58 protein-coding genes (2 of these 58 running past the window's edge) are annotated in these 57,199 nt (G+C 54.0%); 17 read left to right on the top strand and 41 right to left on the bottom strand.

Translation table 11 applies throughout. The annotated features are described in order from the left end of the window. The 3 genes from BCV73_RS02445 to pnpS form a co-directional block, all read right to left on the bottom strand. Positions 1-1,020: the 5' portion of a methyl-accepting chemotaxis protein gene (locus BCV73_RS02445; protein WP_179231863.1), read on the bottom strand. The gene continues 171 nt to the left of window position 1, outside the view; the window shows 1,020 of its 1,191 coding nt (coding positions 1-1,020); it begins with the start codon at positions 1,018-1,020; its stop codon lies beyond the left edge, outside the window. A 155-nt stretch (positions 1,021-1,175) separates the two neighbouring features. Continuing rightward, entirely contained in the window at positions 1,176-1,910 is a 735-nt protein-coding gene (locus BCV73_RS02440; protein WP_089545823.1) for a response regulator transcription factor, read from the bottom strand. Positions 1,911-2,075: 165 nt separating this feature from the next. After that, on the bottom strand, positions 2,076-3,881 hold the full coding sequence (gene pnpS / locus BCV73_RS02435; RefSeq protein ID WP_089545822.1) for a two-component system histidine kinase PnpS: 1,806 nt from the start codon (positions 3,879-3,881) through the stop codon (positions 2,076-2,078). A 243-nt stretch (positions 3,882-4,124) separates the two neighbouring features. Between pnpS and yfbR the strand changes: the two genes are divergently transcribed. After that, positions 4,125-4,784, top strand: coding sequence for a 5'-deoxynucleotidase (gene yfbR / locus BCV73_RS02430; protein WP_089545821.1), 660 nt, complete (start codon positions 4,125-4,127; stop codon positions 4,782-4,784). Between the two features lie 179 nt (positions 4,785-4,963). Here the strand turns inward: yfbR and BCV73_RS02425 are convergent, their stop codons facing one another. The 13 genes from BCV73_RS02425 to BCV73_RS02365 all read right to left on the bottom strand — a co-directional run bounded on the left by BCV73_RS02425 (position 4,964) and on the right by BCV73_RS02365 (position 19,804). Further along, positions 4,964-5,839, bottom strand: coding sequence for an SDR family oxidoreductase (locus BCV73_RS02425; protein WP_076170461.1), 876 nt, complete (start codon positions 5,837-5,839; stop codon positions 4,964-4,966). Between the two features lie 237 nt (positions 5,840-6,076). Beyond that, complete coding sequence (locus BCV73_RS02420) at positions 6,077-6,502, bottom strand: hypothetical protein (RefSeq protein WP_076170462.1); 426 nt, start codon at positions 6,500-6,502, stop codon at positions 6,077-6,079. 135 nt (positions 6,503-6,637) lie between these two features. Next, positions 6,638-7,579, bottom strand: a complete 942-nt coding sequence (mdh, locus tag BCV73_RS02415; RefSeq protein WP_076170463.1) for a malate dehydrogenase — start codon at positions 7,577-7,579, stop codon at positions 6,638-6,640. A 15-nt stretch (positions 7,580-7,594) separates the two neighbouring features. Beyond that, entirely contained in the window at positions 7,595-8,887 is a 1,293-nt protein-coding gene (icd, locus tag BCV73_RS02410) for an NADP-dependent isocitrate dehydrogenase (protein WP_076170464.1), read from the bottom strand. A gap of 124 nt (positions 8,888-9,011) precedes the next feature. Beyond that, positions 9,012-10,127: a citrate synthase gene (citZ, locus tag BCV73_RS02405; RefSeq protein WP_089545820.1), complete on the bottom strand. Its 1,116-nt coding sequence runs from the start codon at positions 10,125-10,127 to the stop codon at positions 9,012-9,014. A 339-nt stretch (positions 10,128-10,466) separates the two neighbouring features. After that, complete coding sequence (locus tag BCV73_RS02400; protein ID WP_076170466.1) at positions 10,467-10,868, bottom strand: FxsA family protein; 402 nt, start codon at positions 10,866-10,868, stop codon at positions 10,467-10,469. Then, positions 10,865-11,374 (bottom strand): acyl-CoA thioesterase, encoded by a 510-nt coding sequence (locus tag BCV73_RS02395; RefSeq protein ID WP_089545819.1) that lies wholly within the window; start codon positions 11,372-11,374, stop codon positions 10,865-10,867. Before BCV73_RS02395 ends, BCV73_RS02400 begins: the two co-directional genes overlap by 4 nt. A 181-nt stretch (positions 11,375-11,555) precedes the next feature. Further along, positions 11,556-12,980 carry a pyruvate kinase gene (pyk, locus tag BCV73_RS02390; protein WP_076170468.1) on the bottom strand — a complete coding sequence of 475 codons (1,425 nt, stop codon included), beginning with the start codon at positions 12,978-12,980 and terminating at the stop codon, positions 11,556-11,558. 136 nt (positions 12,981-13,116) lie between these two features. After that, the gene (locus BCV73_RS02385; RefSeq protein WP_076170469.1) at positions 13,117-14,100 is read right to left on the bottom strand and encodes an acetyl-CoA carboxylase carboxyltransferase subunit alpha; all 984 of its coding nucleotides are present in this window, start codon (positions 14,098-14,100) and stop codon (positions 13,117-13,119) included. After that, positions 14,101-14,991 carry an acetyl-CoA carboxylase, carboxyltransferase subunit beta gene (accD, locus tag BCV73_RS02380; RefSeq protein WP_076170470.1) on the bottom strand — a complete coding sequence of 297 codons (891 nt, stop codon included), beginning with the start codon at positions 14,989-14,991 and terminating at the stop codon, positions 14,101-14,103. It lies immediately after the preceding gene. 77 nt (positions 14,992-15,068) lie between these two features. Continuing rightward, entirely contained in the window at positions 15,069-15,257 is a 189-nt protein-coding gene (locus BCV73_RS02375; protein ID WP_076170471.1) for a glutamate decarboxylase, read from the bottom strand. A gap of 135 nt (positions 15,258-15,392) precedes the next feature. Continuing rightward, entirely contained in the window at positions 15,393-15,899 is a 507-nt protein-coding gene (locus tag BCV73_RS02370; protein WP_089545818.1) for a phosphatidylglycerophosphatase A family protein, read from the bottom strand. A gap of 236 nt (positions 15,900-16,135) precedes the next feature. Beyond that, entirely contained in the window at positions 16,136-19,804 is a 3,669-nt protein-coding gene (locus BCV73_RS02365) for a DNA polymerase III subunit alpha (protein ID WP_089545817.1), read from the bottom strand. 155 nt (positions 19,805-19,959) lie between these two features. Here BCV73_RS02365 and BCV73_RS02360 point away from each other — a divergent pair, with 155 nt between their 5' ends. The 3 genes from BCV73_RS02360 to BCV73_RS02350 are packed head-to-tail and all read left to right on the top strand — an operon-like array spanning position 19,960 to position 21,155. Further along, positions 19,960-20,286, top strand: a complete 327-nt coding sequence (locus BCV73_RS02360; RefSeq protein WP_076170474.1) for a YtrH family sporulation protein — start codon at positions 19,960-19,962, stop codon at positions 20,284-20,286. A gap of 3 nt (positions 20,287-20,289) precedes the next feature. After that, entirely contained in the window at positions 20,290-20,793 is a 504-nt protein-coding gene (locus BCV73_RS02355; RefSeq protein ID WP_089545816.1) for a sporulation membrane protein YtrI, read from the top strand. 23 nt (positions 20,794-20,816) lie between these two features. Continuing rightward, positions 20,817-21,155 (top strand): YtpI family protein, encoded by a 339-nt coding sequence (locus BCV73_RS02350; RefSeq protein WP_306434115.1) that lies wholly within the window; start codon positions 20,817-20,819, stop codon positions 21,153-21,155. 187 nt (positions 21,156-21,342) lie between these two features. Here the strand turns inward: BCV73_RS02350 and BCV73_RS02345 are convergent, their stop codons facing one another. The 3 genes from BCV73_RS02345 to BCV73_RS02335 all read right to left on the bottom strand — a co-directional run bounded on the left by BCV73_RS02345 (position 21,343) and on the right by BCV73_RS02335 (position 23,525). Beyond that, positions 21,343-22,677: a DRTGG domain-containing protein gene (locus tag BCV73_RS02345; RefSeq protein WP_089545815.1), complete on the bottom strand. Its 1,335-nt coding sequence runs from the start codon at positions 22,675-22,677 to the stop codon at positions 21,343-21,345. A gap of 128 nt (positions 22,678-22,805) precedes the next feature. Continuing rightward, on the bottom strand, positions 22,806-23,093 hold the full coding sequence (locus BCV73_RS02340; protein WP_076170477.1) for a hypothetical protein: 288 nt from the start codon (positions 23,091-23,093) through the stop codon (positions 22,806-22,808). Between the two features lie 84 nt (positions 23,094-23,177). Then, positions 23,178-23,525: a YlbF/YmcA family competence regulator gene (locus BCV73_RS02335; RefSeq protein ID WP_089545814.1), complete on the bottom strand. Its 348-nt coding sequence runs from the start codon at positions 23,523-23,525 to the stop codon at positions 23,178-23,180. 291 nt (positions 23,526-23,816) lie between these two features. On the opposite strand from BCV73_RS02335, the gene BCV73_RS02330 reads away from it, so the two are divergent. From BCV73_RS02330 to BCV73_RS02305, 6 genes are read left to right on the top strand one after another with little or no spacing between them, the layout of a single operon-like run. Then, complete coding sequence (locus tag BCV73_RS02330; protein WP_089545813.1) at positions 23,817-25,184, top strand: YheC/YheD family endospore coat-associated protein; 1,368 nt, start codon at positions 23,817-23,819, stop codon at positions 25,182-25,184. 11 nt (positions 25,185-25,195) lie between these two features. Next, positions 25,196-26,317 (top strand): YheC/YheD family endospore coat-associated protein, encoded by a 1,122-nt coding sequence (locus BCV73_RS02325; protein ID WP_089545812.1) that lies wholly within the window; start codon positions 25,196-25,198, stop codon positions 26,315-26,317. After that, positions 26,317-27,693 carry a YheC/YheD family endospore coat-associated protein gene (locus BCV73_RS02320; RefSeq protein ID WP_089545811.1) on the top strand — a complete coding sequence of 459 codons (1,377 nt, stop codon included), beginning with the start codon at positions 26,317-26,319 and terminating at the stop codon, positions 27,691-27,693. Before BCV73_RS02325 ends, BCV73_RS02320 begins: the two co-directional genes overlap by 1 nt. 2 nt (positions 27,694-27,695) lie before the next feature. After that, positions 27,696-28,802, top strand: a complete 1,107-nt coding sequence (locus tag BCV73_RS02315; protein WP_076170808.1) for a YheC/YheD family endospore coat-associated protein — start codon at positions 27,696-27,698, stop codon at positions 28,800-28,802. Between the two features lie 22 nt (positions 28,803-28,824). After that, on the top strand, positions 28,825-29,346 hold the full coding sequence (locus BCV73_RS02310; protein ID WP_089545810.1) for a GNAT family N-acetyltransferase: 522 nt from the start codon (positions 28,825-28,827) through the stop codon (positions 29,344-29,346). Beyond that, on the top strand, positions 29,328-30,461 hold the full coding sequence (locus BCV73_RS02305; RefSeq protein WP_089545809.1) for a YheC/YheD family endospore coat-associated protein: 1,134 nt from the start codon (positions 29,328-29,330) through the stop codon (positions 30,459-30,461). The genes BCV73_RS02310 and BCV73_RS02305 overlap by 19 nt, the downstream gene beginning before the upstream one ends. Positions 30,462-30,523: 62 nt before the next feature. Here BCV73_RS02305 and BCV73_RS02300 read toward each other — a convergent pair whose 3' ends face one another. The 10 genes from BCV73_RS02300 to BCV73_RS02255 form a co-directional block, all read right to left on the bottom strand. Further along, positions 30,524-31,210, bottom strand: a complete 687-nt coding sequence (locus BCV73_RS02300) for an HAD family hydrolase (protein ID WP_089545808.1) — start codon at positions 31,208-31,210, stop codon at positions 30,524-30,526. A gap of 123 nt (positions 31,211-31,333) precedes the next feature. Then, positions 31,334-31,903: a manganese catalase family protein gene (locus BCV73_RS02295; protein WP_076170485.1), complete on the bottom strand. Its 570-nt coding sequence runs from the start codon at positions 31,901-31,903 to the stop codon at positions 31,334-31,336. A gap of 34 nt (positions 31,904-31,937) precedes the next feature. Then, positions 31,938-32,213, bottom strand: a complete 276-nt coding sequence (locus BCV73_RS02290; RefSeq protein WP_076170486.1) for a spore coat protein CotJB — start codon at positions 32,211-32,213, stop codon at positions 31,938-31,940. Further along, positions 32,197-32,439 (bottom strand): spore coat associated protein CotJA, encoded by a 243-nt coding sequence (locus BCV73_RS02285; protein ID WP_275541914.1) that lies wholly within the window; start codon positions 32,437-32,439, stop codon positions 32,197-32,199. Before BCV73_RS02285 ends, BCV73_RS02290 begins: the two co-directional genes overlap by 17 nt. 246 nt (positions 32,440-32,685) lie before the next feature. Next, a complete protein-coding gene (gene ytvI, locus BCV73_RS02280) occupies positions 32,686-33,717 on the bottom strand; it encodes a sporulation integral membrane protein YtvI (protein WP_076170488.1) in 1,032 nt (343 codons plus the stop codon). Positions 33,718-33,727: 10 nt separating this feature from the next. Next, entirely contained in the window at positions 33,728-35,089 is a 1,362-nt protein-coding gene (locus BCV73_RS02275) for a hemolysin family protein (protein WP_076170489.1), read from the bottom strand. Between the two features lie 16 nt (positions 35,090-35,105). Further along, a complete protein-coding gene (gene yfkAB / locus BCV73_RS02270; protein ID WP_089545806.1) occupies positions 35,106-36,239 on the bottom strand; it encodes a radical SAM/CxCxxxxC motif protein YfkAB in 1,134 nt (377 codons plus the stop codon). A gap of 298 nt (positions 36,240-36,537) precedes the next feature. Continuing rightward, a complete protein-coding gene (locus BCV73_RS02265; protein WP_343219876.1) occupies positions 36,538-37,620 on the bottom strand; it encodes an HD-GYP domain-containing protein in 1,083 nt (360 codons plus the stop codon). A gap of 134 nt (positions 37,621-37,754) precedes the next feature. Further along, a complete protein-coding gene (locus BCV73_RS02260) occupies positions 37,755-38,582 on the bottom strand; it encodes an undecaprenyl-diphosphate phosphatase (RefSeq protein WP_076170492.1) in 828 nt (275 codons plus the stop codon). Between the two features lie 21 nt (positions 38,583-38,603). Beyond that, the gene (locus BCV73_RS02255; RefSeq protein ID WP_432206608.1) at positions 38,604-40,040 is read right to left on the bottom strand and encodes a bifunctional metallophosphatase/5'-nucleotidase; all 1,437 of its coding nucleotides are present in this window, start codon (positions 40,038-40,040) and stop codon (positions 38,604-38,606) included. Positions 40,041-40,170: 130 nt separating this feature from the next. Between BCV73_RS02255 and moaD the strand changes: the two genes are divergently transcribed. Beyond that, positions 40,171-40,899 (top strand): molybdopterin converting factor subunit 1, encoded by a 729-nt coding sequence (gene moaD / locus BCV73_RS02250; protein WP_089545805.1) that lies wholly within the window; start codon positions 40,171-40,173, stop codon positions 40,897-40,899. 89 nt (positions 40,900-40,988) lie between these two features. Then, positions 40,989-42,038 (top strand): HD-GYP domain-containing protein, encoded by a 1,050-nt coding sequence (locus BCV73_RS02245; protein ID WP_089545804.1) that lies wholly within the window; start codon positions 40,989-40,991, stop codon positions 42,036-42,038. A 230-nt stretch (positions 42,039-42,268) separates the two neighbouring features. Here the strand turns inward: BCV73_RS02245 and sufB are convergent, their stop codons facing one another. From sufB to BCV73_RS02215, 6 genes are all read right to left on the bottom strand, one after another. Then, positions 42,269-43,666, bottom strand: coding sequence for a Fe-S cluster assembly protein SufB (gene sufB / locus BCV73_RS02240; RefSeq protein ID WP_076170496.1), 1,398 nt, complete (start codon positions 43,664-43,666; stop codon positions 42,269-42,271). Positions 43,667-43,687: 21 nt separating this feature from the next. Then, complete coding sequence (sufU, locus tag BCV73_RS02235; protein ID WP_076170810.1) at positions 43,688-44,119, bottom strand: Fe-S cluster assembly sulfur transfer protein SufU; 432 nt, start codon at positions 44,117-44,119, stop codon at positions 43,688-43,690. Continuing rightward, positions 44,119-45,330, bottom strand: coding sequence for a cysteine desulfurase (locus tag BCV73_RS02230; protein WP_089545803.1), 1,212 nt, complete (start codon positions 45,328-45,330; stop codon positions 44,119-44,121). Before BCV73_RS02230 ends, sufU begins: the two co-directional genes overlap by 1 nt. Continuing rightward, positions 45,327-46,631, bottom strand: a complete 1,305-nt coding sequence (gene sufD / locus BCV73_RS02225; RefSeq protein WP_089545802.1) for a Fe-S cluster assembly protein SufD — start codon at positions 46,629-46,631, stop codon at positions 45,327-45,329. Before sufD ends, BCV73_RS02230 begins: the two co-directional genes overlap by 4 nt. 25 nt (positions 46,632-46,656) lie before the next feature. Continuing rightward, positions 46,657-47,439 (bottom strand): Fe-S cluster assembly ATPase SufC, encoded by a 783-nt coding sequence (gene sufC / locus BCV73_RS02220; RefSeq protein WP_076170499.1) that lies wholly within the window; start codon positions 47,437-47,439, stop codon positions 46,657-46,659. A gap of 617 nt (positions 47,440-48,056) precedes the next feature. Continuing rightward, positions 48,057-48,518 (bottom strand): Dps family protein, encoded by a 462-nt coding sequence (locus BCV73_RS02215; RefSeq protein ID WP_076170500.1) that lies wholly within the window; start codon positions 48,516-48,518, stop codon positions 48,057-48,059. Between the two features lie 321 nt (positions 48,519-48,839). Here BCV73_RS02215 and mtnK point away from each other — a divergent pair, with 321 nt between their 5' ends. Continuing rightward, entirely contained in the window at positions 48,840-50,063 is a 1,224-nt protein-coding gene (gene mtnK / locus BCV73_RS02210) for an S-methyl-5-thioribose kinase (RefSeq protein WP_089550066.1), read from the top strand. Then, positions 50,060-51,145 carry an S-methyl-5-thioribose-1-phosphate isomerase gene (mtnA, locus tag BCV73_RS02205; protein ID WP_089545801.1) on the top strand — a complete coding sequence of 362 codons (1,086 nt, stop codon included), beginning with the start codon at positions 50,060-50,062 and terminating at the stop codon, positions 51,143-51,145. The genes mtnK and mtnA overlap by 4 nt, the downstream gene beginning before the upstream one ends. A gap of 119 nt (positions 51,146-51,264) precedes the next feature. Here mtnA and BCV73_RS02200 read toward each other — a convergent pair whose 3' ends face one another. Further along, entirely contained in the window at positions 51,265-51,567 is a 303-nt protein-coding gene (locus tag BCV73_RS02200; RefSeq protein ID WP_076170502.1) for a YunC family protein, read from the bottom strand. Between the two features lie 216 nt (positions 51,568-51,783). Here BCV73_RS02200 and BCV73_RS02195 point away from each other — a divergent pair, with 216 nt between their 5' ends. Then, positions 51,784-52,314: a hypothetical protein gene (locus BCV73_RS02195; protein WP_089545800.1), complete on the top strand. Its 531-nt coding sequence runs from the start codon at positions 51,784-51,786 to the stop codon at positions 52,312-52,314. Between the two features lie 106 nt (positions 52,315-52,420). Here BCV73_RS02195 and BCV73_RS02190 read toward each other — a convergent pair whose 3' ends face one another. Further along, entirely contained in the window at positions 52,421-52,801 is a 381-nt protein-coding gene (locus BCV73_RS02190) for a DUF423 domain-containing protein (protein ID WP_076170504.1), read from the bottom strand. Between the two features lie 176 nt (positions 52,802-52,977). Between BCV73_RS02190 and BCV73_RS02185 the strand changes: the two genes are divergently transcribed. Next, positions 52,978-53,415 carry a hypothetical protein gene (locus BCV73_RS02185; protein ID WP_076170505.1) on the top strand — a complete coding sequence of 146 codons (438 nt, stop codon included), beginning with the start codon at positions 52,978-52,980 and terminating at the stop codon, positions 53,413-53,415. Positions 53,416-53,464: 49 nt separating this feature from the next. Then, positions 53,465-54,316, top strand: coding sequence for a DegV family protein (locus BCV73_RS02180; RefSeq protein WP_076170506.1), 852 nt, complete (start codon positions 53,465-53,467; stop codon positions 54,314-54,316). A gap of 37 nt (positions 54,317-54,353) precedes the next feature. On the opposite strand, the gene BCV73_RS02175 is transcribed toward BCV73_RS02180, so the two are convergent. The 4 genes from BCV73_RS02175 to BCV73_RS02160 form a co-directional block, all read right to left on the bottom strand. Beyond that, positions 54,354-55,511: a phosphodiester glycosidase family protein gene (locus BCV73_RS02175; RefSeq protein WP_076170507.1), complete on the bottom strand. Its 1,158-nt coding sequence runs from the start codon at positions 55,509-55,511 to the stop codon at positions 54,354-54,356. A gap of 185 nt (positions 55,512-55,696) precedes the next feature. Next, positions 55,697-56,473 carry a delta-lactam-biosynthetic de-N-acetylase gene (gene pdaA / locus BCV73_RS02170; RefSeq protein ID WP_076170508.1) on the bottom strand — a complete coding sequence of 259 codons (777 nt, stop codon included), beginning with the start codon at positions 56,471-56,473 and terminating at the stop codon, positions 55,697-55,699. An 85-nt stretch (positions 56,474-56,558) separates the two neighbouring features. Beyond that, positions 56,559-56,945, bottom strand: coding sequence for a response regulator (locus tag BCV73_RS02165; RefSeq protein WP_076170509.1), 387 nt, complete (start codon positions 56,943-56,945; stop codon positions 56,559-56,561). Positions 56,946-57,059: 114 nt separating this feature from the next. After that, positions 57,060-57,199, bottom strand: partial view of a Na-translocating system protein MpsC family protein gene (locus tag BCV73_RS02160; protein WP_089545799.1) — the end only. The gene runs 541 nt beyond the window's last position; 140 of the gene's 681 nt are visible here — the last part of the coding sequence; the start codon falls outside the window, past its right edge; the stop codon is at positions 57,060-57,062.

Below are 57,199 nucleotides of genomic sequence, written 5' to 3'. Positions count from 1 at the left end.
GATCTCGCCCACTCCGGCCGTGGTTAAAGCCCCCGTTTCCTTCGCCAGCCGGCTGATGCTTCCGAGCAGTCCGGAAATATCCGCCGCCAGCTGCCGCGTCTGTCCTGCGAGCGATCTGACTTCAGCAGCGACGACCTGAAAGCCGCGTCCGTGCTCACCGGCATGCGCCGCCTCGATCGATGCGTTCATGGCCAGCAGATTGCTTTTATCCGCCAGCTCCGAAATGGTCCGGGTTAATGCCGAGATCGTATCAACATCCTGGATCAGCCGGACCACCTGCTGCTGATTCTCGTTCATCCGTTCCACCACATTAGAATAGGACTGGCTGACCTCATCCAGCTTGCTGCGTCCGTTCAGCGACCATTCTTTCATCCGGCGGCATTCTATCAGCGTGGCGTTTGCCGCCTCCGCTACCTGCTGCAGCGATTCCTCCATCCCGGTGACATGCCTGAAGCTCTCCGCTACCGTCTGCCTGCGCCGCTGCTCAGCCCCCGTCTGAAGCAGGCCCGACATGATCATCAAATCCAGGACCGTCAATACGCCTGCCAGCTGCCCGTGATCCGTCAAAATGACGCAGTCATAAAATTGGGATTCGGGACGGTCCAGCGCCTGCTGAATCAGCAGTCCGGGATCGGCTCCAATGTCGGCAATCAGGGGCTGCATATCTGCAAATCTCTCCACCGGACGGGCAAAATACAGATCGGCACCGAACCGGCCGGTCAGCTTCCGGTAAAAGGTGTCCCGCATCACCAGCCCATACGGCTCGCCCTCTTTTCCTCCGATGACCACGCAGGGAAGATCCGGCTGCTCCTTGATCAGCTCCAGAACTTCTCGGCAGCTCGTCTGAGCTTCCATCAGCGGAACCACCCGGCAGTATTCCGCCGGCGTGGGGCGGGCCCCGGAATCCCCTCCCCCTTGCGTACTTGCTTCAGTATAGCCTTGCGCGGAGGCGTTACCTTCTTGAGCTCGGTTTCCATTTGCACGAATGCTTTGTTCCAGATCGGCGTACAGTGTGGACAATATGGCCCTCCCCCTCTTCGGCTCTCTAGTCTTTAGCCGCATCATACCTCCCGAGCGTTAAGAGAATATGCGGACAATGTAAATTGTATGTAAACCTATGATCAAAGAACTAGTTCCTTAGGTCTAATGCATGCAAAAAAAGAAGCTCTCTCCTTTTATTCCACAGGATGAGAGCTTCTTTTTTTATTGACGACCAGCTTATAGCCAACGCCGCGGATGGAATCGATATGAACGGATTCGGGGTCGAGTTCCAGCTTCTTGCGCAGGGAACTGACATGCACATCCACCGTCCGCTGACCCCCGATGTAATCAAAGCCCCACACCGCGTTCATCAAATCATCCCGCGTCAGGACAACGCCGGGTTTGCGGGCGAGGTACAGCAGCACTTCAAATTCCTTCGGCCGCAGATTAATGCTGGTACTGCCCAGCATCACCTCGTATTTCTCCGGATAAATCTCCAGTTGTCCGAGCGTGATGGCCGAGGTAGGCGATTCCGGAACGGCCGCCGTTTCCTCTCCGGGACCGGAAACTCTGCGGAGCACGGTACTTACGCGCGCCAGCAGCTCCGAAACCCCGAACGGTTTCGTAATGTAGTCGTCGGCACCCAGCTTAAGGCCCTGCACGACCTCTTCCTCCGCGTTTTTGGCCGTCAAAATAATCACCGGCGTCTCCATTCCCTTGCTGCGGAGTTTGCTCAAAATGTCAAATCCATTCATTCCCGGCAGCATCAAATCCAAAATAATGAGGTCGTAAGGTTCATGGGCGGCCCGCTCGTACCCGGACGTGCCGTGGTCTTCAATCGTGACATCGTAGCCTTCCTGCGTCAAGTTGTACGAAAGCAATCTGGCGAGCGTCGGCTCATCCTCGATTACCAACAATCGTTGAGTCATATTCACCGGTCCCCCTGTTTCTTGTATCAAATGAATGAATGCTGACAAGCAACATCTTATCATCTGATTGTTAACGCTGTGTAAAAGAATACATGATGTTTACCTTTTTCAAAAAGATAAGCCTATTGTCTCTAACGAAAAGGGGGAATATTCCATTTCCCCCGTTTACACACCGTCCTGCTCCTGAAGCATCGGAAGCTTAACGGTAAACGTGGTGCCGATGCCGAGCTCGCTTTCCACGGAAATCGCTCCGTGATGGAGTTCAACGAGATGCTTCACGATCGAAAGCCCCAGCCCGGTTCCTCCCGAGCTTCTCGATCTTGCCTTATCCACCCGGTAAAAGCGTTCGAAGATCCGCGGCAGGTCCTTCTTCGGAATGCCGATGCCGGTATCGGAAACGGCGAATACGACTTGTTCGTTCCCGTCGGCGTCCTGCTGATCGCGCACGGACAGCTCAACTCTGCCGCCATCCTGGGTATAGCTGATCGCGTTCGAGAGCAGATTGATAAAAATCTGCCGCAGCTTGTCCTCATCCGCTTCGATAAACAATTCATCCGGAATGTCCGTCTGCAGCGTGATCCTTTTTTTCCTGGCGACCGTGCCGAGCGTCTCCATCATCGTCCCAAAGAACGTGGACACGTCGACGGGAGCGTAATCCATCGGCGACTGCTTGGATTCGATTTTGGACAAATCCAATATATCGCTGATCAGACGGTTCAGCCGCTCGCTCTCATCGAAAATGATCTGCAGAAACGACTTGGCCGTTTTCTCGTCATGGACGCCGCCGTTCAGCAGGGTTTCGGCAAAGCCCTTGACCGCCGCCACCGGCGTCTTGAGCTCATGGGACACATTGGCCACAAACTCGCTGCGCATATTCTCCAGCCTGCGGATCGCGGTAACGTCCTGCAGCAGAAACAGCATGCCGCTGAACTCTTTGCCACTTTGTTCCCGGAACATCGGAACCCCGTCCATGCGGAGGATCGTTTCCTGCGGAATGTAGACCTTCCGCTCTTCGTGGATTTCGATGCGCTCGGAGATCCCTTCCTTGATCAGCTTCGTCAGTTCGTAGTACTGCTTCAGTTCATCATAAGAGCGGCCGGTAATGTGTTGGGCACTCACGCTCAGCATGTTCTCGGCGGCCGGATTCACCAGCGCGATCTTCCCTTCGGCATCCACAAGCAGAATGCCGCCAGTCATATTGTCGAGCACGCTCTGCAGCAAACCCTCATTGTCCTGGATCGTTTTCAGTTGTGTCTGCAGACTGTCGGCCATCCCGTTGATCGCCTTGCCCAGAAGGCCGATTTCGTCCTTTCTGCGCAGGTCCACGCGGGCATCGTAATCCTGCTGCGAAATGCGTCTGGCCACCCGGGTGATCTTCTCCAGCGGCGACGTCATCCCGGATGCGATACGGTAGCTGATCAAGGCTGCCACGGCAAACAGGATCACAAGGCCGACGGCCATGACCATCCAGCCGTTCCGGACGCCCTCATCGACAGATTTCAGGCTGACCGACAGCCGGATGAAGCCGTCGAAATTCGCACCGGAAGTCACCGGCACCGCCACATACAGCATATTCTGACGGAGCGTATCGCTGTAACGGATGGCGTGCCCCACCCCTTCTTTCGAAGCCGTCACAATCTCCTCCCGCTTGCTGTGGTTGTCCATTTCCAGCGGATTGCTCTCCGAATCGCCGACCACGGTGCCGTCCCTTTTAATAAAGGTCACCCGCGCTTCCGTCAGCTTGCCGAGCTTCCCGGCTTCGCCGGTATAATAGCTGACTGCATCCGCCCCCTGCATCGGTATAAAATCAAATGTGGTGCTGAGCAGCTTTATTTCGCGGACCATATTCTCTTCAAGTCCCGTAATATGCGATTTCTTGAACACCTGGGCCATCGTGATGCCTGCCCCGAGCATGGATACGCCGATCATCACCATAAGAATCAGCGTCAATCTGATCCGAAAAGGTTTCATGGGTCCCTTCCTTTATCCTCAAGTTTCCTCTTTTTCTATTCCTAATCCTAACGTGAATCCCGCCCTTTGACCAGTGGAAAATGGACAGCCCTGTTCCGGGGCGCCTCTTCCCGGATATAATAGGATTATCCAGATAGATTGAACTAAAGAAATGTAATTTGAGGCCTCTGCTGGACCGTTAATAGGAAATTCAATACTTAACTTTAGGTTCAATCTATCCTGCTTCGAAAGGAGAACCGAACGTTGAACTATCATTTTTCCGCTTATATGTACCGTCTGCAGTATATCCAGCGCTGGAGCCTGATGCGCAGCACCTCGCCGGAAAATGTGGCGGAGCACTCCTATCATGTCGCTCTGCTCGCACATATGCTCTGCCATATCGGCAACGTCTTCTTCGGGCGCCAGCTCAACGCGGACCGTGCCGCATCTCTCGCCTTGTTCCACGACGCGGCGGAGGTGTTCACCGGCGACATCGCCACGCCGGTGAAGCATAACAATCCGCGGCTCCTCGGAAGCTTCCGCGAGATGGAGCAGATCGCCGCGGAGCGCCTTGCTGGTATGGTGCCTCCGGAGCTGCAGGCGGTCTACGGCCCCCTCCTTCATCCGGATACGGTGAATGAACAGGAGTCCGAGCTGCTGCGCTATGTCAAAGCCGCCGACCGGCTGGACGCTTACTTGAAGTGCACGCGCGAGGTTGCCGCAGGCAACCGGGAATTCGCCGCCGCCAAGGAGCAGACACTGGCGAAAATCCGCCAGATGAAGCTCGCCGAGGCGGATTATTTCCTGGAAAATATGGCACCGAGCTTCGAAATGTCGCTGGATGAGCTGTCCGCCGACGATGAAGGCGGCAGTAATCCAGCCGACACTGCCGACGATGGAAATCACGGTAGCAGTCCGGAATGAAGCGGCCCTCTGACGCCACCACCAAAAAAGGTTGTACCCGGAGTTTCTTTTTCCGGGTACAACCTTTTGTTCAAGGAATGCTAGAATTCAATCCCTTTGGATAACAACCGATCCAAATATGGGCTGCGGATGCCAGACGTTACAAGGCATCGCTGCCCTTTTTTAACGTTCCGTTCGGCTTAGCCGTTTACGACTTCGCCGCCGTTCACGTGGATCACCTGTCCGCTGACATAAGACGAGTCATCCGACGCCAGATAGACATAGGCCGGCGCCAGCTCTTCCGGCTGACCCGGACGCTTCATCGGCTGCGACGCGCCGAACTGGCTCACCTGCTGGGCGTCGAACGTGGAAGGAATGAGCGGGGTCCAGATCGGCCCCGGAGCGACCGCGTTCACGCGGATGCCCTTCTCCACCACGTTCATGGACAGTGCGCGCGTGAAGCTGACGATTGCGCCCTTCGTCGAGGAGTAATCGATCAGCGTCGGGTTGCCTTTATAGGCCGTAATAGAGGCCGTGTTGACGATCGCGCTGCCATTCTTCAGATACGGCATCGCCATCTTGGTCATAAAGAACATGCCGAAAATGTTCGTACGGAACGTCTTTTCGAGCTGCTCCTTCGTAATGTCCTCAATTTTCTGCTGCGGATGCTGCTCCGCCGCGTTGTTGATCAGAATATCCAGTCCGCCCAGCTCCTGTACCGACTGGTTGACGGCGTTTTTGCAGAAAGACTCGTCTCCGATATCGCCAGGGATCAGCAGGCATTTGCGTCCTTCCTGCTCGATCTGGCGCTTCGTTTCTTCGGCGTCCCCGTGCTCATTCAGGTATACGATCGCGATATCGGCACCTTCTTTAGCGAAAGCTACGGCCACCGCACGGCCGATCCCGCTGTCGCCGCCGGTGATGATCGCCTTTTTGCCCTGCAGCTTGCCCGCGGCTTTGTAATCCTTGGGCTCGTATTTCGGTAGAGGGTTCATTTCCGATTCCGTCCCCGGCTGATGATTCTGATGCTGAGGAGGCAAAGTCTGTTTAGATTGCGATTGCGAATTTCCTGACATCATTCATTCTCCTTTCACGGATGGGTTTCATCGGTGCACATACCATCACATTCCGTATTAGGATGGCATATGACGGATGGATTATTCTCTACCGTTGATACTTACCACATCGCTCCCGGAGTTAAACAGTAGAAGACCGCTCTCCATTCAAGAAAAAGCAGTCCATGGATCATTTTTGTCAAAAAAAAAAGATGACCCCGCAATGCGGAGTCATCTTCAAACGTTAGAACCTATTACTTAAATAATGTGGTTGTAGACCATGAAGAAGGTCATGATCAACAGGCAGATCGCCAGCAGGGCGCTGAGCGTACGGATTTTTCCCATTTCTACGGAAATATCCCTTTTTTCCTGAATGCCCTTGATCGCCAGACGGAGCGGCTTGCCCATGATTCCGCTGATTGCGCCGAGCGCCAGCAGCAGGATGACAATAATGATCATCCACGGCACGGAATAGTCGCCTTGGCTCATCAGATAGCCGCCTGTCAGCAGCTGGATAACAAGGCCTACTTGAGCAAACGTATTGAGGCTGCGGATGGCTGCCGCGCTGCCTTCCTGAGCAGGGAGTGACAAACCGGCCACTTTACCTACAACGAATGGCAGAACCAGATAGAATCCGAGAGCCAACGCTCCCAAAATATGTACGAAAAACATCACAGTGGTCATTCCATTTCCTCCCCGCGTGCTTGTGTTTCCATAACATTCATTATACTTATAAACCTTTGAAAAGAAAAGAAAACCTCCATGGTTGTCACACATTAGAGGTTTTCTTGTTCAAAGTTTGGACACGAATGGTCCCGCTTATACATTCACTACAGCGATGACATTACGGACCGAATCGGCCGATTGATCCAGCGCCGCTTTTTCTTCGGCCGTCAGCTCCAGCTCGAAAACTTTCTCGATGCCGCTGCCGCCTAGAATCGTCGGTACGCCTAGGAAAATGTCATGGTAGCCGTATTCGCCGTCAAGGCGCGCGATGACCGGTATAATCCGTTTCTTGTCCTTGATGATGGCTTCCGCCATTTGCACCAATGAGGCCGCCGGGGCGTAATATGCACTGCCGTTGCCGAGCAGGTTGACGATTTCGCCGCCGCCGACGCGGGTGCGCTGCACAATCTCTTGAATGCGCTCCGGCGATATCAGCGTGTCGATCGGAATACCGCCGACACTGGAATACCGCACGAGAGGCACCATGTCGTCGCCATGGCCGCCAAGCACAAAGCCGCGCACATCCTCGACGGAGACGTTCAGCTCCTGCGCGATGAACGTGCAGTAGCGGGCCGTGTCAAGGACGCCGGATTGGCCGATCACACGGTTTTTAGGGAAACCGAGCGTCTTGTAAGCGACATGCGTCATGGCGTCCACCGGATTGCTCAGGATGATCACGATGGATTCCGGCGCAACTCGTTTTACGTTGTCGCAGACCGATTTAACGATGCCTGCATTGGTGTTCACGAGGTCGTCACGGCTCATGCCCGGTTTGCGGGCAACGCCGGCCGTAATGATCACGATGTCGGAGCCAGCCGCATCATCGTAATTCGAGGTACCGATGATCTGACTGTCAAAGCCTTGAACAGGACTCGCTTCCAGCATGTCCAGCGCCTTGCCCTTGGTTGGGTTCTCCAGTTGAGGAATATCCAGCAGCACCACGTTGCCAAGTTCCTTTTGCGCGAGCATCAGCGCCGTCGTGGCACCGGTAAAACCGGCACCCACAACGGTAATCTTTTTACGAGTCAAGGCCATGATCGGATCTCTCCCCTACATGTTTTTGATAACTTCGTCAGCAAACTCGGAGCATTTGACTTCCGTCGCGCCTTCCATCAGACGGGCGAAATCGTAAGTTACCGTCTTATTGTTAATCGACGTTTCCATGCCTTTGTAGATCAGATCAGCCGCTTCCTGCCATCCCAAGTGCTCAAGCAGCATAACGCCGGACAGGATAACCGAACCCGGGTTCACGACGTCTTTGTCTGCGTATTTCGGAGCTGTTCCGTGCGTTGCTTCAAAGATCGCGTGTCCTGTTACGTAGTTGATGTTCGCTCCTGGAGCGATACCGATACCGCCGATTTGGGCAGCAAGGGCGTCGGACAGATAGTCACCGTTCAGGTTCAGGGTTGCAATCACGTCGAAGTCCGTCGGACGAGTCAGCACCTGCTGGAGAGCGATGTCGGCAATCGCATCCTTGATGATGATTTTGCCTTCGGCTTCAGCGGCTTTTTGAGCGGCATTCGCAGCGTCTACGCCGTCTTTTTCCTTGATGATGTCATATTGTGCCCAAGTGAACACTTTATCGCCAAACTCCTGTTCAGCCACTTCGTAACCCCAGTTTTTGAAGGCGCCTTCGGTGAATTTCATGATGTTGCCTTTGTGAACGAGCGTCACGCTCTTACGGCCGTGCTTGATGGCGTATTCTACTGCAGCGCGAACGAGGCGCTTGGAGCCTTCGGAAGATACCGGCTTGATACCGATACCGGAAGTCTCAGGGAAACGGATTTTGTTAACGCCCATTTCTTCCTGGAGGAATTTGATGACCTTCTTCACTTCCTCCGAGCCTTCCTTGTACTCGATACCTGCATAGATGTCTTCCGTATTCTCGCGGAAGATGACCATGTCGACCAGCTCAGGATGCTTAACCGGAGATGGCACGCCGTTGAAGTAGCGCACAGGACGCAGGCAGACATACAGGTCGAGCTCTTGGCGCAGGGCTACGTTCAGGGAGCGGATACCGCCGCCGATCGGCGTAGTCAAAGGTCCCTTGATTGCTACAATGTACTCGCGGATAGCTTCGAGCGTATCGTTCGGCAGCCACTCCCCGTATGTATTGTAGGCTTTTTCACCGGCAAATACTTCATACCAGGCGATTTTTTTCTCGCCGTTGTAAGCTTTCTCAACAGCCGCATCCAGAACGCGCTTGGAAGCTCTCCAAATGTCGCGGCCGGTGCCGTCGCCTTCGATGAACGGAATAACTGGATTGTTCGGAACCTGCAGCTTGCCGTTCGTTATTTCAATCTTTTCACCTTCGGTAGGGAGTGCAAATTTCTCGAGTTTCATGAATAAATTCCTCCTTATAGTTTTCGTCGGGCATCAGATTTCTGCCGGGACAAGCACAAAGCCAGAGGGAACCGCCCGTGCCCGGGTTGATCGTTCACGGTGTTCCCCCTTTTTCTATTATACCTTAAGAACGCTGCTCAATCGGAACATATTTTTGATCCGTTTGGCCGACATATTCGGCACGCGGACGGATGATGCGGTTGTTCTCATATTGTTCCAGAATGTGCGCCGTCCATCCCGACACGCGGCTGATCGCAAAGATCGGCGTGAAGAGCTCCTGCTCGATGCCAAGCTGAGTATATACGGAAGCGGAGTAGAAGTCCACATTCGGCTTCAGTCCCTTCTGGCCAGTCACGATGTCCTCCACTTTGACGGACATTTCGTACAGGCTTGTATCCCCTTTCATTTCACCCAGCTCGCGGGACATCTTCTGCAGATGCTTGGCGCGGGGATCCCCGTTTTTGTAAACGCGATGGCCGAAGCCCATAATTTTGTCTTTATTGTCGAGCTTCTCTTGAATGTAAGGCTCGACTTTGTCGATGCTTCCGATTTCGTTCAGCATCTTCATGACCGCTTCGTTGGCACCGCCGTGCAGTGGGCCTTTCAATGCGCCGATCGCTGATGTAACGCCGGAGTAGATGTCCGAAAGCGTCGCCACGGTTACGCGCGCAGCAAACGTCGAAGCGTTCAGCTCATGGTCGGCATGCAGCACGAGCGCCTGGTCGAGAGCCTTCACCGAAGTCTCTTCAGGCGTTTCACCTCTGAGCATATACAGGAAGTTTTCGGCAACCGACAAGCCTGCTTTCGGTGCGACAGGCTCCTGGCCTTTGCGGAGGCGGGCCATGGCCGCAATAATCGTAGGGAGCTGCGCCTGAAGACGGATCGCCTTGCGCTCATTGGCTTCACGGCTCATATCGTCGGCTTCCGCATCGTACAGCGCCAAGGCCGATACGGCGGAACGGAGAGCTGCCATCGTGCTCATATCTTTAGGGTACAATTTCATTTGTTCGATCAAAGCATCCGGAATTGCGGCATAGTCGCTGAGGTCCTGCTGAAGACGACTCAATTCGTCCTGATTCGGCAGTTTTCCGAACCAGAGCAGGAAAGCCACTTCTTCGAAGCTCGCGTTCGCTGCTAGGTCATCAATGTTATAACCGCGGTATGTGAGCACACCGTCGACAATCGAGCTGATGGAAGAAGCTGCGGCAACAATTCCTTCCAGACCTTTGGTAGCTGTCATCGTACATCTCTCCTTCGTATAACGGAATTTTAACAACATGCATGAACCGTGAAAACAGTTACATTTTACTGAAAAGAAAAACGTCCATCGACGCAATCCACAGCAGACAGGCCGTGCCATAATGCCGTTAACGCGGAACCGGGCGGGCTGTACTCTCCTGTTCGGATCCCGCAAAACCGTTGTCCGCTACTCTACCTGACACCAATCGCCAAGTAATGGAACCATATATTATCATAAAGTATTTTGACGTCTATGTGAACAATTACAAGGTGACAGAAAACATCAAATTGTTTTATCAGCCAAATAAACAATTTTTTATCAGGTATGCTCTTCCTGCCGCTAACGGCGGTAAATCTTAATGTTTCCGTCTTTCATCTTCCGCTCGATCCACTTCAAAATGACATAGCGGTACAAGGGCCGAGTCAGCGGAAATACCATCGTAAACCCGATCAGGTCCGTTACAAAGCCAGGAAGGACAAGCAGCATCCCTCCGATAAACACGCATAAGCCATCCACCATGCTCCGGCCGGGAACCTGGCCTGAATTCATTTTGGCCCGCGAATCCTCCAGCACCTTGCGCCCCTCAAAGCGCATCATCAGCATGCCAATTCCGGAGGTGACGATGGTCAGCAGCAGCGTATTGGCCGCTCCTACCCGGGTAGCCACCCATTCGAAGCCGAATATTTCGACCACCGGAACGATAATGATCAGGGCCAGCAGCCATTTTCTGAACGCGGTCATGCTTCTCCTCCTGTAATCGACTTGGACAGGGCCGTATACAGCGCAGGCGAGTGCTTGTCGAGCCTTACGGGCTGCCAGTCCCGGTTCAGCCACACATGCTGCGTCGAACCCGTGACGAGCACTTCTCCAGGCAGTTCTTCGCCGATCTTATACCCGCTGCCGTCAAACGTCGCCTGCTCCTGTTCGGATAGCCTTCGGATTTCATAGATATAGTCAATCCGCAGTTTGGTGAACCGCGTCATTCTCGTAAAAATCGTAATCATGTCGTCATAGCGCGCCGGCTGCACAAACTTCATGTCAAGCTCCGTGACGGGCAGAAACAAGCCTTCATCCTCCATACTGCGGTAAGTAATGCCCAATTCGCGGATCATTTCGGTCCGGCCGATTTCAAACCAGTTTAAATAATTCGCATGGTAGACGACAGCCATTTTGTCGCTTTCCTGATAGCGTACCCGGAGTGACGTCGTATACCAGCGGCTGAGCTGAATGCCGTTATCTTTTCCCATCCTCCACTGTTCCCTTTCTTGCTGTAATTAATGTCCTTCAATTTAGTATAACATAAGGGATGCCTGCTTCTGAAATTTGCCCGGTATCAGCAAAAAAAGCCTGCCAGGAGTGAACCCTGACAGGCTTTTCTATGAAATGGATCTATTCGGTAGGCTAGCGGCGGTCTGCGCCGCAGTCCTCTTATGCGTTTGGAATTTGGCTAACTTTCACCAGGTTCGTCGAACCGGATTGTCCCAGCGGAACCCCTGCCGTAATAACAACCAGATCGCCCGGTTTTACGAGACCGGACTCCAGGCCGCCCTTCAAGGAGTTCTCGAACATTTCATCCGTCGATGTAGCAGTCTTGCCTGGGACCGGCGTAACGCCCCAAGTCAGAGCCAGACGACGCAGCGTGCGCTCCTGCGTAGTCACTGCGATGATCGGTGCTTCCGGACGGTACTTGGATACCATGCGTGCCGTATGGCCGGATTCCGTCGAAGAAATGATCGCCTTGGCGTTCAGATCCAGTGCGGAAATCGCCACCGATTGGCTGATCGCTTCGGTAATTGTCGTTTCCTGGGCAATCCGCTGCTTCAGGAAAATTTCGCGGTAGTTCAGCGCGGATTCAGCCTTCTCGGCGATGCGGGACATCGTCAGAACGGATTCCACCGGATATTTACCGGCAGCCGTTTCCCCGGACAGCATGATTGCATCCGTGCCGTCGAAGATCGCGTTCGCTACGTCACTCGCTTCGGCGCGTGTCGGACGCGGGTTGCGCTGCATGGAATCCAGCATTTGCGTCGCCGTAATGACCGGTTTGCCGGCAACATTACATTTTTCGATCATGCGCTTTTGTACCAGCGGTACTTCTTCGGCCGGAATTTCCACGCCGAGGTCGCCGCGGGCAACCATCAGACCGTCGGACGCTTCCAAAATTTCATCGAGGTTGTCCACGCCTTGCTGGTTCTCGATCTTGGAAATGATCTGGATGTGCTCTGCGTTGTGCTTGGCGAGCAGCTCGCGGATTTCTTGAACGTCACTTGCTTTGCGTACGAAGGAAGCTGCGATAAAATCGATGCCCTGTTCGATCCCGAATACGATATCGTTCGCGTCTTTCTCTGTGATGCCCGGCAGAGAAATCGCCACACCCGGTACGTTCACGCCTTTTTTGCTCTTGATCGTACCGCCATTGACAATACGGCATTTAATTTCAGTGCCCTCGACTTCCACAACCGTCAGGCCGATCAATCCGTCGTCGATCAGGATTGTCGAACCCGGCTGCACATCACTAGGAAGATCTTTGTACGTGATCGAAATCCGGTCTTTGTCGCCCAGAATTTCTTCGGTCGTCAGCGTGATGTACTCATCCTGCACCAGCTCGATCGGCTCCACGGCAAGCTTGCCTGTGCGGATTTCCGGTCCTTTGGTGTCAAGCAGGATGGCAACGGTTTTGCCAAGCTCGCGGCAGGCTTCGCGGATGTTCTTGATCCGGCGGCCATGCTCCTCGAAATCGCCGTGCGAGAAGTTCAAACGGGCAACGTTCATGCCGGCCATAATCAATTTTTTGGTGTTTTCCAACGATTCACTGGAAGGACCGATGGTACATACGATTTTTGTTTTACGCATTTGGGTTTCCTCCGTTTTATTCTTTAAAGTCTCTCTACCCTACATATCTTTATCCAAAGATTAAATTTACTACAAAACGAAAGTTTTGTATAGGAAGTTTGAAAGTTTGTCATAATACATCATTGCCCAGATCGAACTAATCTATCACACCGACATGCGAAGATTGTTCATAGGCAAACTTGCCGATCTTGCGGAACTTCTGATACCGGTCTTCCTTCAAGGCGGCGCTGTCAAGTCCCGACAGTTCGCCCAGATGGCGTACCAGGCTGTCCTTAATAGCAGCGGCCGTCGCCTCATAGTCCCGGTGCGCTCCGCCTTTCGGTTCCGGCACGATCTCTTCGATCACTTCGAATTCAAGCAGGTCTTTGGCCGTAATCTTCATGGCCTCGGCCGCCTGATCCGCTTTGGACGCATCCTTCCAGAGGATCGAAGCCGCTCCGTTCGGCGAAATCGCCGAATAAATCGCATGCTCCAGCATCAGCACACGGTTGCCGACGGCCATCGCAAGAGCACCGCCGCTTCCACCTTCGCCGATGACCACACAAATAACAGGAACACCCAGAGCGGCCATCTCCCGTAAATTGCGGGCGATTGCCTCGGATTGTCCCCTCTCTTCTGCTGTATTACCCGGATAAGCACCTTTTGTATCAATAAAAGTGATAATCGGGCGTTTAAATTTGTCCGCCTGATGCATCAGCCGCAGCGCTTTGCGGAAGCCTTCCGGATGCGCACTGCCGAAGAAACGGGCAATGTTGTCCTTCGTATCCTTCCCGCGCTGTTGGCCGATCACGGTGACCGGAGTCCCGTTCAGCTTGGCCAGCCCCCCAATGACGGCGAGGTCATCACCAAATAGACGGTCCCCGTGCAGCTCGATGAAATCACTGAAAATCAGCTGGATCAAATCGAGCGAAGTGGGACGCTGATGATGCCGGGCCAGATGCATTTTCTGGGCGGCCGTAATATTTGAATACACCTCTTCTTCCAATTGGGCGTATCTTTCTTCCAATCTCGCAATCTCGTCGCTAAAATCAATACCCTTGTCCGCTCCGAACTGCTTCAGCTCATTGATCTTCTGCCGCATTTCCACAAGGGGCTTTTCAAAAGGCAATTCTCCTGCCACTTAATATCCCCCTTTCACGGTATGCATCTCGATCAGCTTGTACAGCATTTGGCGCAGCTCTTTCCGGTGGACGACCAAATCCAGCTGTCCGTGCGCCAAATTGAACTCCGCCGTCTGGAAATCATCCGGGAGCTTCTGGCGGATGGTCTGCTCGATAACGATCCGTCCGGCAAAGCCGAACACAGCCCCTGGCTCCGCGATGTTAATATCGCCGAGCGTGGCAAAGCTGGCCGAAACCCCGCCTGTCGTCGGATCGGTAATGACCGAAATGTAAAGGCCGCCTTTTTCGTTAAAACGAGACAAAGCAGCGCTTGTCTTCGCCATTTGCATCAAACTCAGAATACTTTCCTGCATACGCGCTCCGCCGGAGGTCGAGAAAATAATGAGCGGGAGATCCCTTTCGGTCGCAATTTCGATCGCCCGGGTAATTTTCTCACCGACGACCGAACCCATGCTTCCCGTAAAGAAATCGAAGCTCATGACGGCCACGACAACCGGGAGTCCTTCAATGGTGCCTTGTCCGGTAACAACCGCTTCGCGCAGACCCGACTTGAGCGCCTGCTGCTCCAGCTTGTTGGCATATCCCGGAAATTGGAGCGGATCGACCGATACCATACCGCTGTCGAACTCTTCAAATCCTGCATCATCCAGCGTCATTTGGATCCGTTCCAACGCATTCAGACGCATGTGGTGTCCGCAGTTGGGGCAAACCTTCAGATTTTTCTCCAGCTCTTTGCTGTATTGAATGCTGCCGCATTTTGGACATTTATTCATCAAGCCTTCGGGAATTTCCCGGCGCGGTCTTTCTTCACCCGGCTCGCTGCCTCTTCCTACACGTTCTGAAGGAATGGTCGCGTACTTTCTTTTTTTCTGGAACAAGTCTTTAAACACAACTACACCTCTCAGCCGTTAATTTGCCCAGCCGCTCTTCACTCTGCCTCTATAAACGTCACTTTGTTTCCTTAAAATTAAGGATGCAAAATGGAATTAAGCACTTCCTGGACTTCCTCCAGCTCACCAGAGGGAACCAAAATCTCGAACTGCTGCTTGGATAAATTGATCGGACGGCTTTTAACCAAAAATCCCTCTTCCGTTAATTTGGTCGTGATCATTTCCGCTACCTTGGCGGTAGGTGCGATATAGATGACCGTCCACATTCCTTGCAGAACCCCCTAATCTCATGTTCTGAGCACGTATAATAGAGTAATGATAACATAACTCCGTTTTTTCCCGCAACAAAGTGATGGGACGCGGGCAGGCCGATCAGAGGGTTCGTTCAAGGCCTTCAGGCGTTACAACCCGGAATTTCCGGAAGCGGACGGATACTGCTTGGCTCCCTTGTACCGGTGGGCGATCCTCGCGGATGCCGCGGCGGCGAGCCCGGCGACCAGATCATCGAGAAAAACGTGGATCTCGTCCTTTTTATTGTTCAGGGTATCGATAATACCGATTTTTTCTTTATCCAAAAAACCAAAACTTGTCAGTCCGATCATGCCGTACACGCTCGTAATGCCGAGCGCCAACGTCTCGTCCACTCCGTACAGTGGTTCGTCCGCCTCCATGATCGCCTGCAAAGGCTCGGGAAGAAGCTTCTTCTCCGCCAGCTCGTCAAGCGCCATCCCGGTCACCAGCGTGTACTGCACTTCCCTTTTGCCGAGGACGGCGTTCACGCTCTCCACGCATTCGTCGATCTCCAGTTCCGGATGGTACGGGATTTGCAGTTTATACACGATATCGGCAATGTCCCCGACTTTGACTCCCCTGCGGCTCAGCATGGCAATCGCTGCATCATATGACATGTTTATTCCTCCCGCACGGCACGCCCGCCCCCGGGTCCTTCGAAAAGATGCGTCTGCCCAAGGCAGCCGGGCGGCACATGATAATGTTGTCCCTAGGTGTTCCTAAGTGTATGCAGGAGGCTCGGGAAACGTTCGTAAAATCTGTGTCATTTCCGCAGAAGCCCGGAGGGTCAATGAACTATTGAACTATTGAACTGTTGCCGGCGGTTGTGCCAGCCGCCCTTTGATCCGTGCTTCTATTTAATCCGGACCGTCCCTTTTCCGAGCATGTTTTCGATCATTTCGAAAAATTCGGGCGACGGTTTGATCCGATAGTTGTCGCTGAGCGCAAGGAGCTTTTGGCTTTGCTCGTAAAAGAGCACCGTGGCCACCGGACCCGGATGCTCCTGAAGCAGCTGCTTCAGCTTGGCAAGCAGGTCCGGGTTCTCCGCTTCCGGCGTAATCTTAACGAAGACGCGCTGCTCCGCCGTTGTGGGGCGGCGCGCTTGTTCCTTCGCCGGGGCGGGTGCGCCGCCGCCCTGCTCCTTGCGCGCCGGGGCGTCGGCCGGCGCGGCAGCATCGCTTGCCGCTGCCTGCGGAGCGGGGCGGCCTGCAGGCGCGCCCTGCCGCCGCGAGGACCCCGGCCCCGCGGCAAAGGATCTGCCGCCGGCTGGCGCCTGGTTCCGCTTGACCATCTGGGCAAGCGGGGCCCCGGCCAGCGGCAGCACTTCCTCGGCGAGGAGCTTGAAGCCCTCGTCCTGCTGCTGCACCTTGGCGCGCAGTGCCAGCAGCTCGCCCTTGCCGACATAGCTCGAGCTGCGCTTCCAAACTTCAGGGAACAGCACCACTTCGCAGCGTTCGATCTGGTCTTCCAGCTCCATGAAGGCCATCGCTTTGCCCTGCTTGGTCGTGATCGACTTCACCGACACGACCATGCCGGCGACGACCACCTTCGTCTCATCCGGAGCTTCGGCCAGGTTCATCAGCCGCTCCACGCCCGGTTCGTCCAATACTTCATCAAAGTCGTCCAGGGGGTGGCCGGACAGATACAGACCGAGCAGCTCGCGCTCGTGCTCCAGCTGCTGGGAAACGGAAAACGGCGGAATGTCAGGATATTCGATCTCCCAATTCGTCGTTTCGACAAAATCAAACAGCTGGATCTGCAGATCCTCGCGTTCCTTACGCCATTTGACGGCGGCATCGACGGTCTCGTCCAGCATGGCGAGCAGCTGCGCGCGGTGGCCCGGCAGCGAATCGAAGGCGCCCGCCTGGATCAGCGACTCGATCACCCGTTTGTTGCAGACGCGCAGATCGATCCGGCGGCAGAAGTCGAGCAGGCTTTCGAACGGCTTCTCTTCCCGGACGCGCATCATGTTTTCCACGGCCTGGGTACCCACGTTTTTGATAGCCCCCAGCCCGAAACGGATATGCCCCGGCCCTTCGGCCGGCTGCCCGTTCTCCGCGCTTACCGCCACCGGTGTAAACAGCACGCCGCTCTCGTTGACGTCGGGCGGCAGCACCTTGATGTTCATCCGGCGGCACTCCACCACGTATTCCGCGACCTTCCGGTGGCTGCCCATGACGGCCGTCAGCATCGAGGCCATGAACTGCACCGGATAGTGCGCCTTGAGATAAGCGGTCTGGAATGCCAGAACAGCGTACGCTGCCGCGTGGGCTCTTGGGAAACCGTAATCGGCAAAGCGCACGATCATGTCGTATACCTTGTTCGCATCCACTTCGGTATATCCCTGCTTCAGGCTGCCCTCCACGAAGTGGCTGCGCTCACGGTCGAGCACTTCCCGCTTCTTCTTGGACACGGCACGCCGCAGCAGATCGGCTTCCCCGAGTGAGAAGCCCGCCATCAGCGAGGCGATTTTCATGATCTGCTCCTGGTACACAATGATACCGTAGGTATCGGCCAGGATCGGCTTCAAATCGTCATGCGGGTAGTCGACCTGGATGGTACCATGCTTCGCCTGAATGAAATTCGGGATAAACTCCATCGGACCCGGGCGGTACAGCGCCACGACCGAGATGACGTCCTCGAATACGCTTGGCTTCAGCTCTTTGAGCACCCGCCGCATGCCGGCGGACTCCAGCTGGAACACGCCGGTCGTATCTCCGCTCCCCAGCATCTCATAGGTCAGCGGGTCATTGTCCGGAACCTGCGCGAAGTCCGGCGCGCTGCCGGTCATTTCCCCGATCCAGCGCATGGACCGCTCGATGATCGACAGGGTGCGCAGACCGAGAAAGTCCATTTTGAGCAGGCCGATGCTTTCCAGCTGCTCCATCGGATATTGGGTCAGCGCGGTTCGCTCGCTGCCTTCCTGCAGCGGGACCGCATCGGTCAGCGGGTCGCGCGATATGACCACGCCCGCGGCGTGGGTCGACGCGTGCCGCGGCATGCCTTCGACCTTCATGGCCATATCGAGCATCTCGCGGGTTTTGGGGCTCTGCTCGTACAGCTTCTTCAGCTCGTCGCTGATTTCCATCGCCCGGCGGATGTTGATGCCGTGTGCATTCGGGATGAGCTTGGCCGCCTTGTCCACCTCGCCGTACGATACGTTCAAGGCGCGTCCCACGTCGCGTACCGCCGCGCGGGCGGCCATCGTCCCGAAGGTGATGATCTGCGCGACGTGTTCGCTTCCGTATTTATCGGCCACGTACTCGATTACTTCGTCGCGGCGTTCGTCGCTGAAGTCGATATCGATATCCGGCATGGTCACCCGCTCCGGGTTCAGGAAGCGTTCGAACAGCAGGTTGTACTTGATCGGATCAACGTTCGTGATACGGAGCACGTAAGCGACGAGACTGCCCGCGGATGAGCCCCGTCCGGGACCGGTCACGATTCCCTGCCGGTGCGCATACGCGATAAAATCCCAAACGATGAGGAAGTAATCGCTGAACCCCATGCTGCCGATGACGCCGAGCTCGTAGTCGAGGCGCTGGAGAAGCTCTCTTTTTCCTTCTTCGGTGTCCCACAGGCCGGTCGTGCTGTAGCGGCTCTCCAGTCCTTCCAGACACAGGGTCCGCAAGTATTCGGCAGCCGTCTGCCCCTGGGGAAGCGGGCGGTATTCCGGCAGAATAGACCGGCCGAATTCGAGCTCCAGGCTGCATTTGTCCGCAATGAGGAGCGTATTGTCCAGAGCTTCCCGGACATGCGGGAACAAGCGGGCCATTTCCTCTCCGCTCTTCAGATACAGCTGGTCCGTCTGAATCTGCAGCCGGTCCTCGTCCTCTACCGTTTTCCCCGTACCGATACAGATCAGCACGTCCTGCATGGAGGCATCTTCACGGACGAGATAGTGGACGTCGTTGGTCGCCACGAGCGGAACGTCCAGCTCCCGGGCAAGCTCGATCAGCTGCGGATTAACCCGCTTCTGTTCGGGCAGCCCATGGTCCTGCAGCTCCAGGTAAAAATCTTCGCCGAAAATGTCACGGTACCGCAGCGCCGCCCGACGCGCCTCCTCAGTCCGGCCGTGCAGCAGATGCTGAGGCACTTCCCCGCCGAGGCAGGCGCTCAGGCAGATGATGCCCTCATGATGTTTCGCGAGCGCATCCATGTCGATGCGCGGTTTATAGTGAAAACCTTCCAAATGCCCGATGGAGCACAGCTTCATCAGATTGCGGTAACCCGTCTCGTTCTTGGCCAGCAGGATCAGGTGATAGATCGGCTGATCCTTGCGGCTGCCGCGCTCTTTGCGGGAACCGGCCGTCAGGTAGGCCTCGCAGCCGATGATCGGCTTGATGCCTTCCGCCACACAGGCTTTATAAAATGGCACCGCGCCGTACATGACCCCATGGTCAGTCAGCGCCAGCGCCTTCATTCCGTTCTCCGCGGCTCGCCGGACAAGGTCCGAGATCCGTGCCGCTCCATCCAGAAGGCTGTATTCGCTATGCACGTGAAGATGCACAAATGAACTCATGTCTCGTCTCCTTTTCGCCGCAGTGATCACTGGTTTTTAACGTTTCATGCACTATTTATTATTTTATCATAATCCGCCTAGGACCGCCCATAGAATGGAATAAGGAAACCGCTGGACAAGGCGTTTCCGACCTCCTTGGGAAAGGACTGGGAATCATGAGCGTGTTTTTATCCAAAGCCATACTGGACTTCTTTATCGCTTTCGGCATCGTGCTGGGCGGTGCGATGGTCGGCGGGATCGGTGCCGTCATTTCGCTGCAATCACCGACACACACCATGCTCGAGGTGGCCGATCGGATTAAAATATGGGCGATGGCGGCGGCGATCGGCGGCACGATCGATCCGATGCGGGTCATCGAGAGCAATTTTATGGGGGGCAATCTTTCCCCCGCCATCAAACAGGTTCTGTTTCTCCTCTTCGCCTTCCTCGGCGCTCACATGGGCAGCGAGCTGGTCAAATGGGTTTGCGGCGGCAGGGAGTAGCCGATGCGAATTCCTCCGTTCAGCCGATACCGCCATTTCTCCCAGCTGACCGCCGTCTTCGTCTTGGGCGCCATTATCGGAAGCGTCGTGTATAATTCGGTGTTCCACTCCAGCTTTGACATGCTTTGGGCGTCCAATCAGGACCTGGAGCTTCGGATCCAGCAATACGAGGACGACATCAAAACGCTGAAAAAATACAACAATCAGCAGACCGTGATCAAGGAAATCAAAATCCGTGCGGAGCAGCAGGACCCGCCTCTCGATCCGGTCATCGTCAAGGAAGTGATCCGCAAGCTCGGCGAGGATCTGGAGGTGCTGCGGGGCCGGAACATTTTCGATATCGACGAGGACAGCAAAATCGCCCGGAACCTCCTCAATCGTAAAATTTACAGGGTGCGCGATAAGGAATATTCCATCGAAATCAAGACGATGCTGGTGGCGGAGGGCGTGCTCCAGATCTGGATCGACATCGAGCCTCAAAGTGTCGCTTCGGTCGGCAAATCGTGATACAATGAGGAATATTGAAGTTATTGACAGTAAAGGAGCTGCAGCATTCGATGATTTCCGTCATCCGCTATTGCCTATTTGCGCTGCTGGTGATTACCTGTTTATGTTCCGCTTACTACAGCTACCGCGCCCGGCGTTCCGCCGATGTCCGTGACCGGGGCTTGTACGGCTCGAATATGAATATCTGCCTTGGAATAATGCTGATCGTGCTTGCGCTGATCTGCATGTTTATTTTCCATGGATCGACCGCCGCGGTCGTTATCGAGGGGCTGTTCCTCGTCCTCGGGGCGTTCAATATTTTCGCGGGCATCCGCAATCGGGGCCATTTCAGCCGCATGAAATCCTCAGATACGAAAGCTTGAACCTGGTGCTGCAATTGCGCAGTGTAATCTGAATCTTCCAAGCGTGGACAAGACCCAAACTTTAACGTGCGGGAGATAAGCGGGGCCACACACAACAAATAACCGGCCGTATCTTTGATCAAAGATGCTGCCGGTTATATTTATGTCTGGCTATGACCATGGCCCATTCTGCCATGTCCGTTACCTGTTATCCATGCTCGATAGAATGAAGCGTCAGCACGGCCTTGGCCACCAGGCTGTCGTCATGCAGCATTTCGATTTCGATCTTGCACGTCCGCCGGCTCGCCTCCAGCAGCCGCGGCATGACGGTCACCGGATCCTCGATCTGCACCGGGCGGACGAAGTACGTTGACATGTTATCCAGGACAAAGTCGTTCCCCGTCATATCCTTCGCCGCCCGCAGCGCCGCCTGCGTCATCACCGTGGTCAGGATGCCTTCCGAAATCGTACCGAGATCCGTCGCCATCTGCGGCGTAATAAAGCCGTGGAAAAAGAGCCTTCCCTCCTCATCCCGCTCATCCGCAAATCCGTTCCAGATCAAATGGTCGAACGTCTCGCCGAGCTGCGGCTGCTTGCGGGCGTCGCGCATAGCCTGAAGCACTTCCTTCCGCGACACGGTCGCCACCAGCTTGCGGTTGCGGTCGACGATCGGCAGAAAGTCCACGCCTTCCCACATCATGAGCTGCGCTGCAGACGCGAGCGAGGTTTGCAGTCCGGCCGTGACCGGATTGCGGACCAGCAGCTTCTCGATGCTCTGCCCATCGGGCAGGTCCTTCATATCGCTCCGGTTCACGATACCGAGCACCCGGTTCCACTCATCGATGACCGGCAGCCGCAGCTGTCCGGTCTGATCCGCAAGCGCTTTGCAATCCGCCACGGTGCTCGACAGCTTGAGGGCGTGGATTTTGGCCCGGGTGTTGACGATGTCCTCCACGATCATAATTTTCTTCTTGATCAGGCGGTCGAAAATGGCCCGGTTGATCAGCGATGCCACCGTAAACGTGTCGTGGCGCGATGAAAAAATCGGCAGGTCGAGCGTGTCGGCCAGCTCCTTGACCTCCCGGCTCGTTCCGAATCCGCCGGTAATGAGCACGCCCGCTCCCTGCTCCAGCGCCAGCGAATGCGCGTCGGCCCGGTTGCCCACGATGAGCAGGCTGCCCGCGTCGATGTAACGGGCCATGGCATCCACCTCCATGGCGCCGATGACGTATTTATGCAGATGTTTATTCAGTCCATCGGCTCCGCCGATCATGTGGCCTTCCACGATCTCGACCACGTCGGCGAAGGTGAGCTGCTCGGAAATATTCCGCGGCTTCTTCTCGACCCGGACGGTGCCGATCCTTTCCTTGGTCACGACGATGCCCAGGTTTTCGGCGTCCTTCACCGCCCGGTAAGCGGTCCCTTCGCTAACGGACATTTCCTTCGCCAGCTTGCGGACCGAAATCTTGGTGCCAATTTTCAGCCCTTCGATATGCTGCAGCAGCTGCTCATGTTTCGTAATCGTTTCATCGCGGCCCTCCAACTGTTACACCCCCACGTTTCTATCTGTACCATACTGTACTATTATATCATGGTTGAGGCCGGAAAATAACAACGCAAAAAAAGCCGCCTCCACGCAATAACATTGCGCAAGACAGCTTTTTATCGCATTTATACATTTTCCTGGCGCTGCTGTGTTTCCTCCGGCCATTTCAGCTGCCACTGCTGCAGCTTGGCCTTGCGGATGCGCTCCAGCGCTCTTTGCTTCTCTTCGTCCACCCCAAGCAAATAATGCAGGTGTGAGCCGATTATCAGGAAGGCAAACACGGCCCAGGCCGCTCCGAACCCGGAAGCCCAGGTCCATCCGCCGCTGAAGTTGATCCGGGGCAGAGCGTACACCAGCATCGCCAGAGCGAGAAGTAGGTAAATGGAATGTTTCAGTTTGCTTCTTTTTTTCATCTCATCGCAGCTCCTTCATTTGGTAACTCTATATTTCTACTCTATGAAGGGGTCTGCGAAAATATGAGAAAAGTTTTGTCCAACCTACAGGCTTTGTCCCCCGTACAGATGCTGGAGGCTGTCCGAAATGATTTTATTCACGTCCTCAATGATCGTGCTGAGGCGGCGCTCCGCTTCAAACAACCGGCGGATGTTCAGGTTCAGGCTGAGCACGTCGAAGAGCTTCTCCATCTTCTCCATCTCCTCCTGGGATGGCATATCCCCGGACATCATCCGCTGCTGAATTTCCATCTGCCGCTGGCGGAAATCCTCGAGCATTTGTTTGCTCTCCGGATCCGCTTCAATCAAACTCATCGCCGAGCTGATTTCCTGGACCTCCGAGCTTTCCTTTAGGGCTTTGGCCAAATCGTGCGCTTTGTCATAAATGTTCATTGGTTGTCATTTCCTCCTTAAATTTGGGCAGTTACCAATCGGCGTGTTTTATGGAAGACGGACCGCTGGCTCCCGCGGAAGTGAATCCTGCGATAATCGCAAGCTTTCGCTTCGATCACAGCTTATGAATCCGACCGTCTCCGGAAAAATGAAGGGCTGAAATCCCGGTTTTTATAAAAGTGGGTCAATCACCAAGGGATATATGTCCTCATATGATGCATTACATGCAATATTGCAGATGCTCCTTATCTGCCCTGTAGACATCAAGTTGTTGTTGGAAGGAGATCCACGATGTCCAAAAAAAAGCTACCGGTCCAAACGTTCAGCCCGGGCATTGTGAAAGAAAACACCGTCATGCTCGGCGAGAGACTGATCAAACAGTGGAAGATTCCCACCGACCGGCCTCTGCAGCTGTCCTTTGGTTCCTTTAGACAAGAGATCACCGTTATTTCCGCAGCAAAATATTCCGGCCTGCGCATCAGCGAGCCACTGGCCCGCAAAATGGGCTTAGCGTCCCGTCCCGTGCTCCGAGTGGCATACAGCCCATCCAGCAAAACGCTCAGGCTGGGTCCGCTCATCAGTGTCCTGATCAGCCGGGATTATCCTGACACGCCGGAAAAGCCGTTCGGTTCCATTTCCATGTTCTGCAGGGAACTCGTCAACGCCTGCCGCAAGCAGGGTGCATACGTATACTTCTTCACTCCGAATCACATCACCGAGAGTGCAAGCAGCATACAGGGCTGGATCTATGACGGCGGATGGCGCCAGACAACGATGCCTATCGCAGATGTCATCAATAACCGCCTGACGACACGCAAAATGGAGAATAAACCTAGCGTACAGCATTTTATGAAAGAAGTAAAATCCCGCTACGGGAGCCACATATTCAACGAAAAGTTTTTGGACAAAAATGAAGTGTTCGACACGCTGAAGCAGGACTCCTCCTTATCCCGGCTGATGCCGGAATCGCACCTGCTGACCGGCTATTCCATCCTGAAGAAGATGTGCAGCCAGTATCCGGTCGTGTTTCTGAAACCGGTGCGGGGCAGCCTCGGCAAAGGGATCATCCGGATCTCCAGGCAGTCTGACGGCACCTACCAAACTTTGGCGACATCGGTGGGCGGGCCCAAAAAACAAAGTTATCCAAACCTTAACAAACTGTTTACCAACGTCTCCGGAAAGATGAAGAGCACCCGCTACCAGATTCAGCAGGGCTTGACGCTCATCGACCACAGCAAACGGCCCATCGATTTCCGTGCGCTCGTCCAAAAGAACGGTCTCGGCAAATGGAGCGTGACTTCGGTCGTAGCCCGGATCGCGGGCGGGAACCATTTTGTCTCGAACCTCGCCAGAGGCGGAACCCTCAGCACCGTAAAGGAAGCTGTGAACCGCTGCGCCCTCCCGCCGGCCGTGAAAAGCACTGCACACGCCAAGCTGCAGCGGGCTTCGCTGGACATCGCCAAAGGCCTGGATGCGCTGCTGCCCGCCCATTTCGGCGAACTCGGCATCGACCTGGCTATGGATACCTCCGGTAAAATATGGCTGCTCGAGGTTAATTCCAAGCCTTCCAAAAACGACAATACGCCGCTCCATGAACAGAAAATAAGGCCTTCCGTCAAACGCCTGCTGGAATACTGCGCCTTCTTGTCAGGGTTTTAGGAGGTGCCGCGATGAAAAGAACCACAATCGGAACCATTGGAATCTTAAGTTCCTCCACACCGGGCTCCCCTCCCTTTTCGGGAGAAGGATACGCCCGCCGATTGGCTGTGGCCGGCAGGAAATACGGTATTCAGGTCGTCGTTTTTTGCCCTGAGGGCGTGCCGGAGGGACAGAGAAGCATCCATGGATATATCTTCAGCGATGGGGCGTGGCACGCTGCCACGGTCCCCTTTCCGGATATCGTCTACGACCGCTGTTTTCCGCAGCGAGGCAGCGAATACCGGGCAGCGGCGAGGTTACTTGCGGACGCCCCTACTGGGAAGAGGTGGATCCTGTGGTCCCGCGGACTTCCCGGGAAAGGGCATGTGGACCAAGTACTTCGTAAGGAGCCCGGCCTGCTGCCGTTTCTTCCCCCGACTGCCGTCTATCGTGGGAGCAGCCAATTGCTGCGCACCTTGGAGAAATATGACGGCGAGCTGTTCATGAAGCCGATGAGCGGATCCCAGGGAAAAAATACGCTTCGCGTCACGCGCCATGCCGCAGACGGATCTCTGACGATCCGGGGAAGAAGCGCAAGCAACCTGCCGTTTGTGAAGCATTTCGACGATACGAGTTCAGGCCTAACATGGATCCGGCGGTTTACCGGGGACCGTTCGTACCTGATTCAGCCCTTCCTGCATTTGTACAACGCAGACGGCGCCCCTTTTGACGTAAGAGTGCTGATGCAAAAAAATGAAACGGGTTCGTGGATGCATACCGGCATGGCGCTGCGCCTGGGCAACCCGGACAGCATTACCTCAAACCTTCACGGCGGAGGAAAACCTCTGTCTGTCCTGCCTTTTCTGACCGAACAATTCGGGGCTGACCGGGCAGAACACATAAGGGATCGTCTTCATAATCTGTCGGAGAAGATTCCGCCGATTCTGGAAAGCCGTTATGGCCGGCTCGGAGAACTGGGTATCGATCTTGGCATTGATACGAAAGGGAGAATCTGGCTGCTTGAAGTCAATTCCAAACCGGGGCGCACCTCCTTCCGGCACATTGGGGAACCAGGCAGCGATGTTCTCGCTACGGAAAATCCGCTCCGTTATGCCCGCTATTTATTGCTTCGACAACTTAGGAGGGTAAATTGATGAGTTTGACATTTTGTAATGTTCATTTTTCGCAGCAGCCCGAGAAAGTCGTCTACATTTCGAATTCGCTGATGAAAAGCCTCAAGCTGTCCGGCAAAAAGAATATTCAGCTCCGTCTGGGAAAAGACATGGTTAACGCAACCATTAAGCCCATAAAAAAGACGGGTAAGCATCTGTTCCTCAGCTCCGGTGTCCGAAGCGGCATCCACGTTCCAAACGCCGGCGGGGTCATGCTGAGAAATCTCCAGGAGGACGAAGTCCAGCTCGGTCCTCTGATCGGCGTGCTCTCGGATGGACCCAGCACGTCGCCATCGCAGCCGTTCGCTTCCCGGACGAATTTTATCAAACAGCTTCTCCGCGAGGGGAAAAGGAAGTCGTATATTTTCGCCTTTACGCCCAAGGACATCAACTGGCAGCAGGAGACGGTCCGGGGCTATTTTCTGAACGACAACGGCACCTTTTACCGTAAAACCGTTCCGCTGCCCGATGTCGTCTACAACCGCCTCCCGAGCCGGAAAGCGGAAACCTCCTCTTCCATCAATCAGCTCAGAGAGCGGCTGACCCGCAAGAGAATCCCGTTTTTTAACTGGAGCTTCTTCAACAAATCCGACATCTACCGCCTGCTTGAAGACGACAACACGGTGAACCGGTACGTGCCCGAATCCCATATCAACCCTTCCCCGGAACGGATCAAGGATATGCTTGAAAGGCATCAGTTTCTGTACTATAAGCCTTCCGCAGGAAGCTTGGGAAAAGGCATCTATCGTTTGACTTACCTCCCGAAAAGGGGATATTTCGCCCGTTACCGCAAGGGAGGCGGCAACGTCCTGCTCCGTTTCAGCAACTTCAACAGCTTGATGCGGATGCTTAAATCCAGACATGGCCGGACCCTGGAAACGTATGTCATTCAGCAGGGAATCCGGCTGGTCGAAATCGACAACTGCCCGATTGACTTCCGCTTCCATATGCATAAGAACGGCAGCAACAAATGGGTTGTTGTCGGTGTCGGTGCCAAAAAGGCCGGCCGCGGCAGCGTAACGACCCACCTGAAGAATGGCGGCTCCCTCCTTACTCCTGAACAGGCATTGAGCCGGACCTTTGGCGACAGATCCGACGAGGTGCTGCAAAACGCCAAAAAAGTCGCGATTACTCTGGCCGAAGCGATTGAGTTCCATCACCAGCACCTCCTTGGAGAAATCGGTTTTGACCTGGGTATCGACCAAGACGAGAAGGTGTGGATGTTTGAAGCGAACGCCAAGCCGGGCCGTTCCATTTTCAGCCATCCTTCCCTTAAAGCGGAAGGCAAGGCATCCGTGGAGCATATTCTTGAACACTGCCTGTATTTGAGCAAGTTCCGCAGGAGGGATGTGGAGTGAACATCCGGAGTCATACCGACAACAAACCCGTAGTGGCCATCCTGACCATGTCGGATTCCCACGGTTATTTCCGGGGAAATCAACAGAATTTTGAAGATATTGTCAAGACAGGACAGAAAATGGGATTTCCTGTCTATGTAGTCACAGCTAAAGATCTGAAGCTGACGGAGGATCGGATCAAAGGATTTACGCTGAATGACGAGGAGACCTGGGAACAGCAGTATTTTCCGCTGCCCCAGGTCATCTATAACCGGATTCCGCAGCGTGAAGACGAACTCCGGCCCGCTGTGCGCCAGAAAATCAAGGAATGCATGAAACATCCATCCATTTCGCTGTTCAATCCGCACTTTTTCAACAAATGGCATCTGTTCGAGTGGCTCAGAAGCTCCAAAGCGACGGAGCATCTGGTACCGAAAACCAAACGCTTCACAAGCGTGAGCACGCTGCAGAAAATGCTTGAGCGTTATCCTTGTCTCTACCTCAAGCCCGAAAGCGGAAAAGCCGGAAAAGGCATTATGATGCTGAGATACCAGAGGGACAAACTGCTTCCCTACCGGCTCAAAGTTCAGCACCACCGATCCAGCACCACGTACAAAACGCGGAATCTGTACCGCCTCTGGGCACGGATCAAAAGCGAAACCGGCAGCGCACGCTATATTATTCAGCAGGGCATCGAGCTCGCATCCGTTAACAACCGGCACTTTGACCTAAGGGCGCTGCTGCAAAAAAACAACAAAGGCTTATGGGGAGTTACCGGTATCGGAGCCAGAATGGCGGGTTCTAAGAGCATTACGACCCATGTGCCGAGAGGCGGCACGATTGAGGATCCCAGCAAGCTCCTGTCCGATGTATTCGGATCCGAGATGTCGGCCGTGATTTTAAACCGCGTCCGAACGACGGCGATCATCATCGCCCGCCAGATTGAGAAGGCTTCCGGCTACGAACATGGAGAGATGTCGATGGACCTCGGGATTGACGAGTTAGGAAATATCTGGTTCTTTGAGGCAAACGCCAAGCCGATGAAATTCGATGAACCGCATATCCGGAAGCGGTCTCTCAAGCGAATTTTCCAATACAGCGAATATCTCTCCAATCAACCTAAAATGTAATTGCAAGGGAAGTGATTGACAGGTGCAGATCTTAACGATAACCCCGACCCGTGAAGATTGGCTGCGCCAGCACGCCAAAATTCTCAAATTTGTGTTTGAACACGGCGGAAATCAGGCGGCGCGCGCAGAGTTCATTCTTCTTGCCCGATTGACGGCGGAGCAGCTCGCTGCGCCGGGAACCTCGCTTATGGCCGCAACCGTCCGATGCGAAGACGGGGAACGTCTGGCCGGTGTCAGCTTTGTATCGGGCTACGGGACCGAGGGGTGTCTCGTCGTCGTCCATCCGCTGTACCGCGGAAGAGGGATCGGCACCTCCCTTCTGGCCTCGCAGCTGCGGCAGTTAGGCACCATGCGTTGCGAGGCTCTTCTGAGCCGGCTTCCTTTTGTTAAAATGTGCTTTCGCGCCGGACTTCACGCCGTCGCCGTCCACCAGGGGGCTGCCGGAGAGCCCGCCCTGGTCATGGAGGGGCCGTGTGGAGATCCGGATGGTGCATCCATTACTCTGACCCAAGAAGGTGATCCCCTGTGCCGCTACCCGTGTTAGGCATCTTGACGCTGTATCTGAACGAGCATAAGCATTTGGAGGAAAAACCGATCTATCAGAAAATGATCGTTGAAGGCGGCAAGCTGGGACTTGACGTATTTGTGTTTACCCCGATGGACGTCAGCGACAGCAAGAAAAAAATCTTTGCTATGGAATACGACGCAAAGCAAAAGAAGTGGACCCGGCGATGGAGAAACTTCCCGGATATGATTTATGACCGGTGCCGCATCCAGAAAAGCCCCCGCTTTGCCCAGCTTCTGCAGTTCCGGAGCCGGTACAGCAAGATGCTGTTTCTGAACAAACCGCTCCGCAACAAATGGACCATTCACGAGGTGCTGTCCAAAAAGGCGGAATTCCGGAAGTTTCTGCCGGAAACGCGCCTGTATCACGGACTGACAGACGTCCACCAAATGCTGAAGAATAGGTCTGTCGTATTTTTAAAACCGATCAACGGAACCGGCGGGCGGGGTATTTTACGGATTGAAAAATTGAAAGCTGCTTCCCAGTACTACATTCAAGGACGGAATCAGCAGCGGAAAATCATCTCTCCGCAAAAAATCCACGCTTCCCGGCTCGGCGCCATTCTGAGCGGCTGGAATATGAAGGACCGGTATTTGATCCAAGAAGGCATCGCCGTGGAGCTTCCCGACGGCCGGGTTCATGACTACCGCATGCTGGTGCAGAAAAACAAGGAGGGACATTGGCAGCTGACCGGCATTGCCGGCCGGGTGGGGGCGCCGCGGAGCGTCACCTCCAACCTGCACGGCGGCGGAAGAGCCGTGCCCGCTCATCAAATGCTGTCTTCTTGGATCACGAATGAGGAGCAGCGGCAGGAAGTAATCTCGACGGCAGGCAAGATGGGCGTGGACATCGCCGCCTATCTGGAGCATCAGTACGGACCATTGTGCGAGCTCGCGCTCGATCTCGCCATCAACCGGAAAGGGCGGATTTACCTGCTCGAAGTCAATCCCAAGCCCGCGAGGGAAGTCTTCTCCCAGATCGGCGAGCCCGAACTGTACCGCACGGCCATTACCAGACCGTTGGAGTACGCCCTGTGGGTTTACAAGCAGAAGACGGAAACCGCCGACACTAAAGAAAACAAACCGCAGCTCTAGCGCGGTTTGTTTTTCTTTATATGCAGCTATGATTATTCCTTCTTAGGCGGCTCATAACCGATTTACACCGATGAGGCATACAGCCCCAGAAGTTCGTCGAACGAGCTGATGAGGACGTCGGACCCTGCCAGTTCATCCGGGTTTCCAAACCCGGCATATTGGCATCCGATGACGGCGAGGCCGTTCTTCCGGCCGGCTTCCACATCCGAAGATCGGTCACCCACCATCCAGGCGCTGCTTACACCTTCGCGCTGAAGCAGTAATTCCACCAGATGCACCTTTGATTTGGTTCCGTGCTCCCCGGCACTGTACAGGCCGTCAAAAAGGTCCAGCATGCCGTGGGCCTCCGCGATCCCTTTTACGTAATGCTCCAGCCCGTTGCTTGCTACATACAGGCGCACGCCCTGCTCCTTCAATCGTGCCAGCGTTTCCTTCACGCCGGGATAGAGCTCGGTGTTCCCTGCCTTGAGCCCCTCCAATTCCAGCTGGAGAAGGAGCTCGTTAGCACGTGCATGGGCACGTTCGCTTCCGTCCGGCATGACTACTTTCCAAATGTCTTCCAGCAGCATCCCGAGACTGCCCATCATCCGTTCCGCCGGAGGCGTCGGTGCAGTATAAAGCCCCTCCTCCCGCAGCTTGTCGAACAACCGCTGATGGGCCGGCAGCAGCAGCGATTCGGTTTTGAACAGCGTGCCGTCCATGTCGAACAATATCGCCTGCGGCTTGTTCAATGTCTTCTCTTTGTCCATCGGTTATCTTCCCTTTCATTGCCTGCTTTAATGCGTAATACTCAGTATCACCCAATTACATGCCTATGATAAGGGAAGTGCCAAGCCTTGTAAACTTCGGTCGTTCATAAAAAAGGTTAGCCTTTAGAAGAACCGTTTTTTACCCCGGTCATCTTTAATGATCTCCACGGCCTCCCGGAACCGGGTCGAATGGACGATTTCCCGCTCCCGAAGGAACTTCAGTCCGTCCTGCAGGTCCACGTCATCCGTCATGTCAATCAGCCACTGGTATGTAGCCCTGGCCTTTTCTTCGGCGGCGATGTCCTCATATAAATCGGCGAGCGGATCGCCTTTGGCCTGAATGTACGCCGCCGTCCATGGGACCCCGGCTGCATTTTGGTAGTACAATGCTTTGTCATGATTGACATAGTGGTCTGCGAGTCCTGCCGCCTTCAGCTGATCCGGCGTCGCATCTTTTGTCAATTTATAAACCATAGTGGCAATCATTTCCAAATGGGCAAATTCCTCCGTGCCGATGTCGTTGAGAATGCCGATGACCTTATCCGGGATGGTGTACCGTTGATTCAAATATCTCAAGGCAGCGGCCAATTCCCCGTCGGCACCGCCGTACTGCTCCAGCAGCAACCGGGCCATATATGGATCACACTTGCCGACCCTGACCGGATACTGCAGCTTTTTTTCATATATCCACATGCGGGACATTCGCCTCCTTTAGATTCTTTGCCGGTTACACCTGCCATGGCCACGGGGCCTGCGGCCATTCAAACGGGAACTTCGAATAGGCATGGCCGAAATGCATCAACGGTCCATAGGATTCCTGAAACTCCCGGACGATCGGGATCCGCTCCTGGGCGAGCCGGTTGTACTGCTCGATGCTTTTTAAATCGTCCGGATGCGTATCCAGGAACAGATTCAGCTCGACCAAGGCGAAATCGATCATCTGCAGCTTTTCAAGCAGCTCGTAATAGCGCTGATCCACCGCCGGTTTAGACTGATTCTCCATCACTCCCCACCTCCTCCACTCTTTTGCCTTTAGATTCATAAGGGCTGTAAAGGTTCGGCCAAAGCGTTCCCAGCTTCAGCGCCTCGGCGAGGCTGAATTGCGGCCAGTCCAGAGGCTGGAACACGATATACTGGTTGGGCGGGACGACGTACGTCCTGTAAGGCAGCGGCGGGCACGGATCAAACGGGCCAATGAAAGGCTTATACACTCGTACCTGTGAGTTCACCACTTGCTCCTCCTTTTTGTTGTCCATACTAAAGTCGCTGATTTCCCTCGAGAAGGCGAAAAATCAGACACTCTTCGTAATTAAACATATGACCCATCCGCGGAATCTGAACAAAAAAGTTCATGGGACAACAAAAAGACCCCTGATTTGCGGTCGATTTACCGCCAAGGGGTCAGTGTAAAGGACTCTAGCAGCTTCTGTCGAAGCGCTGGATGAAGCGCGAGCCTTCAATGAGATGATGAACTTTTAAAATCTGATCTTGATCTGGAACAGTCCCGCTTTCCGGACCGCCGAATAAATAATGACCACCAGCGGGCCGATAAATACGCCGATCACGCCGACGAGCTTGAAGCCGATATACATGCTCACCAGAGCCGACAGGGCACCGATGCCGACAGAATCGCCGATGATCTTAGGCTCGACCACCCGACGGGCAATCGTAATGACCCCAAACAGCAGCATCAGCCCAAAGCCGGTATAAGAGTCGCCCACGATAAACAGGTATACCGCCCAGGGAATCAGCACCGAGCCGACCCCCAGAATCGGCAAAATATCGACGACCATGATCAGCAGGGCGATCGCCAGCGGGTAATGAATGTCGAGGATGAGCAGCCCCGTGAGCGTCAATACATAGGTAAAAGCGCTCAGGATCATCTGGGCCTGAATAAAGCCGAAGATGGACCGTTTCAGGCTGTGCAGCACCTCGTTGATCTGGTCTTGGGTCTCCTCCTCGAACAGGGATAGAATCCCTGCCTTGATCGTCTCCAGTCCAAAGCTGAACAGATAGACAGCGACAAAGAAAACCACCAAAAACACGAACGTGCCGGGTATGCCCTTGGCAAAAGATAAAAAGGTTGACGACAACGAGTTGATGAGCGACTCGGCGTATGACGTCAGATTGGTCAGCATTTCCCTCAGGCTCTCGGCCAGCTCCGGCTGAAACCGGTCAAACAGCCCTCTCGCCTGGATCAGCGTCGTCTGCACGAAATCGTCGGCCGACGCAAAATATGCCGGCGCATTCTTCCAGTATTCCAGCAGCTGGGCGAAAACCTGAAAACCCAGCATGTACACCAAAAGAAGAATCATGAGCATAAACAACGTACATGTAAGCGAAGCGGCAGCGACACGGTTCCATTTCAGCCTCCCGATCAGCATCCGGTTGATCGGCTCCAGCGAAACGGCCACGAGCGCGGCCAGTACAAATGGGGCGCCTGCCGTAAACAGCAAATACAGCAGGAGCAGTCCCACACCGACGAACACCAGCTGTTTGCCAGTCATGCTTCACTCCTTAATCCCCGTTATCCGTCCCTTCCTGTTCCTCCTCGTCGATGACTTCCGTATCGGCAACGCGGTGAATGTTAACCCGGGTAATCCGGAGCTTGGTCGATTCCTCGACCTCAAACACGAAATTGCTCACCTGGACCTTTTTGCCTTTTACCGGATTGCCTTCCAGCTCCTTGAACAGCCAGCCGCCGATCGAATCAACCTCGTCATCCTCAATGATGACGCCGGTCAGATCGTTGACATCCTCGATCAGCATCCGCCCGTCAACCGAGATGACATCCTCCTGGATTTCAACATCGGGACGCTCGTCCTCAAATTCGTCATAGAGCTCCCCGACGATTTCTTCGAGGATCTCTTCGGCCGTCAGCATGCCGGCCGTGCCGCCGTATTCGTCGACCACCAGCGTCAGCTGGGCATGCTTCTTCTGCATGAGGCGCAGCACGTGGCTGATTTCCATCGACTCCGGCACGTTCAGAATCGGACGGACCAGTGAGGTCAGCTCCTTCTGATGTTCGGCGTCGGCCAGGAGAAAATCGGTAATATGCACAAATCCGATAATCTGGTCCTTGTCCTCCACGGCGACAGGATAACGGGAATGCTTCGTATCACTGATGATCTGCAGGTTCTCTTCCAGCGTATTCGTCGTGTACAGGCAGTCCATATCCGTCCGTGGGAGCATAATTTCGCGCGCCAGCAGGTCGGAGAACTCGAAGATGTTGTCCATCAGCTTCATCTCGTCCTTATCGATGACCCCGCTTTTGGCGCTCTGATTCATTAATATGCGGATCTCCTCTTCAGAATGCGCAGCTTCTGCTTCGCTGGCCGGATGAACGCCGAACAAGCGCAGCAATCCGTTGGCGGAAGCGTTGAGCAGCCAAATGAAAGGAAAAAATATTTTATAAAAGGCCATCAGCGGTGCGGACAGCAGCAGTGCGGCCCCTTCCGTCTTCTGAATGGCAAGCGACTTGGGGGCCAGTTCCCCAAGCACGATATGTAAGAAAGTAATGACACAGAACCCGAGCACCACGGATACGGTGGCGATGAGCGTTCTGTCGGTAACGCCCATTTTATACATCAAAGGCTCTACCAGTAGTTCCGAAATGGCCGGCTCCCCGATCCAGCCGAGACCGAGGGATGCCAGCGTAATGCCGAATTGGGTAGCGGACAAATAAGCGTCCAGTTTGTTGTTCACCCGGAGCGCATAGCCGGCCAGCCGGTTCCCTTCGCTGACCAGCTGCGTCAGCCGGGACTGCCTCATTTTTACAAGCGAAAATTCGGCGGCCACAAACACGCCGTTAAAAAATACCAGCAGCAGAACAAAAAAGAGGTTTAAAAGCAGTTTGCCTATTTCTAACTCCCCGTCCAATGACAACGCCCCATTTCTATAATAAGTTCGCTTTTTTCAGGGTAAAATCGGTATCTTTATAATACATGTCCTTCACGAGCAGATTCGGTCCGCAGCAGCCCACAGCGTCGCAATGGCAGTTCACGGTCTTGTTCAGCGGATGCCCGGTCTGCCACGCATTAAAGATGTCGTCGAGGCGGCCGGTTTGAATATTGCCGAACGCCGGAATATCGGAAAAGTCGGTGACGTAGACGTCGCCCGAGAACAAATTGACGTTGACGCGGTTGCGGCCGTCAGGATCGTTGCGCACGGTAACGTTCGGCTCATCCGCAAGCCTGCGGATCAGCTTCAGATCCTCGTGAATATCGCTGCAGGCGAAGAACGGGAGTGTTCCGAACAGCATCCACATCTGCGGATCGCGAACATCCAGCAAGCTGTGGATCGCCTTGCGCGTCTCATCCAAAGAAAGCATCGGAAGCTCCGTGGCAAAATTGGAGGCATACATCGGATGCACTTCATGGCGGCGGCAGCCCATTTCCCCTATTAGTTTGTGAATTCCTGCAAGCTTTGTATGCGTCCGGTAATTAATCATGGACTCCGCCGAAATGAACATGCCCGCTTCGCTCAGCTTCAGGGCGTTCTCCATCATTTTGTCATACATGCGGTAGGCGGTTTCCTTCGGAACCGGATGGTTGCTGTTGGCGAAGCCCACCTCATGGAAATCGTCTCCGTTCAAATAGTTGAACGAAATATGCATCACGTCAAGGTACGGCAGCATCGCCTCATATCTGCTGATATCCAGCGTCAAATTGGAGTTGATCTGCGTGCGGACTCCCCGGTCCTGAGCATATTTGAGCAGAGGGACGATCACCTCTTTCACCGTCTTCTCCCGGAAGGAGGGCTCGCCTCCGGTCAGGCTGATCGTCTGCAGATGCTCGACCTCGTCCAGACGCCGCAGCATCAAATCCAGCGGAAGAAATTCTGCCTCTTTCATGACGAGCATATCGCCGACCGCACAGTGCTCGCAGCGCATATTGCACAAATGCGTCACCGTCATTTCGACACTGGTCAGCACATGCCGGCCATATGTACGAAGGGATTCAATCGGATCCCATGGGTCATTGCTCGGAGATAAGGGGGCAAGGGCTCCCCGGGTATTTACAGTATTCATTATTTACTCACCTTATTTCTTTATTTAACCCAAAACACGGTTTTTGTGTAACCTTTATTTTCCAGACCCAGCGCAGTCCGGTTGTCTCAGGATGAATATGTCATTCCTTCTATCATACCATGAAGCGCGAAAAATCTCTCTGTCTGAATAGGTATGCCGGGACAAGAAGAAAAAAGACCCCTAAACCGGCGGCTCCTGCGGGCAGCAGGGAAATCGAATTTCCACCGCATCCATTACTGCCCGATACCGCTCGCTTTATGGGTCTTCCGGTCATGAAAAATCCTAATTCCTGCTCTCGCTAATCCCCGAGAACGCCGTCAATAATAACGGAGAGCGACTGGGACAGGTCCACCTCGTAAGGTGCCAGCAGCGGCACCCCTTCCGGATCCTGCAATATGCGGACCACGGGACGATGGGGCATATGGGAGTGAATTTTCGACACCACTCCCGTCTCCCCGGTACTCAGCTTGACCGACAAGCCGGGCGGATAGATCGCCACTTTATCCCGGAACAGCTCCAGCTTCTTTTGGTCGTACAAGGTACCTGCCCCGCCATACAGCACTTCAGCGGCCTGATGCGGAAGCATCGCAGGCCGGTACACCCTGTGCGAGGTCATCGCATCGTAGGAGTCGGCGAGCGCCACCCACTGGGCATATTCGTGAATATCATCACCCTTGATGCCGCGCGGATAACCTGACCCGTTCATCCGTTCATGATGCTGAAAGGCGCAGTGCGCGGCCAGGAGCGGAATATTCGGCTCGTCCTTCAGGATTTTAAAGCCGATTTGGGCATGCGCCTGCATGAGACGGAATTCCTCATCATCCAGCTTTTGCGGCTTGAACAGCACTTTTTGGGGAATTTGGGTTTTTCCGATGTCATGCAGCAGCGAACCCAGCCCCAGCACCATCAGCTGGTCCTGCGTATAACCGCTCGCAATCCCCAGCACAAGTGAATATACGCACACATTTAAGGAATGCTTATATAAGTAATGATCTGCGGTGTTCATGTCCATCAGCATGATCATGCAGTCCTCCTGGGAACTGACATCTTCAAGGATGGACTCCATCACCTTGGAAAACTGCTTTCCGAGATGGTGATACCCTCCAGTAATCGGGGAGGCTTCGGATAACCGCTGAAAATTGACGCGAATATTCTGAAGAGCCTGACGCCTCGTTTCCTCCCGGAGCATTTCGGGAATATCGATGCCTTCCGTCAGATGATCTTCCACATAAATATAACCGATGTCCAGCTTTTGCAGGCGGCTGATCAGCAAGGAGGTGAGCTCCACGCCTTCCGCGAGAAGCACAACACCCTCGTCGCTGTATATCTTTTTGCCGATTTTCATTCCCTGCTGCAGCATCGGAACGGGTACCAAACGCAACACGATCCACTCCTGCCTAAAATCACGGCCGCCAGGTTATTGCTTCCCAGGTCCGTTTACCTAGTTTCCCCATGCCATCCTATGTAGCCCATTCACGCTATGCGGAATTAGTCCATCACATTACGGTTCTTGAATCAGCGCATAACGAACAGCCAGAACACGGCGGCAAGCACAAACCGGTAAATAGCGAAATGGGTCAGACGAATTTTTTGAATCAATTTCATAAAAGCAAGCACAACGACATAGGCCACCACAAAAGCTACGATAAATCCGATGACGAACATGCCGATCGTATCCTTGGTCATATACTTGTACGAATCCAGCATTTCATAGCCGGAAGCGGCGCACATGATCGGAATGGCGATCAGAAACGAGAAATCGGCCGACGCCTTGTAGCTAGCCCCGCTCAGCATCCCTCCGGAAATCGTGGATCCCGAACGCGAAAATCCCGGCCATACAACAGATAAAATTTGATAAAGCCCGATCAACAGCACCTGCTTGTACGACAGGTCATCCATCGTTTCGGCGGTGATTCTGGCTTTGGACTTGTTAAACCACTCGGCAAAAATCATGAAGATCCCGCCCACGATCAGCGCCCAGATAACCGTATTTGCGCTGAACAGGCTCTTGATAAAGTCCCTGGCAAAAAAGGCCACGATGAGTGCAGGGGCGATCCCGATGATAACATGCAGCAGATTCAGCTTTTTGCCGGACCGCAGGCTTCCGGATTCGGGCATGGTCCGCTTGATGCCCAGCAGATCCAGAATCCGTCTCCAATAGACGAGGGCGATCGCCAGAATGGCCCCCAGCTGAATGACGATTTCAAAGGTTTTCATAATGGGGTCCTGCTCATCATAGCCCAAGAGCTTGGACGTCAATATCATGTGCCCCGTTGAAGAGACCGGAATAAATTCCGTAACCCCCTCCACAATCCCCAAGATAATTGCAGTAATGGTATCCATTTCTTCCTCCTCTGGTCCTTCTTAAACAACCTCGATCCAACGGTGCTTGCCGCAGGTATCCAGACTTCCGGGACGCTGGAGCTCAAGTCTCAGCAGGTCCCGCAAAAACTCGGGAAGCAAGTATTTCGGATCTTCCCCCCGAGAAATCTGCTCGTATCCCGTCCCGAATGTAAACATGTCCAACGTTCCAACAGTGTACATCCGGTCGTCCCGCAGCGGCTCCCCCTGAAGCGAAATTTGAACAATCCTATCATAAGGGATGCGGCTTGGATCGTACAAGACTTCAATTCCGTCCACCGCGATATTGCCGAGAACATTGCCGCGGAACCCGAATCCCCGGATTTCCTTGCTCCAATATTCCGGCAGGAGGCTCTCCTCCAGGCTTCGCCGGATATGCTCCCCTTTGAGGCTGACCACGCAGGGATTAATCGGAGATGGGCAGAGCTCGTGAAGGAGTCCCGCCGTAATTTCCCCTTCCGGCAGATCGCCCAGCAGCTGCCCCGTGTTGACAAGCGACAGCTCCGCGCCGGTAAACTGGCGGACCGACTGCGCCAGCAAATTGCCGAACGGCGACTCTCCCGTATGCGTCAGGGACAGCGGCCGGTCCGTAACCGCCACAGGCTCTTTCAGGGCTTCTTCGGCCCGCTCGCGATGAATTCCAAGGGCGCGGGACACCGTTTCATCTAAAAGGTTGGTATCAATTGGCTGGCATCCTCCCTCGATGACACGGAAACGGCCGTCATCCTGTTGAGTCATGACGACCTTACCAACGTATTGACCGTACTTTCCCGCTGCGCACAGCACCGTATCACCGATCCGCAGCGGCTCTTCCAGCAGATGGTGGGTATGCCCGCCGAGAATCAGGTCGATACCCGGAATCCGTTCTGCCATCAGCCGGTCGGTAGACAGCCCGAGGTGGGATAAAACGATCACGATATCGGCCTCCGGACGCAGCGCCTCCACCTGCTCCTGCAACGCTTGCAGCGGCTCCAGGGCATCCCAGCCGAGCAGTTTGTAGAAGTCGGCGAACGGAGCCGTAGCTCCCGTCAGCCCGATCCGGATCCCGTCCTTGTCCAGAATGACGCGTTTCTTCATCCATGCGGGCGGCGCCGAGCTGAGCTGCTCATGGATGTTGCAGCAAATAACCGGGGACTGCAGGCCCGCATAAAGGCGTTCCAGCACGTCCGGGGTAAATGTCAGCCCCTCATTGTTCCCGATCGTCACCGCCTCGTATCCCGTTAAATTCAATATGTCGATGTTCGTCTGGCCCATCGTCCCCTCGGTTTCGACGGCCGTCCGGTCCATATGATCTCCTATATCCACCAGTAAAAGAGGACTCTCCGCCGCCTGAGCGCGTTCGGCGGCAGCCAGGGCTGCAATGGAACTAACCGTTTCAAAGTGGCTGTGTATATCATTCGTATGCAGGATTGTAATCGATTTTGCCTGGTTCTGCAGCATCATTGGGTAACCTCCCCTTTCACTGTTCTCGCCTTGTTAGGCCCAAATGCTCCTAGGGATAAGCATAACATTTTCAAGGTGGATATGGTATATTGAAGACATGAACTACCACGCCCGAGGAGAGAAAGAAATGCAGCTTGATATTCGATTGTTTGCCGGTCTTGCAGAACGGCTCCAAACCTCTGTTTTAACTTTGTCCGTCGAAGGGGAATCCATCACAGCCGACGGCTTGAAACAAAAGCTGACCGAATTATACCCGGAGGCTGCCGCGCAGATCTCCGTTTCTTTTGTTGCCGTTAATCAGAATTATGCGCCGGGTGACGCGCTTATTACGGAAGGTGACGAAGTCGCCCTGATTCCGCCCGTATCGGGCGGAGACGGAAGTAGCTCAGTACAGGAAGCATCAGCAGACGGCCTATACTGTATTACCGATCAGCCACTGTCCGTTGATGAGGTGACGTCCAAGGTGCTGGACGACAACCATGGCGCCACGCTGTCTTTTGTCGGGACAACCCGGGAAATGACGGGTGAGCAGCGCACCGTTCACTTGGAATACGATGCGTATATCCCGATGGCACTGGCGCAGCTTGAATTGATCGGCCGTGAAATCGCCGAACGTTGGCCGGGCACGCGCTGTGCGATTTCGCACCGGATCGGTACAGTCGATGTGAAAGAGATCAGCGTCATCATCGCGGTATCGACCGGGCACCGGGAGGCTTGTTATGAAGCGAGCCGGTATGCGATTGAGAAGCTCAAACAGTCCGTGCCCATTTGGAAGAAGGAAATTTGGGAGGATGGGTCGGAATGGAAGGGACATCAAAAGGGGCCGTGGGACCCGACGCTCCCCCCTTCCGTCTAAGAAGAGTTCGTTGATAATCCATATTTTTCTTGCTAATATAGATTTCAAAACAATAGGTTCCAATCTGAACAATGAGGTGACGATCAGTTTTGAGAGTTCATGTCACGGAATTACGGCCCGGTGATCGGCTTCAAGCCGATACGTTTAACGATATCGGGCTTCATGTGCTCCACAAAGGGAAGGAACTGAAGCTTGAAGAGATCAGCAAGCTGATTCAGCATGGCATCGCTTATGTGGAGGTTGACCCCTCCCGGCCGGATGAGCCGACCGCTTCATCACCGTTCCTTTCCGGTCAACCTGCTTCCAAGGTGGAAGAACAGGTTGGACAAGCGGTGGACGGGTTTGAGTCGCTGTATCTGGAAGCCCTTTCGACAGGCCGGATCAACACGACCGTCGTCAATGACATTATGGAGCCGCTGGTGGACCGGCTCAGCACCCATACCGACGTGGTCTCCCTCCTCTTGTCCATCAATCCGGAAGACGAATATACATACCAACATTCCGTTCAGGTCGGCATTCTTTCCTACTACATATCTACCTGGCTCGGGTATGCTCCCGAGGAGGCCTACGCAGCCGGAAAAGCGGGTTTTTTGCATGACATCGGCAAATGCCTCGTCCCCGCCGAGCTGCTGTACAAACCCGGCAAGCTTACGTCGGAAGAATTTGAAGAAATGAAGCGTCATACCGTCTACGGTTACGATATCATCCGAAGCTCCACCAACGATGAAATTCCCGCGCTGGTCGCGCTGCAGCATCATGAACGTGACGACGGGAGCGGCTATCCCCACCAATGCGGCGAGCTTGAAGTCCATCCTTTTTCGCGGATTACCGCGGTGGCCGACGTGTTTAGTGCGATGACAACGAACCGTGTGTATCAGACGAAGCAGGAACTGCTGACCGTGCTCCGCGAGCTGTACAGCCTCAGCTTCGGTAAGCTGAGCCCCCGGGCAACCCAGGCGTTTATCAGCCATATGCTCCCGAACTTTATCGGCAAACGGGTCACCTTGACTTCCGGGGAAACCGGCACCATTATCATGACCAATCCGGCGGATTTCTTCCGTCCGCTTGTGAAGACCAAGGACCGGTTCATCGATCTGTCCTCTGACCGGAATATTGCCATCGATCAAATTTATATGTAACCCGTTCAATGCAAAAGAAGCCCTCGGTTGAGGGCTTCTTTTTAATGATGGCCAGAAAAAACCGTCTATCGACGTACTTTCTTAGAAGACAGGCCGCTTTTATCCGAAGCTTTTCTTGCGATATAAAGGATGCCGAGTCTCCGAAGTTTATACTCTCTTATTCTAATAAAAAAGCGTGCCCCGCGAAGCCGCCGTAACGGCTGCGCAGAACACGCTTTGTCTGCTTACTATTAACCGATGGAGCCTTCCATCTCGAACTTGATCAGGCGGTTCATTTCGACCGCGTATTCCATTGGGAGCTCCTTCGTGAACGGCTCGATGAAGCCCATAACGATCATTTGCGTCGCCTCGGCTTCGGTGAGACCACGGCTCATCAAGTAGAAGAGCTGATCTTCCGATACCTTGGATACCGTCGCTTCGTGCTCCAGAACGATGTTGTCGTTCTTGATCTCGTTGTACGGAATCGTGTCCGAAGTGGACTCGTTATCCAGGATCAGCGTATCGCACTTGATGTTGGCTTTCGCGCCTTCCGCGTTGCGGCCGAAGGAAGCGAGACCGCGGTAGGTGACCTTGCCGCCGTGCTTACTGATCGACTTCGATACGATCGTGGACGTCGTATCCGGAGCCAAGTGAATCATCTTGGCGCCTGCATCCTGATGCTGGCCTTTGCCTGCAACCGCAATGGACAGCACCATGCCTTTCGCGCCGCGTCCTTTCAGCAGCACTGCCGGATATTTCATCGTCAGCTTGGAGCCGATGTTGCCGTCTACCCATTCCATCGTGGCGTTCTCTTCAGCTACCGCCCGTTTGGTAACAAGGTTGTAGATGTTCGGCGCCCAGTTTTGGATCGTCGTATAACGCACGCGTGCGTTTTTCTTACAGATGATCTCAACGACCGCACTGTGCAGCGAGTTCGTGCTGTAGATTGGAGCGGTACAGCCTTCGACATAATGCACGAAGCTGTCTTCGTCCGCAATGATCAGCGTACGTTCGAATTGGCCCATGTTCTCGGAATTAATCCGGAAGTAAGCCTGCAGCGGGATTTCACATTTAACGCCTTTTGGAACGTAAATGAAGCTTCCTCCGGACCATACCGCACTGTTCAGCGCAGCAAATTTGTTATCGGTAGGAGGAACGACAGTCGCAAAGTGCTCTCTGAAAATTTCAGGATGCTCTTTCAGCGCCGTGTCGGTATCCATGAAGATAACCCCTTGGTCTTCCAGGTCTTTCTGCATGTTGTGATACACAACTTCGGATTCATACTGGGCGGATACACCGGCCAGGAATTTCTGCTCGGCTTCCGGAATACCCAGCTTGTCAAAGGTTTCTTTGATCTCAGCCGGTACTTCTTCCCACGTCTTTCCTTGCTTCTCGGAAGGTCTTACGTAGTACTGGATATCGTTGAAGTCCAGTTCATCCAGGTCGCCGCCCCAGCGGGGCATCGGCATTTTTTCAAACTGCTCCAATGATTTCAGACGGAATTCAAGCATCCATTCCGGCTCGTTTTTGATTTTGGAAATTTCGGTAACAATCTCACGGGTAAGTCCTTTACCGGTTTGGAATACCGCTTTATGTTCGTCGCGGAATCCATATTTATACTCTTCTATTTCAGGCGCTTTTTTGGCCATGAGTATTCAGCCTCCCTATCGTTAGTGGTTAATGCGTTCCTCGTCAATACCTTTCCGCAGTGCATTCCAAGCGAGCGTTGCGCATTTAATGCGGGCCGGGAACTTGTTAACTCCGGACAGGGCTTCGATATCTTCGTAATCGTCAAAATGAACGTCCTCACCCTGCATCAGCGACGAAAAGCGTGAAGCCATTTCCTTCGCTTCCTCAAGCGTCTTGCCTTTGACCGCTTCGGTCATCATCGAGGCGGAGGACATGCTGATGGAGCAGCCCTCGCCTGTGTATCTGGCATCTTTGACAATGCCGTTATCGACAATAAGCTGAAGCGAAATTTTGTCGCCGCAGGTCGGGTTGTTCAGATCCACCGTCACGGCTTCATTTTCAAATTTGCCCCGATTGCGGGGGTTTTTATAATGATCCATTATGACACGCCGGTACAAGTCGTCAAGTTCCATCATCCAAAATACTCCTTTGTCTGGATTAAGGCGCTGATCAGACGATCTACATCTTGTTCGGTATTGTATAGATAAAAGCTTGCACGGGCGGTGGCACTGGCCTCAAGCCAACGCATGAGCGGCTGGCAGCAGTGATGGCCTGCGCGGATCGCAACCCCGCTGGCATCCAGAACCGTAGCCACATCATGCGGATGCACATCTCCCAAATTGAAGGTGACCAAGCCCACATTACGTACACGCGGACCATAAAGCTTCAGGCCTTCAATTTCCGATAACCGCTCGATCGCATACTTCGCGAGCTTCTGCTCATGCTCCTCGATTTGATCCATGCCGATTTCCTCGAGAAAATCGATGGCTGCAGCAAGCCCAACCGCTCCGGCGATAATCGGGGTGCCCCCTTCAAACTTCCAGGGCAGCTCCTTCCAGGAAGAATCGTATAGTCCGACATCGTCAATCATTTCACCGCCGAATTCCACCGGTTCCATGGATTCGAGCAGCGCCTTTTTGCCGTACAGTACACCGATGCCGGTAGGACCGCACATCTTATGGCCGGAGAAGGCGTAGAAGTCGCAATCCAGATCCTGAACATCGATCTTCATGTGAGGCGTGCTTTGGGCGCCGTCCACGACCATATACGCGCCATGGCGGTGCGCCAGCTCGGCAACTTCCTTCACCGGGTTAACCACGCCCATGACGTTGGACACATAGCCCATCGCGATGATCTTGGTTTTCTCGGTGACGACTTTCTCGACTTCGGCCAAGGTGACTGAACCGTCTTCTTGTAGTTTAACATATTTCAACGTGGCGCCGGTGGCTTTTGCCACCTGCTGCCAAGGAATTAGATTACTGTGGTGTTCCAGCGGGGTCAGGACGATTTCATCGCCTTCCTGGCAAATCGAGCGCCCGAACGAGGAAGCCACCAGATTCAGGGCTGTTGTCGTTCCCCGCGTAAAAATAATTTCCTTCGTGCTCTTGGCGTTAATGAACTTAGCTACCTTCTCGCGCGCGCCTTCATAAGCATCCGTTGCACGGCTTCCAAGCGTATGCACCCCGCGGTGCACGTTGGCGTTGTCATGCTCGTAATAGCGTTTGACAGCCTCGATCACAGCGAGCGGTTTCTGGGAAGTCGCCGCATTATCAAGATATACCAGCGGGTGGCCGTTTATTTCCTGATTCAGGATGGGAAACTGCTCGAGAATGTCGCGGTTCATTGTCCCAACTTCCCTTCGATGACCGATTGAAGCTGCGTGCGCAGGCCTTCAAGCGGAATCTGAGATACGACCGGTGCCAGGAATCCATAGATGATCAGGGATTCGGCAACTTCGCGGGAAATCCCGCGGGACATCAGGTAGTAAATTTGTTCAGGGTTGACCTGGCCGACGGATGCAGCATGACCTGCCTTAACGTCGTCCTCGTCGATCAGCAGGATCGGGTTGGCGTCACCGCGTGCTTTCGGACTCAGCATCAGCACTTTCTCCGTTTGCTGTCCGTCGGATTTGGTCGCGCCCTTCTCGATCTTGGTGATGCCGTTGATGATGGCCTGTGCTTCTTCACGCATAACCGCACGGGTAATCATTTGGCTCTCGGAGCTCTTGCCGAAGTGGTTCGCACGAGTCGTGTAGTTCAGCTTCTGAGAACCGGAGCCGACGGCGATGATCTTGGAATCGGACGTCGATCCGTTACCTTTCAGAATCGAGTAAGTATCGCTGGCGGTATCGCCGCTGTTCATTTCGCCGACAATCCATTCCATGGACGCGTCGTTCTCGATCACGGCACGGCGGTAGCTGATGTCCGTCACGTTCGTGCCCATTTGATGAATTGTCGCAAACCGGACTTTCGCTCCCGATTTGGCGAATACCTCAACGGCGCCGTTATGAGTGACCGGTTTACAGGATGTACCGGATACATAGTTATCTACATAGGTTACAGAACTGTTCGTATCGGCAATGACCAGAATATGAGGAGCAAAGGTCGCTTCCTCGTCGTCTGTCAGCAGAACGGCCTGCAGCGGTACGGATACCTCCACATTTTTTGGAACATACAGGAACACCCCGCCGTTCCACAATGCGGCATGCAGTGCGGCTACGGAGCTCTCATCCGCTGTAACAGCCGTATGAAGGTGAGCCTTAACGAGATCCTCGTGGTCCTTCACGGCCGTCGCCAGATCGGTGAAAATGACGCCTTGAGCAGCCAGCTCAGGAGACAGCTTCGTATACACAGTTCCGGAATTGCGCTGGATAATCAGGTTGCCCGCTTCCTGGTCCTTGATCAGTTCCCGAATCGATTCAGGAGCTTCAGCCAGCGATGCAATCGGGCTTACCGATTTGAAGCTTCCGTAATTTTGAATATCCCAGCGTTCGATTCTCGTTTTTTCGAGTTTCGGCAGCTCGAGGGTTGCCGCGAGTTCCAATGCTTTCAGACGATTTTCCGTGAGCCAGGCCGGCTCGTTGCTGCCCTTCGACAGCGCGCTCAGGCCTTCAGCGTTAACCGGAAGAATGGTTTGTGTTGTCATCTTCGTTCTCCTCCTTCCGTTATCTTTACGCTTCTTGACCTACAGTTTCGTCTTCGATACCGAGTTCTTCCTTCACCCAATCGTAACCTTCCGCTTCCAGGCGCTCCGCCAGTTCTGGACCACCGGATTTCACGATGCGGCCCTGCATCATAACATGTACAAAATCAGGCTTCACGTAGTTAAGCAGGCGCTGATAGTGGGTAATAATCAAGAAACCGCGGTCGTCGCTGCGCATCGCGTTTACACCGCTGGCAACAATTTTCAAAGCGTCGATATCCAGACCGGAGTCGATTTCGTCCAGGATGACAATGCTAGGTTCGATCATCATCATTTGCAAAATTTCGTTCCGCTTCTTCTCACCGCCGGAGAAGCCTTCGTTCAAATAACGATGTGCAAACTCAGGGTTCATATCCAGTTCTTTCATCTTCGCTTCCATTTGACGGATGAAACGAATCAGCGAAATTTCATTGCCTTCTTCACGGCGTGCATTGATGGCACTGCGAAGGAAGTCGGAATTGGTCACGCCCGTAATTTCGCTCGGGTACTGCATAGCAAGGAACAGGCCGGCGCGCGCACGCTCGTCAACGCCCATTTCCAGAACGTCTTCGCCGTTCAGGGTTACGCTGCCGTCCGTTACTTCATATTTAGGATGTCCCATCAAAGCGGAAGCAAGTGTACTTTTACCGGTACCGTTAGGTCCCATGATGGCGTGGATTTCTCCGCCCTTCATTTCCAGGTTGATGCCTTTCAGGATTTCCTTGCCCTCGATTGTCGCTTTAAGTCCTTCAATGGTGAAATTAGTAGCCATATTCGTTTTTCCCTCCGTTAAATGTTTTGCCGAAATCAGAAAGTCTATTTCAACAGGGACGCGCTCCCCGATTTCAATCAATCATTATTATCAATTTGTAATGAGTCTAAATTGATTCTCAATGATTATCACAATTTTATAATAAATGGCGAATCATATCAACCGCCCGTCGGAGTAAACCTGGTGTTTCATTACAGAAACAGGCTTCGCCGCGGTTGCAGCCAAGCCTGTTTCCTTACAATATCAAATTTTTCCATGGATGCTGTTCATGACGAACGGATTTCGCGGAAGTTCTGCAGCATCCGGCAACGGAGCCATCGTTCTCATCACCGGCTGGCGTTTCGTGAACATTCTGCGATATGTTATGGATTGCATTCCCACATCCAAGGAACAGCAGCATGGAGGATCCTGACAACCGCGCAGACGCTCGGAATCATTATCGGGAACAGCCGCCAGAGACCGGATCCCATTTCTCAATTTCCCGTACGTCCGATTCATGTCTGATTCATCAAAAAGGTAACGCGGTCTTATACGTTATGCCGTCAAAGGTTGATCCGGGACACAAAAAGTGCGCTGGCTGCCAGCGCACTTCCGGGCTTTCGCGAAAGAAGCATCCCTTATCCCAGGTAAGAACGGAGCATCCACATATGCTTTTCGAGATCGCTCTTGATCTTGATAAACATGTCGGCCGTCGGATGGTCGCCGGCTTCCTCCGCCAGGCTGATTCCTTCGCTCATTTCCTCGGCAACGGTGGCAAAGTCCTCGATCAGGGTCTGCACCATTTTGCGCTGGTCTTCATTGCCGGAAGCTTCCTGAATGGTTGCGATGTCCAGGTACTCCTTCATCGTCGCAGCAGGGCTTCCTTTAATCGTAAGCAGCCGTTCAGCCACTTCGTCCATTTTCAGCGTAATATCGTCGTACAGCTCTTCAAATTTTACGTGGAGGGTAAAGAAATGCTCACCCTTTACGTACCAATGGTAGTTATGGATTTTGACATACAGGACGTTCAGGTTCGCAACTTGTTGGTTTAGGATTTGCTCCAAAGTGGATGTTTTCGATTTGGATGACGTTTTTGCCATGAATATCCCTTCCTTTTTTAAGTATATGGCCTTCCCTCTCCAATGCTGCATACAACGGCAGCTTCGGGGTCCGGCTGGAGTTTTCGTATAAGTATGGGGAGGCTCTTCCGAGAGTAATCTGGGCTGCGTGCCTCCCTGCCCTTATCTTACCCTTCAACCCGCTGCACGAAACAATTGCCCATAAATGGCAGGGTCTTTCGTTTTCAAACGCTCTCACTGAAAAAAAGATTCAAAAGAGGTCGGCAATCCGATATACTGTTTTATAACCAAGTGAACAAGTTGGCTTTATTCGCGTTTCCTTATTATACGGAGGTGACTTCCATGTCCACATATCACCCGCTCACCGTCCAAGACGCCATTTCTCTCGTCCGCGGCATTCCGGGGCATTTCACGCCCGATGCGCAGCTGGAATGCAAAGAAATCGGTGACGGCAACCTGAACTTAGTGTTCCATATTACGGACCGGAACAGCGATAAAAGTATCATTGTCAAACAAGCCCTTCCTTATGCGAAGGTGGTCGGGGAATCCTGGCCGTTGTCCCTGGACCGGGCGCGCATTGAACGCGAGGCGCTTCAAGTGCAGTACCGCCTGTGCCCCGGACTGGCACCGCAGGTGTTCTCCTACGACGATGACCTGGCGATAACCGTCATGGAAGACCTGAGCGACCATACGATTATGCGCAAAGGGCTGATCGAAGGACAAGCCTATCCGTTTTTTCCCCGCCATATCGGCGAATTTACGGCCAGAACGCTGTTCTATACCTCGGATCTGTACCTGAACCCGCAGGAAAAGAAAGAACAGGTACGTAAATTCATCAATCCGGATCTGTGCAAAATTACCGAGGATTTGATCTTTGACGATCCATACCGGTTTTCCGATAACAACAACTACCCGGACTATCTGGAGGATGAGGCGAAGGAGCTGCGGGAGAACGGCAAGCTTCATCTGGAAGTCGCCCTGCTCCGGGAAGCCTTCCTGACCCGGACCGAAGCGCTGGTTCACGGCGATCTGCATACCGGCAGCATTTTCGTCACACCGGAATCGACCAAAGTGATCGATCCCGAGTTTGCCTACTACGGACCGATGGGCTTCGACCTCGGCGCCATCATCGGCAACCTGCTGCTGAACTACGCTTCCCGGCCAGGCTGGGATGCCGCAGAATCGGAAGTTCTCGGCAATCAAGAGCGTCTTCTGCGCATGGTTTCGGACGTATGGTCCGAATTTGAAATCCGCTTCCGCAAGATGTGGGATGAGGATGCCAGGGACCCGCTTGCGAAAGCACCCGGCTACCAGGACGCCTACGTGGCCAAAGTACTGCGGGATGCCTGCGGATTCGCCGGCTGCAAAATGATCCGGCGCATCGTCGGCTTGTCCCATGTGGCCGACATCGACACGATCGCGGACGTAAAGCTCCGGGAGAAGGCGCAGCGTACGGCGCTGGCTATCGGCAAACAGCTCGTTCTATTCAACCGGACCATCCAGTCCGGCGAAGACATCGTCCGGCTGGTGAAGGAAGCCGAGCCGCTTAAAGGAGCCGTAAAATGAGTAATGACAACCAAGAACAAACACAACGACGCAGCGAACCGTTAACTTCCGTCCAATGGGGCGGCGACAAGCTGATCCTGCTGGATCAGCGCCTGCTTCCGGACGCCATCGTCTATCTGGATTTGTTCACACCCGAAGAAGTGTGGGAATCGATCCATGCGATGAAAGTCCGGGGCGCGCCAGCCATCGGCATCGCCGCCGCTTACGGCGTAGTGCTCGGGGCGCGCCAGTATGGAGGCGTCGATGCCGCCGCCTGGGACGACCATGTCGTCAAGGTCAGCGCCTATCTGGCCACCTCGCGGCCGACGGCGGTCAATCTGTTCTGGGCGCTGGACCGGATGAAAGGGAAAGCGCATGAGCTGGCCGGCCGGGGAGGCAGCGTTGCCGACCTGAACGAGGCCCTGCTCGCCGAGGCCAACGCGATTCAAGCGGAGGACGAGGAAGTGTGCCGCCGCATCGGGGAGAATGCACTGCCCCTGTTCCGGGACGGCATGGGCGTGCTCACCCACTGCAATGCAGGCGGGCTGGCTACGGCCAAATACGGAACGGCGACCGCGCCGATGTATTTGGCCCAGGAACAGGGCATACAGCTGAAAGTGTATGCCGATGAGACGCGCCCTGTGCTGCAGGGCGCGCGGCTGACGGCCTTCGAGCTGCAGCAGGCCGGAATTGACGTGACGCTGCTCTGCGATAACATGGCAGGCATGGTCATGTCCAAGGGGTGGGTGCAGGCGGTGATCGTCGGCACCGACCGGGTGGCCGCCAACGGCGACGTCGCCAACAAGATCGGCACGTACAGCCTGGCCGTGCTGGCCAAGGCCCATGGCATTCCGTTCTACGTCGCCTGCCCGTTGTCGACGATCGATCTGAACACCCCTACAGGGGACAACATCCCGATTGAAGAGCGGCCGGCTGAGGAAGTCACCGAGGGCTTCGGGAAGAGAACCGCTCCTGAAGGCATCAAGGTCTACAACCCGGCGTTTGATGTCACGCCTCACGAATATGTAACAGCCATCATCACGGAAAAGGGGATCGTCAAAGCGCCGTTCGCCGAGAACCTCGCCGCCCTTTTCCAAGCTTAATGAACTTGGCCAATGTGGATCTTTCGGGCTAGTGTCTCTAATCGCCGAAATGCCACCGGCTCAGCCAGCCCTGCCAGGGCTGGCTTTTTATTGCTTTCCAGTCGGCGGCCTTGAGGCCATTACACCATTTTTAACAGAGCTTCATGCCCTGGCATGCCCGGAACGATTCCGAGCGCCTCGGCCTCGGTCGTCACCGACTCCAGCGGCGCTTCAAGCAATTCCTGCAGCGTTTTGACGCCGACAGCCCGGCCCGCAATGATTTTTCGCTCCGCCAGTCTAGTGTTAAGCAGGCCTACGTCCAGCGCCCCGCACATAATGTACCCTTTCGGCGAGTTGATCGTGAGCAGCGTCGTCTTGGGCAGCTTAACCTCTACCCCAACAAAGCTGTGCCCCCCGACGGTAATCGGCACCATGGTCACCATTCAGCTGTACACCTCCCCAGGCGTGATATCCATCCAGCATCATTGTATTCGCCCGGGGGAAGGGGTGACTGTGCGGACGTCCATAACCAAAATGCGCCGAAATAAATAGGAAGAAAGTTGCTATCCACTCCGACATTAGGACTATGATTCTATTCACATTCATGATATTATTTAGTCACTTTCATATCTAATTTGAACGTATAGTTTGGGGGATCCATGGACAACAATCAATCCAATGACGAATCGGGTTTTTTATTCAACGTCGACATCTTAGTGAAAAGTCCCTCTAATGCCCTGGCGCTTCAAGAACTCCTCGGCATGCTGAACGGCAACGGGCATATTGCGGATTTTCGCATCAAATCGGGAATTGAACTGGGGCGATTGATTGAATCGATGCTTCAGGACAAGCGCAAATCTCTCCTTTCCAAAGAAGAGCCTTCCCGCCCGTCCGTTCCCCCTGCTCCGATCAAGGAAGCGGAACTGCGTACAGCGGCCGTGGGGAAAAATGCAAAAAGCCAGCCGCCCCGAAACCCGGTGCATGGCGGTTCGGACATTTATGATTGGATTCAGGTATACATCCGTGACAACCGGCTGATCCGGCTGACGGCCAACCGGAGCGGGCAGCACATTCATATGCCGTGCCGGATCCTGAATTATGATGAGGAACACCAGATGCTGAACGTATATCACGTGGATGAGAAACAGGTTTATACCTTTAAGCTGAACGAAGTGGACGAGGTCATCTAATAGGATAAGGCTCCGTTTCTCCGAAGCTTATAACACTAAAACAAGCCCGTCCCGGCTCACTAAGCCGAAGACGGGCTTTCTTCTGTTCTCCTCCGATATGGACGGGTCAGGCTCGTCTGCGCGAGGCGGCTTCCGCAATCAGGCAGATCCAGCCGATGATGAAGGCAACGCCTCCAAGCGGCGTAATGGCGCCAAGCACTTTGATCCCGGTGATGGCGAGCACATACAGACTTCCGGAAAACAGAATGATTCCGGCCAGCAGCAGCCATCCCGCCCAGGCCAGCTTGCGCGAATCTCCCCATAACCCCGCAACGACCCCAATCAGTATGATCCCCAAGGCGTGCGCCATATGATATTGAACCCCAGTTTCATAAACCTTCATCGCCGACTCTCCGACAATAGGTTCCAGCATGTGGGCTCCGAATGCTCCGATCACCACGGACAGCATCGCCATCAGGGCGCCGGTCAATATAAATTTACGCTGCACATCGACAACTCCTTTGGATGTTCCTAATCTACTAACAAACTGTTAACTATTTTAACCGATCGGACGCCGCCTTTTCCACCACCATGGCTCAAGACTGCCCAAATCAGCTTGATTTTTACGGGATCTTATGGAAAAGTAAGAAGCATATCTATCGATTCGAAGGAGAGAGTGATTTCATGGATTCAAACCAGCCTCCGCACCAGCCGGACGGATTCCAGCAGAACCCGGGGCCCCATTCGCCCCATGCTCAGTTCGTTCCCCCTGCTGCGCTGAAGCATTCCGGGCCAGGCATCGCATCCTTTGTCATGGGCCTGGTCAGTTTGCTGGGTTATATCATCAGTGCCGCGGCAGCAGGCGCCATTATGGCTCCTTATCTCGAAGAAGGTATGCTGGACGGTCCGAATTCCAATGCAATTCTTGGCCTCGGCGTCGTCGGTCTGCTGATGATCGCACTGGTTGTCATCAACGTGGTCGGAACGATTCTGGGCATTGTGGGGACGGCCATCAGGAACCGCAAAAAGATCTTTGCCATCATCGGGCTTATTGTGAATGCCGTCATCGTGCTCAGTATCGGCTTGTTCTTTATATACTTCATGGCCTCCGCCGCAGTCTAGCGGACTTTACCCGCAGTCCAGCAGTCTATTAGAAGAAAAAGGTGATCTTATGTCTCAAGTCAAAATATTTGCCGACAGCACATGCGACCTTCCTCACGATTGGATCAAAGCCCATGACATCGGCATTATTCCGCTGTACGTTACGTTCGGGGACCAGAATTACAGGGACGGCGTCGACTTAACGACACCCGAATTGTATGCCAAGGTGGAGCAGACGGGCAGCCTTCCCAAGACGGCCGCTCCGTCTCCGTCCGATTTTATCGCGGCATTCACCCCGTTTGTGGAAGAAGGACGGGATATCGTTTATATCAGCCTGTCGTCCGAGCTATCCTCGACTTATCAGAACGCGCTGATTGCAGGTGAGGAGTTTCCGGAGGGACGAATCACGGTCGTGGATTCACGGAATCTGACCACCGGCATCGGCCTGCTGGTCATGAAAGCGGTGGCCGCGGCAGAACAGGGGAAAAGCGCCCGTGAAATCGCCGGCATCGTGGAGACCGTTAAGCCGCTCGTAGAGACCGAATTCGTCATTGATTCGCTAGAATATCTGTACAAGGGCGGACGCTGCTCAGGCATGCAGAACCTCATGAGCAGCCTGCTCAAGATCCGGCCGGTCATCAAGGTGATCGACGGTAAGATGACTCCGGCCTACAAGGTCCGCGGCAAGCGGGAAAAGGCTCTGGAGCAGATGGTCAACAATACGCTGGACAAGAAGGACGAGATGGACAACGATCTCATCTTCGTCACCCATTCCATGGCGGCTGAAGATGCGGAAGCGATCAAAAGGCTGCTGGAACAAAAAACCGGCGCCCGCGAGGTTGCCCTCTCGGATGCCGGCTGTGTCATTAGCTCCCACTGCGGTGCCAAAACGATCGGAATCATTTATTCCAAAAAAGCCTGATTTTCAGGCTTTTTTTTCTTGTATATATAAACAATTCTTACTTCTTCGAAGGGTCGATGTCCCTCGGATTGAGGCCGGCCCATATATTCGGGATGTCCGCCTGCTCTGGGTGTTCAAACACCAGAAACGCGGTAGGCAAATACCGTTCCCCGTATTCCGATGACGGTTTGTTCACAATTTCATTATCTTTGACGAGGACGGTGGAGGATCCTCCGTCCAGATTGGCAGCGATCACCGCTCCGTGCTTCAGCATGATCTGCTGGACATCGTATAAATTGGCTCCGACGCTGTACGTCGGCTGTCTTCCGTCAATAACAACAAACAGGATGGCCCCGTCCTCACGCTGGCCCATGGCGGTCCGCGGCGCGATGCCCCAGCCTTCGGCGGCATTCTTGATGAGCCCTTTGCCGTTGACGATGATCCGCGGCTGAAACGTCACCGCTTCCTGAACCCCCATCCGGTCCAATTCCTTTAGCGAATAGTTGCCGGCGATCATTTTGCCGTCCCGGTCAATGCCTACCACCTGGGTGGTCGCATTTTTTCCCAATCCGTTGTAATACAGCTTCCCCTGCGATATGACGATGCCGATCGGCTTAAAGCCGTTCCCTTTCCAGTTCGGGTCGGCGAATCCGCCTCCGTTCACGCCGGCGATCGCGCCGTAGCGCTTGACCATGCTGGAGACCTTCTCGCCTTTGCCGCGCTTTGCGGGAACGCCCAGACGGATTTTTGTCGGATCGTGAACGGTCATTACATACCCGTGATACCCTTTACCCGAAACTTCCTCAATCTCCACAAGGGGCGGCTTCTCCATCTCCTTGCCGGCTTCGGCGGAAGCCGTTTGGGTTTGCACCGGCAGCTTGATTTGGTGCGTATCTTTTTCGACGCCCATGGCTTCAAACCGCTTGTTGTATTCCGCTACGCGCTTGTTCAGCTCGTCCTGTCCAATAATATATTTCGCCAAATAGCGATGCTGTGTCGTTATGAGCGTATCCGCTATCAGGTAACGAAAATGATTGCCGGATACCGTCAGGAACAACCACGCGGCTGCCGCGGCACCGACCAGAACCAGGCTCCAGAACAAGCGTATACTGAATCGCAGGAAACCTCCCTTTTTCTTTTTCCTTTTCTTTGTCCCTTTTGGAGCGGACCGTTGGTTTCTTACGCTTGAACGTTTGGGCAGCGATGCTTGCTCCATGGTTACTTCCCCCATCTCATGAACTCGGGTCCTAAGTCCCACGTAGAATAGACGCGAAATCAGGGAGGAAGGTTTCATATATTCGGGCATTATCAACAATAGGATACAAATATTTTCCATTAACGCTGCCGTAAAAGCACAAAAAAAACACCAAGCCACATTGGCCTGGCGTCTTCCTATTCGGATTAGTAAGTTGGCCGCTTCAGTTGGTCCAAGCTTTTGAACTCATAGCCCTGCTTACGGGCATCGTCGATGATCCGGGCCAGCGCCTCCGTGTTATCCTTCGAAATGGAGTGCAGCAGAATGACCGCCCCCGGATGCAGCTGCGCCATCACTTGACGGTAGGCATAGTCAGCCCCCTTCTGATCGTTCACGTCCCAGTCCTTGTACGCTACGGACCAGAATACCGTCGTATAACCTTCAGCGCGTGATGCCGCAAGCGTGCGGTCGCTGAAAATCCCCCGGGGAGGACGCACGTATGCCATCTCCTTCTGGCGGGTCGTCCCGGTTACGCTCTGCTTGACCTTATCCAGCTCTTCCTTGAGCTGCGCGTTGGAAATCTGGGTCATATCCGGATGCGTCCAGGAATGATTGCCCACCAGATGGCCCTCGGTGACCATCCGGGTTACGAGCTCCGGCTTGTCCTTTACATAATGTCCCGTCAGAAAAAAAATAGCCGGCACTTTCTTTTCTTTCAAAACATCCAGGATTCTAGGCGTGAACCCGTTTTCATACCCGTTGTCAAACGTCAAATACAGCTCTTTCTGGGTTGTATCCCCCAGGAAGATCGCACCATTCTTCTGCAGAATGTCTTTAAAGCCTTCTTCATTGATGGAAGGAAGCTGACCGTTCCTGCTTTTCTTAAAGCCAAAATGATAAGGGCTGTCCGCAGCCGCTGTCTCCTGGAAAAATCCGCAGCACAGTAACAGTGCGGCAACCGCAGCAAACGCAAAACGCTTCATCTTGAAATTTCCCCCTGCGTTGGATTATAGGCACTAAAAGCTATAACGTAATATGCCACATCCGATGCAAAGTTATGTGATATTTTCAAAATGGCAGCCGCCGGAGAATAGAATCGATCACCTGAATAAAGTGCTTAATGTAGAATGGCTTCGTAATGTATTCGATAAAACCTGCCTGTCTCCCCTTGGCGATATCCGACGCCATCGCATAAGAGCTGACGGCCACCACCGGGATTGCCCTTGTCTTTTCATTGGCCTGGAGGCAGGCTAGAGCATCATATCCACTCATTCCGGGCAGCTGGATGTCCATGATGATCAGATCGGGGCATCTGGCCGTGGCGATCTCTACCGCTTCCTCCCCTGTACAGGCCTCCCACATGGTGGCGTTAGGAATTTTTTTGAAAATATGCCGCATGAGAGACATATTAATTCCGTCGTCCTCCACACATAAAATGTCATAATTGCTCTTCATTTTTAAACCTCCTACCATGAAAAAAAGCCAAAGAAAGAGCGCTCCAGCTCCTTCTTTGGCTTATGTTCAGCTCATGTTCCAATCATGTCTGACCCATTACCGCCTGGTGACCGCCTAATCCTGGAATGTGCAGGCAATCACGCTTTTATCTCTATCAAAATCCCAGTCCACGTAAAAATCGGCCAGGGTCCGGCCCAAAATCCCCCCCAGCTGGGTTTCTTCCTCAAAATACCGCTTCTCAAGCTTTCTCTTCG

It is taken from the genome of Paenibacillus sp. SSG-1 (genome assembly GCF_002224835.1).
In the GTDB taxonomy this organism is placed as follows: domain Bacteria; phylum Bacillota; class Bacilli; order Paenibacillales; family Paenibacillaceae; genus Paenibacillus_AQ; species Paenibacillus_AQ favisporus.
This window is presented reverse-complemented; position numbering and strand designations above follow the sequence as displayed.

Excerpts from the sequence above, each read along its gene's own strand:
- BCV73_RS02300 (WP_089545808.1), bottom strand. The coding sequence starts at position 31,210 with ATGGACAAAGAGAAGACATTGAACAAGCCGCAGGCGATATTGTTCGAC.
- sufB (WP_076170496.1), bottom strand. The coding sequence starts at position 43,666 with ATGGCCAAAAAAGCGCCTGAAATAGAAGAGTATAAATATGGATTCCGC.
- BCV73_RS02335 (WP_089545814.1), bottom strand. The coding sequence starts at position 23,525 with ATGAACATTTATGACAAAGCGCACGATTTGGCCAAAGCCCTAAAGGAA.
- yfkAB (WP_089545806.1), bottom strand. The coding sequence starts at position 36,239 with ATGAATACTGTAAATACCCGGGGAGCCCTTGCCCCCTTATCTCCGAGC.
- pyk (WP_076170468.1), bottom strand. The coding sequence starts at position 12,980 with ATGCGTAAAACAAAAATCGTATGTACCATCGGTCCTTCCAGTGAATCG.
- ytvI (WP_076170488.1), bottom strand. The coding sequence starts at position 33,717 with ATGACTGGCAAACAGCTGGTGTTCGTCGGTGTGGGACTGCTCCTGCTG.
- BCV73_RS02370 (WP_089545818.1), bottom strand. The coding sequence starts at position 15,899 with ATGTCATATGATGCAGCGATTGCCATGCTGAGCCGCAGGGGAGTCAAA.
- BCV73_RS02400 (WP_076170466.1), bottom strand. The coding sequence starts at position 10,868 with ATGACCGCGTTCAGAAAATGGCTGCTGGCCCTGATCATTATCGTTCCG.
- BCV73_RS02375 (WP_076170471.1), bottom strand. The coding sequence starts at position 15,257 with ATGTGGACGGTCATCTATATCGCACCTACCGCCAAGGTAGCGGAAATG.
- BCV73_RS02255 (WP_432206608.1), bottom strand. The coding sequence starts at position 40,040 with ATGCTGCAGAACCAGGCAAAATCGATTACAATCCTGCATACGAATGAT.
- BCV73_RS02195 (WP_089545800.1), top strand. The coding sequence starts at position 51,784 with ATGGACAACAATCAATCCAATGACGAATCGGGTTTTTTATTCAACGTC.
- BCV73_RS02365 (WP_089545817.1), bottom strand. The coding sequence starts at position 19,804 with ATGAGTTCATTTGTGCATCTTCACGTGCATAGCGAATACAGCCTTCTG.
- BCV73_RS02340 (WP_076170477.1), bottom strand. The coding sequence starts at position 23,093 with ATGAAAAAAAGAAGCAAACTGAAACATTCCATTTACCTACTTCTCGCT.
- BCV73_RS02395 (WP_089545819.1), bottom strand. The coding sequence starts at position 11,374 with ATGGGAAAAGATAACGGCATTCAGCTCAGCCGCTGGTATACGACGTCA.
- BCV73_RS02165 (WP_076170509.1), bottom strand. The coding sequence starts at position 56,945 with ATGAAGAGCAATTATGACATTTTATGTGTGGAGGACGACGGAATTAAT.
- BCV73_RS02355 (WP_089545816.1), top strand. The coding sequence starts at position 20,290 with ATGCGAATTCCTCCGTTCAGCCGATACCGCCATTTCTCCCAGCTGACC.
- BCV73_RS02295 (WP_076170485.1), bottom strand. The coding sequence starts at position 31,903 with ATGTGGATATATGAAAAAAAGCTGCAGTATCCGGTCAGGGTCGGCAAG.
- mtnA (WP_089545801.1), top strand. The coding sequence starts at position 50,060 with ATGAGTAATGACAACCAAGAACAAACACAACGACGCAGCGAACCGTTA.
- pdaA (WP_076170508.1), bottom strand. The coding sequence starts at position 56,473 with ATGAAGCGTTTTGCGTTTGCTGCGGTTGCCGCACTGTTACTGTGCTGC.
- mdh (WP_076170463.1), bottom strand. The coding sequence starts at position 7,579 with ATGGCCTTGACTCGTAAAAAGATTACCGTTGTGGGTGCCGGTTTTACC.
- BCV73_RS02175 (WP_076170507.1), bottom strand. The coding sequence starts at position 55,511 with ATGGAGCAAGCATCGCTGCCCAAACGTTCAAGCGTAAGAAACCAACGG.
- BCV73_RS02200 (WP_076170502.1), bottom strand. The coding sequence starts at position 51,567 with ATGGTGACCATGGTGCCGATTACCGTCGGGGGGCACAGCTTTGTTGGG.
- BCV73_RS02420 (WP_076170462.1), bottom strand. The coding sequence starts at position 6,502 with ATGACCACTGTGATGTTTTTCGTACATATTTTGGGAGCGTTGGCTCTC.
- sufU (WP_076170810.1), bottom strand. The coding sequence starts at position 44,119 with ATGGAACTTGACGACTTGTACCGGCGTGTCATAATGGATCATTATAAA.
- BCV73_RS02260 (WP_076170492.1), bottom strand. The coding sequence starts at position 38,582 with ATGGATACCATTACTGCAATTATCTTGGGGATTGTGGAGGGGGTTACG.
- BCV73_RS02290 (WP_076170486.1), bottom strand. The coding sequence starts at position 32,213 with ATGGAGAATCAGTCTAAACCGGCGGTGGATCAGCGCTATTACGAGCTG.
- BCV73_RS02215 (WP_076170500.1), bottom strand. The coding sequence starts at position 48,518 with ATGGCAAAAACGTCATCCAAATCGAAAACATCCACTTTGGAGCAAATC.
- BCV73_RS02325 (WP_089545812.1), top strand. The coding sequence starts at position 25,196 with ATGAAAAGAACCACAATCGGAACCATTGGAATCTTAAGTTCCTCCACA.
- sufC (WP_076170499.1), bottom strand. The coding sequence starts at position 47,439 with ATGGCTACTAATTTCACCATTGAAGGACTTAAAGCGACAATCGAGGGC.
- pnpS (WP_089545822.1), bottom strand. The coding sequence starts at position 3,881 with ATGAAACCTTTTCGGATCAGATTGACGCTGATTCTTATGGTGATGATC.
- BCV73_RS02185 (WP_076170505.1), top strand. The coding sequence starts at position 52,978 with ATGGATTCAAACCAGCCTCCGCACCAGCCGGACGGATTCCAGCAGAAC.
- BCV73_RS02440 (WP_089545823.1), bottom strand. The coding sequence starts at position 1,910 with ATGACTCAACGATTGTTGGTAATCGAGGATGAGCCGACGCTCGCCAGA.
- BCV73_RS02425 (WP_076170461.1), bottom strand. The coding sequence starts at position 5,839 with ATGTCAGGAAATTCGCAATCGCAATCTAAACAGACTTTGCCTCCTCAG.
- BCV73_RS02180 (WP_076170506.1), top strand. The coding sequence starts at position 53,465 with ATGTCTCAAGTCAAAATATTTGCCGACAGCACATGCGACCTTCCTCAC.
- sufD (WP_089545802.1), bottom strand. The coding sequence starts at position 46,631 with ATGACAACACAAACCATTCTTCCGGTTAACGCTGAAGGCCTGAGCGCG.
- icd (WP_076170464.1), bottom strand. The coding sequence starts at position 8,887 with ATGAAACTCGAGAAATTTGCACTCCCTACCGAAGGTGAAAAGATTGAA.
- moaD (WP_089545805.1), top strand. The coding sequence starts at position 40,171 with ATGCAGCTTGATATTCGATTGTTTGCCGGTCTTGCAGAACGGCTCCAA.
- BCV73_RS02230 (WP_089545803.1), bottom strand. The coding sequence starts at position 45,330 with ATGAACCGCGACATTCTCGAGCAGTTTCCCATCCTGAATCAGGAAATA.
- BCV73_RS02320 (WP_089545811.1), top strand. The coding sequence starts at position 26,317 with ATGAGTTTGACATTTTGTAATGTTCATTTTTCGCAGCAGCCCGAGAAA.
- citZ (WP_089545820.1), bottom strand. The coding sequence starts at position 10,127 with ATGACAGCTACCAAAGGTCTGGAAGGAATTGTTGCCGCAGCTTCTTCC.
- BCV73_RS02360 (WP_076170474.1), top strand. The coding sequence starts at position 19,960 with ATGAGCGTGTTTTTATCCAAAGCCATACTGGACTTCTTTATCGCTTTC.
- BCV73_RS02330 (WP_089545813.1), top strand. The coding sequence starts at position 23,817 with ATGTCCAAAAAAAAGCTACCGGTCCAAACGTTCAGCCCGGGCATTGTG.
- mtnK (WP_089550066.1), top strand. The coding sequence starts at position 48,840 with ATGTCCACATATCACCCGCTCACCGTCCAAGACGCCATTTCTCTCGTC.